Raw genomic sequence first — 57,671 nt, 5'->3', positions numbered from 1 at the left:
GCTTTACGAGCACTCAACTCTGTATTAAGACGAGCGATTGTTCTGCGAGCTGCTTTGATTACGTTAGGGTTCTCAATTGCAGAAACAGCATGTGCAAATTTCAATTTGCTAAGGGCAGCTTTTTCTTCTGAAAGACGAGCTGCTAATTCCTCTGTTGATAATTCTAAAATTTCTGAATTTTTCATTTTGTTTCAGTTGTTATGCTGGGTTATCAATTCTGTTTATATGATGCCTTACGGGTAACGGCCGTAAGGCTAAACTATTGACATTACCAACTATTTTTATGCTTCAACGTAATCTCTACGTATCACAAACTTAGTTTGAACCGGTAGTTTTTGAGCTGCTAGGCGTAAAGCTTCTTTGGCAACTTCCAAAGGCACACCTTCTGCTTCAAATAACATACGGCCTGGGCGTACTACTGCTACCCAGTATTCTGGAGCACCTTTACCTTTACCCATACGCACTTCTGCAGGTTTTTTGGTAACAGGTTTGTCAGGAAAAATGCGGATCCAAACTTGACCTTCACGTTTCATGTAACGTGTTACGGCAATACGCGCTGCCTCAATCTGGCGGCTGGTGATCCATGCTGGCTCCAGTGATTTGATACCGAATGACCCGAAAGCTAACTCTGCTCCACGTGAAGCGTTACCTTTCATACGGCCTTTCTGCATCTTTCTGAACTTCGTTCTTTTTGGCTGTAACATGTTCGTATTTTATTTAATCCACCAACTGGTGGACATTTGTTGTAATCTATTAAACTTAATTAACCTCTATTTGCACCACCACGGTTGTTGTTACCGCCACGGTTGTTGTTTCCACCACGGTTGTTTCCACCACGACCACCTTTACGGTTGTTGTTATCACGGTCGCGACGTTCACCACCTTCGTTTCCACCACGTGTTTTTACGTTAGATGTCTGACCAATGTTAGGAGACAAGTCACGTTTACCGTATACTTCACCTTTACAGATCCACACCTTAACACCGATTTTACCGTAAGTAGTCAATGCTTCTGCTAATGCATAATCGATATCTGCACGCAATGTGTGAAGAGGAGTTCTTCCTTCTTTGTACTGCTCAGTACGTGCCATTTCAGCACCACCAAGACGACCAGAACACATTACTTTGATACCTTCAGCACCCATACGCATTGTAGATGCGATAGCTGTTTTCATTGCACGACGGAATGAAATACGTGCTTCTAATTGCTTAGCTACACCTTCAGCTACTAATTTAGCATCTAACTCAGGACGTTTGATCTCGAAAATATTGATTTGAACATCCTTTTTAGTCAGTTTCTTCAACTCTTCTTTGATCTTGTCAACTTCCTGACCGCCTTTACCGATAACGATACCTGGGCGTGCTGTATGTACAGTTACAGTGATGCGTTTTAAAGTTCTTTCAATAACAACTTTTGCTACTCCACCTTTTGCGATACGAACAGAAAGATATTTTCTGATTTTTTCGTCCTCAACCAATTTATCGGAATAGTTGTTGCCTCCGAACCAATTAGAATCCCATCCTTTGATGATTCCTAATCTGCTACCTATTGGATTTGCTTTTTGTCCCATTCTTCTAAATATTAGTTGTTTACGTTATTTAAACTATCTACTACCAAAGTTACATGGTTAGAGCGTTTACGAATTCTGTAACCACGGCCTTGAGGTGCAGGTCTCAATCTTTTCAATTGGCGACCTCCGCCTACAGACACTTCTTTTACAAAAAGAGCGCTATCTTCTACTGACTGGCCTTCATTGTGAGCCTCCCAGTTTTTGATTGCCGATAGTAATAATTTTTCTACACGGCTTGCAGCTTCTTTGCTAGAGTGCTTAAGAATATATAAAGCGTTTTCTACTTTTTCGCCACGGATTAAGTCCACTACTAAACGCATTTTGCGCGGAGAAGTAGGGCAGTTTAATAATTTGGCAGTAGAAGCTCCTCCTATTTGAGCTTTTTCCTGCTCTTTGCGCTGTTTAATTAAAACAGACTTTTTAAGTTTTCTTGTTGCTTCCATTACCTATTATTTTTTCTTTTCTGCGTGACCTCTGAATGTACGCGTAGGCGCAAATTCACCAAGTTTGTGACCAACCATATTCTCTGTTACATAAACAGGGATAAATTTATTCCCGTTGTGCACTGCGAAGGTATGGCCAACAAAATCAGGTGAAATCATTGATCTACGAGACCATGTTTTGATAACTGACTTTTTGTTAGTTTCATTCATAGAAAGAACTTTTCTTTCTAAGTTGTGATCGATATAAGGACCTTTTTTAATTGAACGAGCCATTATTTTTTCCTTCTCTCAATGATGTAACGATTCGATGTTTTCTTCTTGTAGCGTGTTTTGAAGCCTTTAGCTAATACGCCATTACGTGAACGAGGGTGACCTCCTGAAGTACGGCCCTCACCACCACCCATAGGGTGATCTACCGGGTTCATAGCCACACCACGAACGCGAGGACGACGACCTAACCAACGTTTTCTACCTGCTTTACCCAATACCTGGTTAAATTTCTCCTGGTTCGATACTGAACCAATGGTAGCAACACATGTCAATAAGATCATACGTGTCTCACCCGAAGGCAATTTGATGATAGCATATTTACCATCACGAGCAGATAACTGAGCATATGTACCAGCACTACGAGCGATTGAACCACCTTGACCAGGGTTCAATTCGATGTTGTGGATGATAGAACCCAAAGGAATCTTTGCTAATGGTAAAGTGTTACCAATTTCTGGGGCTACTGATTCACCTGCAACCACTGTCTGACCAACTGTTAATCCAGCTGGAGCAATGATGTAACGTTTTTCACCGTCTGCATAATGTAATAATGCAATACGTGCAGTACGATTTGGATCGTACTCGATTGTAGCTACTGTTGCGGGGATATCTTTTTTATCGCGTTTGAAATCTATTAATCGGTATGATTTTTTATGTCCCCCACCGAGATAACGCATAGTCATTTTACCGGAGTTATTACGACCGCCTGATTTCTTGATTTTTACTACTAACGATTTTTCAGGAACGTTTGTAGTTACATCAGAATAATCTGCGCCTACTCTGAAGCGCGTACCTGGGGTAACCGGTTTGAATCTTTTAACTGCCATTTCTAATTATATAGTACTGTAAAAGTCAATAGTTTCACCATCTTTAACTGTAACGATGGCCTTTTTATACTTAGGGCTTCTGCCTGAAACAAAACCTGCTTTTGTGTAACGACTTTTTGCTTTTCCAGCAACTACTGCAGTGTTAACCGCAACAACTGTTACGCCGAACATAGCTTCTACAGCCGTTTTAATTTGGATTTTGTTTGCTCTGTGATCCACTTTGAAAGCATAACGGTTGAATTTTTCCGTTAGAGTTGAAGCTTTCTCAGTTAAGATAGGTTTTTTGATAATTTCCATATTACTTAGCGAATGCCTCCTCCAAAGTTTTAACAGAATCTGTTGTCAATAACAATTTAGTAGCGTTCAATACATCATATGTATTCAACTGATCTGCTGATACTACTTTTGCTTTTTTCAAGTTTCTGCTTGATAAATAAACATTATTGTCATATGCTGGCAATACCAACAAAGTTTTTTCGTCTGCAACATTTAATGCAGCTACCAAACTAACGTAGTTTTTTGTTTTGATGGTATCAAAACTAACTGCGTCCAAAACAACGATATTGTTTTCTTTTGCTTTGTAGCTTAATGCAGATTTACGTGCTAATTGTTTCAATTTTTTGTTCAATTTGAAACTGTAGTCACGAGGTTGAGGACCGAATACACGACCACCACCATTAAACAATGGAGATTTGATGCTACCCGCACGGGCACCACCAGTACCTTTTTGTTTGTGTAATTTACGAGTAGAACCCGCGATTTCGTTACGTTGTTTAGATTTGTGGGTACCTTGACGTTGATTAGCCAAATACTGTTTAACATCTAAATAAATCGCATGATCGTTAGGCTCTAACCCAAATACCGACTCAGGAAGTTGCACCTTGGCACCTGTTTCTTTACCTGATAAATTTAAAACTTTAACTTCCATCTTCCTATTTGTCTACGATTACATAAGAACCTTTAGCTCCTGGAATGGAACCACTAACAACGATTAGGTTTTGCTCAGCATAAACTTTCAACACTTGTAAGTTTTGAACCTTTACACGATCACCACCTGTACGACCTGCCATGCGCATACCTTTGAATACGCGTGAAGGCCAAGATGAAGCACCTAATGAACCTGGAGCACGTAGTCTGTTGTGCTGACCGTGAGTCGCACCTCCTACACCACCAAATCCGTGACGCTTCATAACACCTTGGAAACCTTTACCTTTTGAAGTACCGACTACATCTACGTACTCGCCTTCTTCAAAAATAGTAACGTCAACTACATCACCAAGTTGTTTTTCGTCTGGGAAAGTTTTAAATTCTACCAACTTACGCTTAGGCGTTGTGTTTGCTTTTGCAAAATGCCCTTTTAAAGATGCTGTCGTGTTCTTTTCTTTAGCTTCACCGAAGCCTAATTGAACAGCGGAATAGCCATCTTTGTCTTCCGTACGTATCTGCGTAACCACGCACGGTCCAGCCTCAATTACTGTACAAGGAATATTCTTTCCTTCTTCATTGTACAGGCTGGTCATTCCTACTTTTTTACCAATAATTCCTGACATGTTATAAATTAATTAATTAAAGTCCTTCGAAGCAGTAGGGCTTCGCTCAAGACATACTATCCCCATTAAAGGGATTGCAAAAGTACAAACATTTCTTTAACTATCAAATAATTAGTGAATTATTTTTTTTATTTCCCTTTTCCCACATCCCCAATAAAAAAATAGCGGAAACTTTGTCTCCAAAATTTCCGCTATCCTATTCAAAGAGAAATATCGCTTATTCCTTAATAATAGATTCACCTTTTAACAAGCGCTGATATCTCACCAATGCCTCCACATAATAATAGTCAGCATAAGTCAATGGCACATCTACTTCAGAATTAAGCGGGATAGCGCCTACACTATGTTGCAGGATATACCCTCCAGTCTCTCCGTATGCTGATTTATAAGGAGCTGTCGAGAGATTTTCAAGGATTTTCTCTGCTTTTTCCATATATTCTGCAGATTCTTTACCTTTTGTATACTGTGCAAGCTCTAACAATGCGGAAGTATACAGCGCCGCAGCAGACACATCACGCAGATCTTTATTCTTATACATCTTGCTGTCTGCAGGTATCTTATCCTTATCAAAGTCCCAATAAGGTATTAGGTCTGCTGGAAGATTGGGATTTGTCAATATATATTTCGCGACATTTCGTGCCTGATTGAGATACTTTTTATCTTTTGTTTCACGGTACATCATGGTATAACCATACAGCGCCCAGCCCTGCCCTCTTGACCATGCCGATTCATCAAAGGCACCCTGATGGGTTTTCTTAGCGATCACCTTTCCGGTTTCCTTATCATAATCAATCACGTGGTAAGAGCTGTAATCTTTTCTAAAGTGATTTTTTAACGTAGTATTGGCATGTGTAACTGCTATATTATAATATTGGGGATCCCCAGTGATTCTGGAAGCCTGAGTCAGGAATTCCAGATTCATCATATTATCAATGATCACAGGATAATGCCAGGGTTTGTGATCCCATGAGCGAATAGTCTTAGTCGTGGGATTATAACGTGAAGAGAGCGAATTCGCTCCGGTAACCAACACCTCTTTATAATTGCTGGAGTCACCGGTAAGGCGTAATGCATTTCCAAAACTGCAATACAGCATAAATCCAAGGTCATGCGTACCCTTATTATTCTTCTCCTTTTCAAGAAATTTCAGCTTTTCTTCAGCGTAATTCAATAATGACTTATCACCTGTTCCTTCATATAAATAAAGTAACGTACCCGGGTAGAAGCCGGAACACCACCAGCTTGATCCTGAAAACACTTCCTTTCCGTTTTCAAAGGTCTTTGGAAATTTATCTTCCGGGGTCTGGTTTGCCAGTACTTTAATCTGCTTAGCCGCATCTTTAAGGTTCTGTTCAATAAATGAAGAGCTCAACCGGAGGGCAGATTTCTTCTGACCAAAAGAAGGTGACATTATAGTAAGAGAGAGAAAAACTAAAGCAAGGGCTTGTGACTTAACATTCATGTTTAAAAATTTCAGTTTAAAATTTATGTATCGGTGTTAACAAACAGATGTTGATAACAGGTTTATTTTGATTTTTCCCGATAAATATATCTGATATTTTATGAACTGGCTATACATTATTACGAAATCGTTATCGTGAAATAAAGATTGTAGTAAGGGATAAATATGATGTTTTCAAGCAAACCGGCTATTCGTCTGCGATCAATTGTACCTCTGCCTGTGCCTCCATTTCAAATTCATAGACGGCATCAGATTCTTGAATCAGATTCACCTTACCTTTTTTCTTCCAGCTTATTTTTCCGGAAAGATTAGGTCTGACCTGTATTTTCCCTCCCTTTTCACTACGGATAGTAAGCGTCTTATTCTTCCCATGTTTCCGCACAGCAGATAAAAGAAATGCACCATCCGTCCTGAAATTTTCGAAGAAAACATCTTGCCAGTCATCTGGTATCGCCGGAAATACTCTCACCTGCCCGTTCCAGTACTGGACACACATTTCCTGTATGCTGGCCATGGCTGATAACGGAGTTTCGATAACAGGCCCCGTCTCTGCATACAATGTATTGGCTTTGACATATTTTTTCAACAGTGTTCTTACTGCATTTCTGGCGGCATCACCATCTCCCATCATGGCTTTCATAGAAGCTAATCCGGTATAGGAGTATCCCTGTAATGCCGTATTCATACTTTGCCAGTGATCAATAGAATTCTGGATCAGAGTTCTGTTTTCATGCTGATCCCAATTGATCTCATAAAACGGATAGATCATCATCAGATGTGAATAGTGTCTGTGGGAAGTCGCATAAGGTATATCTCTGGCTATCTTAAATCCATGCTGATCTTTTTGAAAATCAATTAAATTTGAAGCCACTTCTTTCCATTTTGCAAGAAACGGATCTTGCTTATGCAGATCATTATCCATTGAAATCAATGCATGCAGCCCCCAACGCAAAATAGCCAGATCATAATTGGTATCATATCCATACCCGTTAGGATATTCCGGAGAATATGTTTTCACTCCGATGTGATATTTCCCGTCTTCATTTTTCTCTAAAAGGTGTAAATAATAATTGACAGAACGCTTAAGAATTGGGAACAGAGTATTGCCTGTTTTGGCATCCATACTGTACCTGTAATGCTGATAATAATAATACAGCATCCAGGTCAGGTTACCAAGCTCGGCCTGTGCTATTGCAGGAATATCTGTTTTGTTCTCTAATCTCAACGGAACCGGGCTTAACATATCGGGTGAGGATGATCTTCCGATAGCTGCAGCATCACTTCTATAGGGCAGAGGCACATTCTTTGACAGATTCACTACATTTTTATTGATCATACCGAGCAAGGATTCTGAAATATCCAGATGATTGGCTGTATATACAGGCGAATAGGTCAATTGAATATTTAGATTGTGCCAATAGGCCGGCCACGGAGTAGGAGCTGTCCATGGCCCTTGCAGATCAATCGCAGGTTTGTCTCTACGGGTAGCACACGCTAATTTATACAACTGCATCTGATAGAATTGCTGCATCTCGGCATCCGGAATCTGTAAACGGGATTGTGCAAAATAGTTTTGCCACCATTGCCGATGCATTTGTATCGCCTTTTGATTTTTAGGGTTCCATCCTTCAACAAGTTGTATTGCTTCTTTTATATAGGTGTCAGAAGATTGGCTATACCCGATACTTGCTACAATATATTTACCATTTGGTATCTGCTTCGTTTTATAAACTACGGCATAGCCTCCTCCTGCTAGTAATGGCTGATTGTAGACTGTTAAATCTCCCTGTGTTGTTTCTTTTCCTGCGGGATTAAGATCATATTCTTCGGCTGTACCTTTTACAAAAAAAGTTCGTGGACTGATTGCCAGCTCTCCTTTCCATGATAGTTTGTATTTACCTGTAAAGTCCTTATCATCCACTTCAATGAGAATTATATTCTGCTGAGATAATGTCAGCGATTTAATCCTCAGATTTCCTTTACTGGTGCTTATTCCAGCTGTAGCATCCGCATCCATAAGGTTCATCTCTCCCTGACTCGCTGTGATACGGGCATCTTCCAGCAGCAATTCCAGATGACCAACAGGGAGACGGGCTTTATGGATCAGCAGATTGTCTTTATCCTTGCGGTGATCATACACATCCGTTCGCCCCAGATCGATCCGTACTACACTATCCTTTATAAGATATGTCATCGTTCCGAGCAAGCCGTTTCCGGTAAAAACTCCTTCATAAATGGTCTGTCCCAGTTTTGCAAGCTGAACCTTTGGCTGGTATACAGAAGTTTGCTGCGCTTCAATATTATGGATCAAACCAACGATCAAGAATAGTAAACTATATAGATTTCTCATAAAATGGTTTATTTGGATAGGCTTCTTTATATAACTAAGTTACAAAGCAGATCATGCAGATTAGCTTTGTAACTTAGAAAATACGATATCTGTGTTATTCTTTTATGATAGACATTCCTTTTAATAACCGGTCGTAACGGATCAATGCTTCTATGTAATAATAGTCTGCATAAGTCAAAGGGACATCAATTTCTGTATTATGCGGAATTGAACCTACACTGTGCTTCAGGATATATCCGCCATTATCTTTATAAGCAGCTTTGTAAGGTGCTTCTGAAAGACTTTGAATCATTTTTTCGGATTTTGTAATATAATTACGGCTTTCTTTTGCTTTGGTGTATGTACTCAGTTCTAATAGTGCTGAAGCAACTATTGCCGCTGTGGATACATCTCTCAGATCTTTATAAGGAATATATTTACTATCTGCCGGTAATTTATTCTGATCAAAATCCCAGTAAGGTACCAGATCTGCCGGAAGATTGGGATGAGTCAAATAAAATTTTGCGATATGACGTGCCTGATTTAGATAACTCTTATCTTTTGTCTCCCGATACATCATGGTATATCCATATAATGCCCAGGCCTGTCCTCTAGCCCATGCCGATTCATCAAAAGCGCCCTGAGCTGTTTTCTTGGCAATAACTTCACCGTTTTCCTTATTATAGTCTACCACGTGGTAGGAGCTGTAATCCTTTCTGAAATGGTTTTTCAAGGTGGTATTGGCGTGGGTCTCCGCAATGGTTAAATATTTAGGATTGCCCGTTATTTTTGAAACCTGTGATAAAAACTCCAGGTTCATCATATTATCAATAATGACAGGATATGACCACTGCTTACCATCCCATGAACGGATAGTCTTTGTTACAGGATTAAAACGACTTGCCAAAGACTCCGCTCCGGTAGAAAGTATCTCTTTGTATTTTGCAGAATCACCTGTAAGTCGCAATGCATTACCGAAACTACAGAATAACATAAAACCAAGATCATGTGTAGTTTTGTTATTCTTTTCTTTCTCCAGATACTTGAGCTTTGACAAACCGATGTCTAATAAAGCTTTGTCCTGTGTTCCTTCATAGAGGTAAAGTGCTGTACCGGGATAAAATCCGGAACACCACCATCCGGAACCCCAGTTCACATATTTACCGTCTTTATATGTTGTAGGAATATCTGATTCTTTAATATTCGATTCTAAAAATTTGATCTGTTTAGCCGCATCCTGCAGCTGTTCATTAACAAAAGCTTCTGTTAATTGAAGTGTAGGAGCTTTTCGTTGTTGTGCGTTAACTGAAAACGCCAGAGCGAGTGTTACAAATAAAAATAATGGAGATAAGTGCGTTGATTTTAAATTCATAATATAGAAATACGGTTTTAATATGTAACATGATAATCCTTAGGGAATGGCTCACCTTTCCAGACCTTCTGGGAAGTCCACTCCTGTGCAGGGGTTGTCCAGAATTCATGATCGGCAGGTAATCCAAGCGGCAGGAAAGATAAGGAAGCCATATACATACTACCTGCATTAGTATAGTAATCTGCCAGATTGCTTTGCCTGTTTCCTACCAGCCCCATTGTTAACCAGCCCTTTGAAGAGAAAGTTCCTTCGACAAAAACATGCCTCTTAACAGCCGTCAGGGAAGCTCTCAGTTGTCCATAAGTGAGATCTTCAGGCAATTTTTGCTCTAAGATAAGCTGAGCCAAGGGTTGAAAAGCTGCATTCCTATACGTTGATGAACGACCTACAACTACAAAATAACCATCCGGGGAGATCATTCTATCGAGATGATGGGCATACCGCTGCATTCGTTTATAAGCCCGGTCATACAGGGTCTGATATTTTTTATCTGCAGGAATATTTTCCCGCAGCACATCCACTAACATAGAATGTATAACATAACCATTGTAATGATCAAAACTAAAAGATGCTCCGTCACTATACCATCCGTCACCGACATACCAATCCTGATCAAATTTCTGAATGGCATAATCGATCTTTTCACGGACACATTCTTCACCTATTTTATATAAAAATGTTTCCGTCATCGCAGCAAACAGCAACCAGTTGCTTTCATTTGGTTTTACACGTCGTAAGCCTTTCAGCTCTTTAATCACATTTGCCTTTGTGCTGTCCGGCAAGGGTTCCCACAGGGCTTTAGGTGCACGCATAAAAGACTGTACAAGATATGCTGCATCCACCAGCGGCTGCGACGATTTGGTGTTCCATGTGAAATAATCCGGAGAATTTGGATCCATCCCATATTGAATACCTAATAAAGCCTGCTTTTTTCTTTTCTCCCTAAGTTTTCCTTCTGATGAGTTATCTGCCGGAAGTGCCAGCCACGGAGCCAGACCGGACATCAGCCGGCCAAAAGCCTCCAGATAGCCTACACCCGGATCCCGTGAATCAAAAATGGGACTCACTTCCATAGGCATGCTTTTACGCAACTGCTGTTTACTGATATTATCCAGTATCGGGGCTGCCATCTTATCCAACAGGGAAACCCAGTACTCCCGGTCATTTAATCCTTCCTTAGCGATGTTCAATACTGATCTGTCTGCCTTTACGGACACTGTCGGAATCATTGCTCCAACCCCTATACCCCCAAGTAACTGCAATAATGATCTTCTTTTCATTTTTAGTGTTTACATTAATGATTAATTGATATCTGCCGATGAACGGACATTTGGAATATCAATATAAACAAGTTTTTCAATAGATAGAGAAATCTGAAACACAGACATTGTAACATCTGTGTTTCAGACTTTTACTTATATTATTACCAACCGTTATTTTGCGTCAACGCTGTATTACGTTGTCTTTCAGTTTCAGGAATTGGCCATACCAGTAACTGATCTCCCAGATATGTATAAGGGTTTACTACAGCTCCCCAGGGTTGTTTATTTCCGCTTTTAGATGCAAATACCTGAGTTTTCAACGTTTTCCAACGAAGCTCATCAAAGTAGATTACGCCTTCCGCAAACAACTCTCTGCGTCGCTCATTCTGAATACGAATTCTTAAGTCATCCTTTCCGGCAACGGTAGTAGCAGCCGAGCTGTTCAACAATCCTACTCCTGCTCTGGCTCTTACTTCATTTACCTTATCTGCTGCAGTACCGGTTTCTCCTTTTTCATTAAGCGCTTCTGCCCATAATAGTAATACGTCAGCATAACGGATCACAGGGTAATCAATATCTCCGGAGGTACGGTTCGGAATCGGAGGCGCTCCTCCTTCATACACAAACTTTCTGGGTAAATAATAAAACTGGCTCTCTATATCCGTTCGCAGATCAAAGACATTATTCAACTGTTCAATATGTGGCCATCGGGACGTGAAAGTCTGATTAGCACTTCCATTCATACCAACGAAAGTAGAATAAGGCAAAATAATATTGGCTGACAGACGAGGATCTCTATTGGCATATGCATTTTTCAGTCTATCCTCATTTCCGTTATTCAAATACTGACCAAAATCTAGTCCCTTTGCGACCAAATCATTATACTTAGCAGGTTTGTTATTCGCTGTTGCAACTTGCTGAACATTATTACGCACGAAGTAAATTTCACGTTTTGCCGGATCCATCGCGTTGTAGCCCGCAATAATATCATCCCAGTTGAATTTACTGCCATCTTTATTCTCATACAGATCCACAAAATCAGGACTCACCAGATAGCTGTCCCAGTTGGAACCGAAAGCAGAGCGGGAGCCGAAATAAAACTGAGTCGTGGAACCATATCCGTTTACAGCAATATTCTGAATAGAGAAAATCATTTCGTCAGATTTCTCATTGACAGCAGTAAACAATGTTTTGTAATCTGCAAACAGCTTATGGCCGGCATCCTTGACTGCCTGAAAATCGGCAATTGCTTTATCCCAGTCCTGCAGATACATATACACTTTACCGCGTAATGCATAAGCGGCAGATTTTGTGATACGACCGAAATTACTGCTTCCTGCAGGGAATTTAGCTGGCAGATTAGGTTCATTAATACAATCCGTCAGATCTTTCAGAATAAAAGTCCAGACTTCCTGCTCCGTATTCCTTGGTTTGGTCGCTTCATTATAGCTTATCGGTGTATCATATATAGGCACTCCACGATATAACTGATTCAATCTGTAATAATGAAATGCTCTTAAAAATTTTACTTCGGCCAGTAGCTTTGCCTTTTTTTCAGTAGCTGACGGAGATATATTTGTTATTCCGTATATCGCATCATTTGCCCGGTGGACTCCTTCATACAACTCTCTCCACACATCTCCGAATAGCGCAGTAGACGGATTGGCGGTTGCATTCAATAGCGGATCAGCATCTCGGGGAATAAGTGTATTTGATAACCTGTCATATTGATACAGTTCTCTGTGATTCGTCCCTCCGGTACTGATTCCTTGTCTCAACGCCTGATACACACCATTGACACCTAAATCCGTAAAATTATCTGTAGTCCACATTTTATCTTCCGGGACTTGCGTGTTGGATGTTGCATCCAACAGATCTTTCTTACAACCTGTAGCAGTACTTAATAATCCGAATGCGATTATTATACTCCATTTATTACGTTTATTAAATAAATGATTTTTCAACATTTCAAATTTCCTTATCGATTTCATAACATTCATTTTTAAAATCCAAAGTTTAGACCAAAAGCATATTGCTTCATTGTAGGATAATTGGCTCCTGCACCTATCTCAGGGTCAGCTCCCGGGAATTTGGTAAACATCAGCAAGTTTTCTCCTGAAAAATAAACTCTCAGATTCCGGATACGCAAACGCTCCGTAAGTTTATTGTTAAAGGTGTATCCGATCTGCAGATTGCGAAGCTTGATGTAATCGGCATCATATAGATAGAAATCATTTGCAGCATTATTTATCGCTTCACCGTTATATTTCAATCTGGCAAATTTTCCGTTGATATTGGTTCTGGGATCCGAAGGATTGGCAGGATCGTAGAAATAATGATCTTCAGCAATACGCTGTGAAATAGCATTCCCATCCCTGACAATATTGTTATTGTATCCTTCATCATTCCAGTAATACTGCAATTTTCCTTCTCCGGCCCATATCATCTGCAGATCAAAGCCTTTATATTCAAAACCAAGACTTATACCATATACATATTTCGGAATATTAGATGTGTTTGTAAAATCCTGATCATTTACATCACCATATACCTTATCTCCATTCAGATCCGCATAGATAAAATCACCATAGTACAATTGTGATTTCCCTAATACATTGACCGGAGCAAATTTGTATCCTGCGGCCTGCATCGCCTGTGCCCATTTGTAATCGTCTTCTGTACGAATCATTCCGTCGCGGGGACCACCAGTCACATTTACTGATCCGTCTCCATTATAATAACTTCCGTCTCCATTATATCTTTTTCTTAAAAAATACTCCTGGAAAAGATGCCCCTCCAGATTTCGTTGGTTTGCTCCGACAGCATTAGAGACATTCCCGATATTTGATGTATATGTATTTACACCATTCACCTCCGACCAACCTCTTACTAATTGTCCCTTTAATTTCTCGACAAAACTTTTATTGTAGGCGATATTACCACCGATATTGTACCGTACTTCGCCAATCTTATCTTTCCACATAACATTCAGTTCTATACCTGAATTTTTCATAGATGCCGAATTCACGATCGGAGCTCCGGTTGTACCTGTCGTCAGTGGCAATTGTTCAGGAATGAGGATTCCAGAAGTCAGTTTGTTGTAGTAACTCAATTCTACATATGCTTTATTTTTAAATGTAGAAAACTCCAGACCTACTTCTTTATTTTCTGTCTCTTCCCAGCCTAACAATGAGTTACCGAAACGGCTAAGTTCCAAAGCTCCGACCTGCGTTCCTCCGAAGGAATATTGCGTATTGCCGTAGAAAGCTTTTGCAGGAAAGTAGTTTTCAAGATTAGGATCTGCATTATTCCGGTCATTACCCAGCTTACCCCATGAACCTCTTAATTTAATATTCTGAAAATAGGGTTCAACTCTTGCCATAAAAGGTTCTCTGGAAACATTCCATCCCAGACCAACTGACGGGAATGTACCGTATTGTCTGTCTTTCCCAAATTTGGAAGAGCCATCACGTCTCAGATTAAATTCAACCAGATACCGTCCGTCATAATCATAATTAAGTCTTCCGAAAAATGAACGCATTCCATATGCATACTCATTTCCGGTAATATCAGACATTTCATTACCCGTACCAATATTTGTAATAGTAGGATCTATCACTCCCTTTTTAGTAGCAGAGAATGTATAGTACTTGAATTCAAATTCATTATGTCCGATCAATGCTCCGATATTATGTTTATCAATAGCCGTTTGATAACGCAATACATTATCAATAGTGACAGTATAGTCCTTATTAAAAGATTGTGATAAAGTCAGGTTAGCTGTTGTATTACCCGGAAAAACAATTGAATTGGTCGCAAAACTATATTTGTCCGAAGGCATACTGTTCGCTGTTTCTTCACGGAAACGGGTTTGATAGTTTAGCTTTGTTTCAAACGTTAATCCTTTCATCAGGTTTACATTTGCAAACAGAGTGGAGTTAAAGTTGGAAACTTTATCCATCCCCCGCGGATCGTACAGATATTGTAAAAGGTTGTTCAACTGCACAGACTCTTCACTCGCTACTGCACCTCCGAATTTGCCATCATACATCGGGTATACACCCGGTGTTGATTGTCTCAGAAAATTATAAAGTGTAGGTACTGCAGCTTTATCTCTGTTTTCTATAGAAGCGAACGTATTCGTTCCCACAGTTATCATATCACCGATCTTCGTACTGATATTTGTTCTAAGTTCATATTTCTTTGCACCCGTATTCTTCATAATACCGGGATTATCAAAGAGCCTTCCTGAAATAGCATATGTCGTCGTCTCAGAACCTCCTACAGCGGAAATATTATGACTCTGAATCCAGTTTTGACTATAAATCCAATCTGTCCAGTCGGTATTAGGATAAGCTATATGATTCGGCAATCCGGAAGGAGCCAATACACCATTGGGATCGGCATTAGCCTTTCTCCATAGATCTATAGTGGACTGAGCATATTTAGCTGATACCCCTGAGTTAAAAGTTCCCTCATTCATCAGCTCCATATGCGTTGCATAATCTGACACAAATTTCGGGCTCCCCATAGGAGTTGTTCTGGACATGATACCGGAGTAGCTAAGCTGCGTTTTCTGATTTGCTTTACCTTTTTTAGTTGTGATCAGGATTACTCCATTGGCAGAACGTGTTCCATATATAGAAGCAGATGAAGCATCTTTCAGTATAGAGATACTTTCGATATCATTTGGATTCACCGCATCCATTGTTCCGACAATACCGTCAATAACGACAAGTGCGCTGGAGTTATTCATCGTTCCTACCCCTCTGATCCGGATATTAGCACCGTCACTCCCCGGGCGGCCGGTACTTTGTTTCACTTGCACACCAGAAGCCAGACCGCTCAAAGCGGTAGATACATTCGTCACAGGTCTGTTTTCGATCTGTTTGGAATCTACCGTACTTACAGATCCTAAGAGCTTTGCTTTAGATTGTGTCCCGTAACCTACGACGACGACTTCATCTATGACAGATTCCGACCCAGATAGCGTTACGTTGATTTGGACACGTCCGTTAACAGATTCTTCCACTGCATTTTGTCCTACATACTTATAGATCAGGACATCATTGGGGTTTACCAGGATCTGGTAATTCCCTTCAGCGGTAGTTGATGTAGCCACATTTGTACCTTTTACAGATACAGTCACTCCTGCCAAAGCGAGACCCTGGGTATCTTTTACCGTTCCTTTGACTGTTACTTTTTGCTGCGCAAATGTAATAACAGACATACTGATCAGCCACAATAGGGCGAGCCATTTGTAAATGTGATTCATAAAAATTGTTTTAGTTTATAATTGTCAATAGGTTATAGTTATAACCAGGCTTATAGTCCAAAATTAGAACGCAACCTTAGTGCAGAAGGGGTATTTTTTAAAAAATATAGGGGTAGTAATTCATTAAAACGTAGATTTACAGCATAAATCTACAGTAGTACATCGATTCCGTAAAAATCTATGACAACATTTATCTCCATGGAAATGACAAAAAAAGTCTTTGCTCATATACTTGTTATATGGGGTATGCTCTCAGGGGTTGGTGTTACTTTATGTACCGCTCAGAATCCGATACAATTCAATCATCTCCATCAGAAAAAGGGATTGTACCGAACGCCTATTCTAACTATAGTCCAGGACAGGAACGGATTTATGTGGATAGGAGGTGGATCTCAGCTTTATAAATATGATGCCGTCAAATTTGAATCGTACGTAGGTGGAAATTATCTTAAGGGTAATCCTTATATTACAGCTCTGGCAGTCGACTCGAATAATAATATTATTATTGGCACAGGAACCGGTCTTTTTATTTATAATCAGGAGGTCGGAAAATTTTATCCGCAGACCCAAAATCTGACCAGCACGAATATCACCACCATTCGGGTATTGCACAATTCGGATATTCTTATCGGAACCGACAAAGGATTAAATCTCATCTCCATCCATCAAAAAGATACCTTATGCCGTCAATTTCTAAAAGGACAACATATAAAAGCAATTACGCAAGATCATAGAACTAAAAATGTGCTTATCAGTTCTATAGATGCTGTATATGAATTTGATACCAGGTGGAAAAGTCATATGCTGGCGGCTGTTGTTCAAAAGGTATACAAAGAGCATAAGGATTATATCACCAGCATGCTAATAGACAATGGCCATATTTGGTTTGGGACATTTGATTCAGGAGTGATTTTATATAATAAAAAAGATCAATCTTTTAAGGAATGGAATGAAAAGAATTCTATACTAACCAGCAATCGGATCCGAAAGCTGATTTATGACGATGACGGACAGCTCTTGATAGGTACTCTTAAAGGATTGACCGCTCTCCATGTGCAAAGCCAGCAGCTAAAGACCTACAAACATCAGATCGATAATCCATCCAGCCTGAGCCAGAATTCCATCTATGATATCTACAGGGATCGGCAACAAATTATGTGGGTGGGTACTTATTATGGTGGAATTAACCTGATCTATCCTTCCAAAAACCCTTTTTATATCTATAAACCGATGGGAATGACCCATTCGATCAGCAGCAATATTATCAGTAGTCTGGCTGAGGATGAGGACGGTTACTGGGTCGGGACAGAAGAAGAAGGGCTAAATTTTATAAGCAAGTCCGACGGATCTATTAAAACTATTAATAAAGAATTATCATCCAACCTTGTTAAGGATGTTTTTCTGCATAACGACCGTATCTACATCGGGACTTACAATGGCGGATTCAATATACTAAACAAAAAAACAGGTCATGTTGATATTTTTCTACTAGATGAAAAGAGAAGAGTGAACTTTATCAACAATGTATATGCCATATGCAAAGACAGCAGGGACAACCTCTGGATAGGAACGAATGCCGGCTTCTATCTGTATGACGAATCCAACCGAAAAATCAGCAAAACATATCCTGAAATTGAAAAGCTTTTTGTCACCAACATTTTAGAAACAGCTCATCAGGATCTTCTGGTAAGCAGCACCTCAGGCCTTTATATAAAACGGGCGTCGCAGGATCATTTTTCACTTGTGGAGGGAACAAAAGACATCTCCATAAAGAGCCTGTCTGTAGAAGAGAATATCGCATGGTGCGCCAGTAATACCGGTAAAATAATACGATACGACATCGCCAAAAAAAGTATTTCATTTGTTCCTGTCAAAAACGTATCCACGTTTTTAAGTGTGATCAAAGCCGGAAATAATCTTTGGATAACTACACAAAAAGGATTAATTTCCTATAACCTCAAAACCAAGGAGGAGCATCTGTTGACCATCACCGATGGCCTCCCTTCTGATGAGTTCAATGAAAATTCATATCTGATAAGCAAGGATAGAGAGCTTTTTTTCGGTACACTAAATGGATTGGTAAGATTTGATCCTTCCAAAATCATTTATAACAGTAAGAAGCAAAAAGTATTTTTCACAAATCTTCGTCTTTTCAATAATCCCGTATATATCGGAGATAAAACTCAGCTTCTGAATAAAGAAATCAGTCAGATAAGACATTTGGATTTCAGGTATGATCAGAATGTTTTCGCTCTTGATTTTGCACTCCTTAATTTTGATCGTTCTGAGAAGAATCACTTCGCATACAAAATAAAAGAACTGGATCCAGACTGGATTTACACAGATATTCCGACTGCTACATACATGAATCTGAGTCCGGGCAGTTACACGCTTCTGATCAAAGGTGCTAATAATGATGGCATATGGTCCGATGTCAGTTTCCTATCTGTTACCATTCATCCGCCCTTCTGGAAGACCTGGTGGGCTTATTTACTTTACTTCCTGATACTGGTTGCGATTATATATTTCCTCAACAGATTTCTTATAGAACGTGCTCTTCTGATAAAGTCAGAAAAAGATCAGTATGCGAAGATCAATTTCTTTTCTTACATATCACACGAGATACGTACTCCATTGACACTTATCATCCATCCGCTAAAGCAATTACTAAAGAGTTCAGCTGTTTCGCAGGATGTACAACATAAATTACTTGGTATTGAGAAAAACACGAACCGGCTCTTATCTCTAATCAACGAACTTTTAGACTTTAGAAAAATAGAAGAGAATACACTGCAATTGAATGTCTACAATTATGGTCTCCAGACTTTCCTGGTAGAAATCAGCAATGTTTTCACCGAACTTGCACAGGAAAAAGACTTACTCTTTACCACGCAGATGGACAACATGGAAACAGATGTCTACTTTGACCGCATTCAATTTGAAAAAGTTATTTACAATCTGATCTCCAATGCCATTAAATACAGCAATATCGGAGGGGAAGTTGCTATTGCATTGACACAGGATCAGAAAGAGGTAGAGATTAATATCAGCAATACCGGTCTGCCCATACCTGAGGACAGCCTTGACAAAATCTTTGAACAATACTTTCGCACAACCGACAGTCAGATTAATTATGACGGGACAGGTATAGGGTTAGCATTATCCAGACATATTGTACAATTGCATGGCGGACACATACAGGTACATCAGCAGCAGGAAGTCAACAGCTATCAGGCAAAAATCATCTTCACAATCAAACTGCAAAAAGGAACGGAACATTTTGAAAAGCAAAATAATGTAAATATCCTCCACAAAGACAAAATCTTTGCTGTAGTACCTTTTGAAAGTCATAACCGAAACCCTGTAGAGGAGCACAGTAATCTTTCTATATTGATCATAGAAGACAATCCGGAATTGAGCAATTTACTGGTTGATATGTTGTCCGGTCTATATCGGGTGTATGTTTCATACAACGGACTGGATGGTGCAGCCAAGGCTGAAGAAGAAATACCTGATCTTATTCTAAGTGATATTATGATGCCCGGATTATCAGGTCTGGATTTGTGCAGCAAGCTCAAATCAGAACCCAAAACAAGCCATATCCCTATTATCCTGCTCACAGCATTAGGAAGTATCGATAAACAGATCAAAGGGTTAGAACAAGGAGCAGATGCATATATTACCAAACCTTTTGACAGAGATTATGTATTGCTCACCATCCGCAATCTCCTCACTTTGGCAGAAAAGAACCGGAAATCGTTCAGTCTGGACAAATTTATTGAGAAGCGGTCAAAGAATAAACAGCAGGAAGACGAACTTTTGAGCAAGGCTATAAAAATCATTATTGACAATCTTCCCAACGAAAATCTTTCAGTAGAATTTCTCTGCAGGGAGCTGGGTATGAGTCAGCCGGTACTTCACAAAAAGCTGAAAGCTATCACTAACCTCTCGTTGATTAATTTTATCAAATCGGTAAGAATGAATCAGGCGGCTAAAATGTTAAAGACAGGATTATATTCTATTACGGAAGTTGCCTATGAAGTAGGATTCAGCGACCGGAAGTATTTCAGCAAAGAGTTTAAAAAGCATTTTGGGTCTAATCCTTCGGATTACACAAAAGAGGGTGACTCCAATCCATCCTGATACAAAGGGTAGAGACACAAGCACCGCTACACTCATGCTTGCGCCAGAGGAAGAATAAAGGTTAAACCGAACTCTCCAAGGAGAGATCCCGGTTTTCCGGGAGAGAGGTTAAAGACTGATATGACAACCATATACTTCTGCTACTTAGTGCCACTTCACCACTATACTGTTGGTGGAGACACTAACAGACGCAGCTAAAGCGTTTGCCGGTGTCCGCACCGGTATATATAAAGGCCCAAGCTATTCCCGGATGGATAAAAAACCATCTGTATTAAGACCCAAAATTCAGGTCAGGATATCTTATAAAAAAAGGTCTGCCGGGATAATCGGCAGACCTTTATTCTTTAGAGACATATACGGATGTATACACTCCAATTCAAAAATCGTTAATACTGTCCTGTACTTAACAGAACCAATGTACATGCATTTTCTACCTCTATACCTTTTTGTTCTGCCAGTTGAGCCAGCTCGCTGTTTTCCGCTCCTGGATTAAAGACAATACGTCGGGGAGCAGTCTTCAGGATGTAGTCGTATAAAGGTTTTTGATTTTGAGCACCCATGTACATGGTTATAGTATCAATATCGGTATGTATAGTCTCTGCCGGTTCTATTGCCTGTTCAGCTACGACACCTTTCTTCAAACCTACATTTACAATATCATGCCCAAACCTTGTCAGCATATGAGCGGCTTTATATGAATAGCGTTCCGGATTAGTACTGGCACCTATTATTAATGTTTTTTTCATACGATTCTCCTATCTGTTTGCATTAGTCTACCATAAAATCGCCATCTGCATTATATGCATTCTTCCGAAGGATTGGCATTCCCAGGATTTTGTACAATTCATCCAGTTTGACCAGACTACCGTTGGTCATATTAGACAATAATACAATGGTTACATCATTTTTCAGATCACGTACATACAGATTGCGAAATCCGTGCCACCATCCTGTATGATACACCACCTGTTGATCATTATGATTAAATGTCCTCCATCCGTATCCATATCCGAATGCACCCTTTTTATTTGGGTCATTGCGTGGTACATATGCGGAATCCAATGTTTCCTGTTTTAACAACCGGCCTTCCCTCAATGCAATATCCAGAAGAAACATATCCTCTACTGTACTGTAAATTCCTTTATCTCCCAACGGTCCATCCAGAAAATTCTGTACAACAGATCTTCTCCATATCTTATCATGTCCAATTACTTTGACAGGTATTTTTTCGTAAACAGCTTTGGAATAAGCTGCAGTATGTTTCATTCCTGCAGGATCAAATACATTCTCCTTTAGAAATACAGCATAATCCTGTTTAGAAACTTTTTCTATGATAGCCCCCAACACCATAAAATTGCTGTTGTTATAATGGAAACGGCCGTCCGGTTTACCGTATCTTCCCGGTTTATGCTCCGTCAGCAAACGGATCGCATCCATATTACTCATCCCTTTCTTTTTATCCTTCCATACACCGTCGGCAAAATAGACATAATTCGGAAGTCCCGAACGGTGCGTCAACAGCATTTTTACTGTAATTCCTTCATAAGGAAAATCCGGAAAAAAATCATTTACTGTCTGATCCAGCTTTAACTTTCCTTCCTCTACCAGTTTGAGGATTGCAATTGATGTCATTGGCTTAGTAACGGAAGCAAGTTCAAATTGAGATTGAATATTTAAGCTATCCTTTAATAAATAATTAGCCCATCCAAATGATTTTTCATATATGATCTTGCCTTTCTTTGCTACCAGCACATTACCATTGAAACCAGCCTTTTTATGAAGATTCTGCATAAAAGCATCCACTGCCTTATCCGCTTCATTCGGGTTATACAGAAGCCTTATACTATCCTGTTCTGCCTGATTTTTTTCTTCTTTAATTTTACGTTCTTCGGCAGATGTGCAGCCGATCAAACTCATAACACTTAAACCTAATAGGACTTTCGCAACAATCAATTTCACAAGTTTTTCTTTAAATTTTTGAGGTATATATCTATAATGCCAAAAAATAACAATTTAGTATGTAATGGGCAAATAAAAGAGCCACTTTATTGCTAAAGTGGCTCTTATTTATGTGTTGACAGGTCCGGATTACGCTAATAATCTTACCGGATTTTCGATCAATGATTTTAATGTTTGTAAAAACGCGGCTCCGGTTGCACCATCCACTACTCTGTGATCACATCCCAAAGTAAGTTTCATAATGTTACCCGGTACTACAGCTCCGTTCTTAACAACAGGTATAGCCTGGATTGCTCCTACAGAAAGGATTGCTCCATCCGGAGAATTGATGATAGAAGTAAATTCATCAATACCAAACATACCCAGATTGGATACCGTAAATGTAGAACCTTCCCAATCTGAAGGCTGTAATTTTTTAGACTTCGCTCTTTGTGCAAAATCCTTAACCTCAGTAGAGATGTGGGATAATGATTTACCATCTGCAAAACGGACAACAGGAACTAACAAACCATCTTCAACAGCGATTGCAACACCAATGTTTGTATGCTCATTGAATCTGATTTTGTCACCACCCCATGATGAGTTTACAGCAGGATGTTTTTTCAAGGCTACAGCAGCAGCTTTGATAACAATATCATTAAAGGATACTTTTACAGGAGCTACCTCATTAATCTGCGTTCTGGCAGCGATAGCATTATCCATATCGATGCTGATAGTCAGATAGAAGTGTGGAGCTGTAAATAAACTTTCAGACAGGCGACGTGCAATTGTTTTACGCATTTGCGATACCGGCTGTTCTGTATATTTCTCTTCGCCTACATATGTTGGCAATGTGATTGTTTTAGATTCTGTAGCAGGCGCTGCTCCTGTACTTGCAGGTGCTGCAGCAGGCTTCGCAGAAGGTACGAATGATTCAACATCTTTCTTTACAATACGTCCACCATCTGCAGAACCCTTTACATCATTCAGGTTGATTCCTTTTTCTTTAGCAATCTTACGCGCTAAAGGAGAAGCTTTCACTCTTGAATCATCAGCAGAAGAACCAGCAGTTTCAACAGAAGCACTTTCAGCAGCAGCTTTAGGTGCTTCTTCTTTTTTGCTTTCTTTTGATTCAGCTTTAGGAGCTGCAGATTTTTGATTCAGTAAAGGTGTTACGTCTGTTCCTGCAGGACCTACGATAGCAATGATATCATTTACTTTCGCTGCCTGTCCGGCTTCAAGACCAACATATAATAAAGTACCGTCCGCATATGCTGTTACTTCCATGGTCGCTTTATCCGTTTCCACATCAGCAATAGCATCATCAGATTTGATGGTATCTCCAACTTTAAAGTTCCACTGTGCAATGACACCTTCAGTCATGGTATCACTCAGCAACGGCATTGTGATCACAGTTACACCAAGGTCTTCTGCAGACACACTTGCTGAAGAAGATTCTTCTGATGTAGCTGTTTCTTCTTTAGCTTCTTCTTTTTTCTCCTCTGCAGGAGCAGCAGAAGCGTCTGAAGATCCGTCAAGCAATGCCTGAAAATCTTCTCCTTCTTCCCCAAGTACAGCGATCACTGCATCCACAGCTACAGCTTCACCTTCTTTGGGTCCGATATATAACAATGTTCCTTCCTGATAAGATTCGAAGTCCATTGTAGCTTTATCTGTTTCAATCTCTGCAACAAGATCTCCAGAATTTACTTTGTCACCAACTTTTTTGTGCCATTTTGCGATAACACCTTCAGTCATGGTGTCACTCATTTTAGGCATTTTTACTACTTCAGCCATTTGTTTGCTTCGTTATATTTAGTTAAAGTAATTATCAATTAATCCATTACAAAAGGATAATCCTCCTGTACGTAAACATCATTATAGATTTCTGAAGCATCCGGATATGGAGACTCTTCTGCAAATTTCACAGAATCTTCTACCACTTTTTTCACATCAGCTTCCACCTCTGCAAACCAGGCATCATCAGCATATTTATTTTCCAGAATCGCATGTTTAGTAGACAACAACGGATCACGGCCTTTATACTCTTCTAATTCTTCTTTAGTACGGTATTTAGCAGGATCTGACATAGAGTGTCCTTTGTAACGGTAAGTACGGATTTCCAGGAAAGTCGGGCCTTCGCCTGCACGTGCACGTTGAACAGCTTCGTCCATAGCATTGTGAACCGCTACTACGTCCATTCCGTCAACAGCTGCTGAAGGCATGTCAAAACCATGTCCCATTTTGTAGATGTCGATCATATTAGTAGTACGCTGTACAGAAGTTCCCATTGCATAACCATTGTTTTCACAAACAAAAATCACAGGAAGTTTCCACAACATAGCCATGTTCAGGGTCTCGTTGAAAGCTCCCTGACGAACAGCTCCGTCCCCCATGTAACATACGTTAACATTTTTTGTACCATTGTACATCTCAGCGAATGCAATACCTGCACCTAAAGGAATCTGACCACCTACGATACCGTGGCCACCCATAAATTTGTGCTCTTTAGAGAAAAAGTGCATAGAACCACCTTTACCTTTTGAACATCCAGTTGCTTTACCATATAATTCAGCCATACAAGCATCTGCAGATACGCCCTTAGCTAATGCGTGAGCATGGTCACGATATGCCGTGATCAATGAATCTTCAGGACCGATTACCGACATGGTACCAGCGACTACTGCTTCCTGACCGATATAAAGGTGACAGAATCCACGAATTTTTTGTTGACCGTAAAGCTGACCAGCTTTTTCTTCGAATTTACGCATGAGTAGCATGGATTTATACCACTCTAAATATGTCTCTTTTGTTATAGGTGTTGAACTCATTTTCAAGTATTGAATTTCTGACTTAACTGACTACAAATCTAATCAATATTTACAACATTTTTGTCATAGACTGCAATTTTATTACAGTGTAAAAACATTCTAATTACGCTCTGCACGATTGATTAACAAAATTTAACAGCTTCATAACAGCAGAATTCCATTTGAATATTTCCCGTAAAATCAAAGCGACCATTTGATATTTTCTCAAATGGTCGCTTTTCAAAATCGGATGATTTACTTCCAGCTGAAAGATTTATTTTTGGAGAGATTCGTAACTGATCTATTCATCTGTTCCAATTACGGAGTCACCCCTTATCTAATCACTCAATAAAGCTGTTATTTCTTGTTCTGAAAGTTTTTGCTGCTCACCGCTGTTCATATTTTTTAAAGAAAGCTGTCCGGTATTTACTTCTTCCTCCCCTACCAAAAGCACGTAAGGTATACGTTTATCATCTGCATAGCTCATCTGTTTTTTGAGTTTGACAGCCTGAGGATATAGCTCTGCAGCGATCCCTGCCTGACGTAACCTGTTTAATAAAGGAAGTGTAAATGCTTCGATAGATTTGTCAAAATTGATGATTAACAATCTGGTATTATCTGATTCATGCTTCGGATACAGGTCCAGCTCTTCCAACACATCGTATATACGATCTGCCCCGAAAGACACGCCCACACCGGTCAGTCCTTTCAGACCAAACATTCCGGTCAGGTCATCGTAACGGCCTCCGCCGCCGATGCTGCCCATCGTCACTTCGTTTGTTTTTACTTCAAATATGCAACCTGTATAATAATTAAGACCACGGGCCAATGTGATGTCCAGTTCTACATATTTGTCATATACTTCACCAGATACATCCAACTGGTTAAGGTATGAAAATACTTCTTCCAGTTCTGACACTCCACGTAGTCCTGTTTCGGATTTTGCCAGCACCAAACGAAGCTGCTCTATTTTAGAAGCAGTAGATCCTTCGAGTAAAATGATCGGGCGCAGGATAGCAAGATCAGCTTCTGTAAATCCTCTTTCCAGCAACTCTTTATTGACACCATCCAGACCTATCTTATCCAGCTTATCAATGGCAACAGTCATATCCACGATAAGCTCCGGTTTACCGATTATTTCCGTTATTCCCGAAAGAATCTTCCGGTTATTGATCTTGATTGCAAAATCTTTGAGTCCCAGTGCGCACAGCGCTTCCTGATAGATCAGAATAAATTCTGCTTCATTTAACAGACTTTCTGAACCGACAACATCTACATCACACTGATAAAATTCACGGTAGCGCCCGCGTTGCGGACGATCTGCACGCCATACCGGCTGGATCTGGAAACGTTTGAATGGAAGGCTGATTTCATGCTGACGCATGACCACATAACGGGCAAATGGCACCGTCAGATCATATCGCAATGCTTTTTCCGAAAGATGCGGAATCAGACTATTAGAAGCTTTTTCAGCTAAAAGAGCATCCGGGGCTTTACTGAGGTAATCTCCCGAATTCAGGATCTTAAAAATCAATTTATCACCTTCATCGCCGTACTTCCCGGTCAATGTCTGTAAATTTTCAAAAGAAGGTGTCTGAATTTCCTGATATCCATACTTGCGAAACACGGACTTCAGGGTATTAAAAATATAATTACGCTTTTCCATTTCGGCCGGTGAAAAATCACGCGTGCCTTTAGCCAATGAAGGTTTTACTATTGCCATATCACGGCAAAGGTAAGGTATACAAATGAAATATCCATGTAGTACAGGCTGTACTAATACCAATGAATATAGTTTGGATATTCCATATGACCATTGAAAATCAAATTATACACCTATGAAATTTTATGAAAACACCTGCGGTGAAATTAGAATTTACAGGTTACTCGGTCTCAAATATCTTGAGGTACTCGCAGGCTTTTTCTGCAGCAAGCTTTTCCGCACTCTTTTTATTGAAGTCCCGGCCTATACCACAGACTTCTCCTTCAACAATAGCTTCTATACTGAACATCTTGGAAGATTCTCCTTCAGGATTAGCCGTAGGAAGAAATTGAACGTCTTTGCCAAGATGCTGACACCATTCAATTAATCGGCTTTTAAAATTGGTCTCCGTTACTTCCAGCAACTGAATATCAACATGGGTTTTGATAATTCTGTTCAGAAGAAAACTTTTAGTAAATGTATAGCCTTTGTCCAGATATACAGCTCCGACAAGCGCTTCAAAAGCATCTCCCAACAGCGAGCCCTGTTTATTCGGAAAACTGATCATACGTGCATCGTACTGAATCAGTTCATTAAGACCTAGTTTTCGGGAGAGTTGATTGAGGTTGGCCCTACTGACGATTTTTGACCGCATCTCGGTCAAAAATCCTTCATCTTTGTAGGGATATTTTTTAAACAGTAACTCGGCGACGACAGATCCTAAGATTGCGTCACCCAGAAACTCTAATCTTTCATTGCTGTTTTTGGCACCTTCCTTTATTGCGGTGGCCACAGACTTATGTCTGAAGGCCATCTGGTACAGCCGTACGTTTTCAGGGACAAACCCCAACAGGTTTTTCAGCTTCCGCACATAAGCTCTATGCGGCGAGAAATACAAATTATAAATCCGTGAAAAGGGCATGCTACTCAAAAAAGGATGAGAGGATAGAACCTCTCTCTACCATTACAAGATCCCTCTACAATCAGCACAGGCAATTAGGGTTGATACTTTTTGAAAATAACGGAAGCATTGTGTCCGCCAAACCCAAAAGTATTACTCATCGCTGCATTTACCACACGTTTTTGCGCCGTATTGAATGTAAAATTCAATTTATTATCCAATTCAGGATCGTCGTTAAAGTGGTTGATTGTTGGAGGTACTATATCATTTTGGACAGCCAGGATTGAAGCAATAGACTCAATCGCCCCAGCGGCACCCAAAAGGTGTCCTGTCATCGATTTGGTCGAGCTAATGTTCAATTCATAAGCATGATCCCCAAATAATTCTTTAATAGCTTTTGTTTCACTGATATCTCCAAGAGGTGTAGAAGTACCATGCACATTGATATAATCAATTTCATGACCATCCATCCGGGCATCACGCAAAGCATTTGACATCACCAGTTTTGCGCCTAACCCTTCAGGGTGTGGTGCGGTGATATGATTTGCATCTGCACTCATTCCTCCTCCTACGATTTCAGCATAAATTTTTGCTCCACGCGCCAATGCATGCTCCAGACTTTCCAATATAATCGTGCCCGAACCTTCACCTGCGACAAATCCATCACGATCCTTATCAAAAGGGCGGGATGCTGTCTTCGGATCGTCATTACGGGTAGACAACGCATGTAATGCATTGAAACCGCCTATGCCCGCTTCATTGATGATGGCTTCAGAGCCACCGGAAACGATAATATCACACAGACCGGTACGAATGTAATTGAATGCGTCAATCATTGCATTAGTCGAAGATGCACATGCAGACACACACGAAAAGTTTGGTCCGCGTAATCCATAACGCATCGAGATATGACCAGGAGCAATGTCCACGATCATTTTCGGAATAAAGAAAGGATTGAAACGAGGCGTTCCATCTCCTGTGGCGAAGTTTGAAACTTCGTCCAAAAACGTTTTTAATCCACCAATCCCCGAACCCCAGATCACTCCTATCCGATTAGTGTCAAGTTTTTCAAAATCCAGTACTGCATCTTTAATAGCTTCTTCCGTAGATGCCATAGCGTATTGAACAAAAGGATCTACCTTCCGTGCTTCTTTACGATCCATGAAATCATGCGGGTCGAAATCTTTTACTTCGCACGCAAATTGGGTTTTGAATTTTGATGCATCAAATCTTGTAATAGGAGCAGCACCGCTTACACCATTTATCAATCCTTCCCAGTATTCCGGGACAGTATTGCCAAGTGGTGTAAGAGCGCCTAACCCTGTTACTACTACTCTTTTAAGCTCCATTTATGATGATTGGCCTAATTAAATTAGTTAGTTAACGTTTTTTTCTAAATAAGCGATTGCTTGACCTACTGTACCGATGTTCTCAGCTTGATCATCAGGAATAGCTACGTTGAATTCTTTTTCAAACTCCATGATCAACTCAACTGTGTCAAGTGAATCAGCACCTAAATCATTAGTGAATGAAGCTTCTGGCGTTACTTCGTTTTCGTCAACACCTAATTTTTCAACGATAATTGCTTTTACTCTTGAAGCGATATCTGACATGATTTTATAGTTTAATTGTTTAATAAATCTGTGCAAAGAAAAATAAATTTCACCAATTATCAAATCTTTTTGATTTTTTGGCGCAGCAAAAGTAAGCATGTTAATCCAATATTCAAACTGTAAAAGACTAATACTTAACCGTATCCAATAATACTAACTTTTGGCTTTATTTACAAATATTCTACTTTGTTAATGCAAATTTTACATAGAATAGCCGCAAGATACGTGAAATTATACTAATTTCGTGTAAAACATCTCAGCAAAATTGAATAAAATAACTGTCTTTAAATTGGAAATGGATATGGAAGAAGAACTGGATTTTGTTCTTCTTGGTATCAGCTCCCCTTTACGGGACTACAGATTATGTCATTTTATCAACAAAAGTACAGGCCTCCAGTTTGTATATGGTAAAGAAAGTAATATCGACCACAAGGGAAATATTAAAGAAGGGGAAAAAGAAGAATATGAATACCACATCATACAGGAGAAAAATAAAGGCAAAAAGCCAGCTTTGAAACATCATTTTGCGATATACAGATATTGCGATATCGACTATGAATACGAGTATTATCTTATCAATAACAGGAGTCAGGAAGGTGGCTTATTAATACCTGAAATAGCAAATTTTGACTTCTTTCTGGTGATTAAAAACTTCATACATGAAGAAGATTTACGCCTCCTTATTCAGAATCTGAATCGCATAAATGACGTCATAATGGTAAAAGAAATAATGCCTAAAATATTGAAATCTAAAGAAAATCTCATATTTTAGCGCACTTGAAAGAAGAGTGTACATACTACACTATAAATTATAAACTTCAAATCAGATGTTATTCTTTGTAAAAAGAAGGGTAACTGCAAACAAGAATATAAGTAGTTTTTAAAACAAAATATTACATGAAGAAGATTCAAAAACGGACCAAAATTGTGGCAACACTTGGCCCGGCATCAGCAGATAAAACTGTCTTGACAAATATGATTGCCAAAGGTGTCGATGTATGTCGTCTTAACTTCTCTCACGGAAGCCAGGAAGATCACCTTAAAGTGATCAACACAATCAACGAAATCAACAATGAACATCCCTTTAACGTAGCTATTCTTGCCGATCTTCAAGGACCAAAAATCCGTATCGGTAAAATGAAAGAAGGAGGCGCAATCTTAATCAACGGTTCTGAGGTCGAAATCACAACTCAGGAACTGATCGGTGACGAAAAGCGTATCTATATCACATATGAGAACTTCCCTAATGACGTGAAGGAAGATGAGATTATCTTACTGGATGATGGTAAATTACAATTGAGAGTAATCTCTACCAATCATAAAGATACTGTATTCTGTCAGGTTGTTCACGGCGGTGTATTGACTTCCAGAAAAGGGGTTAACCTTCCTAATACAAAAGTATCTATCCCTTCCCTGACAGAAGAAGATCTGGACAACCTGAACTTCGCACTTGACCATGGTGCTGACTGGATTGCGATGTCTTTTGTACGTTCGGCTGAGGATATCTACCAATGTAAAGAGATCATCAAAGAAAAAGGAAGCCATGCACGCGTAATTGCCAAAATAGAGAAACCTGAAGCCATCGAAAATATCGACGCAATTATCGAAGCTACAGACGGTATCATGGTTGCCCGTGGTGATTTGGGAGTGGAAATGCCAATGGAAGAAGTTCCGGGATTGCAAAAGATCATCGTTCAAAAATGTCGTGACCTTTCCAAACCGGTTATCATCGCTACACAAATGCTGGAAAGCATGATCACTACACCTCGTCCTACCCGTGCAGAAGTCAACGATGTTGCCAATTCTGTACTTGACGGTGCTGATGCTGTAATGCTTAGTGGCGAGACTTCTGTAGGAGAATTCCCGGAAATCGTTATCGAAACAATGGCTAAAATCATTGTACATGTAGAGCAGACATCATACAACTATTACAGTGACAAGAGTGACCAGCATACAGATCTGACTAAGATCCCTGATGCAATCTGTGGTTCATCTATATACCTTGCTGAAAAAACAAAAGCTTCAGCTATTGCCGTGATGACATCATCAGGTTATACTGCATTTGAAATCTCAAGCTACAGACCGGATGCAGATATTTACATTTTCACCGGAAATAAAAATCTGTTGAGATCTTTAAGTCTGGTTTGGGGTGTACGTGCTTTCGTATATGAGAAATTTGAAAGTACTGACGGAACAATTCAGGATGTAAACAAATTGCTTACAGAAAAGAACCTGGTATCTCCGGGACAGATCGTAATCAATACATCTTCAACACCACTCCGCGAAAAAGGCAGAACAAATACAATTCGGGTATCCGAAGTAAAATAAATAAAAATAAGGTGGCTGAATATTCAGCCACCTTATTTTTTATTCAGAGAATCCTTTAGTAACAAGGGGCGGAAGTTATACGCTTCTTTTAAGGGTTGCTTATCCCACTCATCCATTTTTTTTGTTCCCGGCATAGGAGCGGATTCTTTGCCATATAGTTTTATAGTCGGGATTTCCCCTTTTCTGTTTTTGAGCTCATTGGGTTTCAGAAGATAAACCTGCGCCCGTTTTACGGTATCCAGTAAAGGAATCTGCTGATCCGGAAAAACTTTACGTCCTTCCTTACCCTGAACCTTAAAATCCTGCGCGGAAGAATAGCTCCACATGCTTAGGAAAAGTGCTGTAAATATGCTATATTTCAGTTTCATAATCTATGAAATGTATTACCTTAAAATTAAGCAACAATTCTCAATTTCAAATCATAATAAGCTGCTTTGCCTGTTAAATATTGTTAAATGAAAGTTTTGAAGGTAAAGCATTTATATTTTTGTAACAAATGAAACAAAGAAGTATTACTGTCATTATCGGATTAATGTCTATTGCTCTGCTTGGAGTAATGGCGATGCAATACTTTTTTATCCGCGACTCTTTCCGTCAGAAATCACAGCTTTTCGATGAATCAGTCAATGCATCTCTGGCTACAGTTGCCTCTAAAATAGAGAAACATGAGGTAATGGCATTTGCCAAAACCCAGCAAAGAAACAACCAGGTCAAATATGAGCGGGAACAAAAGCGTTTAGAAGACCAGATCAATATTCAAAAGCAGATCGAAGCACTTCGCGTCCAGCAATATGAAGTTCAGCAAAAGTTTAAAGATGCTGAAGATGTACTCAAGATGAGTTATCCGATTATTGTACCTCTGGAAAACTGGTTCTATGAAACGTATATCCGACGCAAAAAATATAATTACCTGGTCAAGCTTCTGATTTCACAGGGTGTCTATGAAGATAATTCTATCGGTAATTCAATTGAGGTATATGCAGTCGGTGACAAAATTGCACGTATTGCAGCAAAAGATGACAGCTGCCGATACCTTGCTTTCTTAAATCCGTACGAACTTAATTCACTGGACTTTACAATCAAGACATTGCCGCCAAAAGCAGATATGAAGATTGCTCTTCGTATACATGGATTAGAAAATAAGCTCAAACTGTCACAACTTGATGATGCAAGCAATCTGTATGACTCCATTGCTGTAATCGGTGGTAAGAAAAATGATGTTATTGAAGATTTTGCAGCGAGCATGGAACTTTCCAAACGTCCGTTAAAGAGTCGGATCGATGTCAGTTTTCTTAAGAAAGAGCTGACAAGGGAACTTTACAACAGAGATATTAATTCCAAATTTAATATTGAAGTCAAAGAGAACAACAGCATTCTGTATAACATCAATACACTGGGTGAACTGGATAAGCCCCAAAAGCACAACAGCTATTCTACCCTCTTGTTTCAGGGAGACGTTGGCAATGCACCTGGAAAACTGACTATTACCTTTACGGACAAACGTAATATTATCATGGACAATATGGGATACCTGTTCTTTCCGATGGGCGCCTTACTTGTTTTACTGATCGGTTGTTTTGCTTACACACTGACCACGATCTTCCGTCAAAAGAAAATTTCGGAAATGAAGACTGACTTTATCAACAATATGACCCATGAGTTCAAAACTCCTGTGGCGACGATTATGATTGCAAGTGAGTCTCTCCGGGATCCTGAAATAATTGCAGATGAAAGAAGAGTAAATCGCCTTGCCAATATTATTTACGATGAGAACGTCAGATTGGGAGACCACATTGAACGCGTGCTCAATATTGCCAGACTGGAAAAAGAGAATTTAAAAATAGACCGGATGGATGTGCGGATTAATGATCTGACTAATGCGGTTCTGGACAGTATGCAACTGCAGATTCAAAAATCCAAAGGAACACTGGAAACTTTTCTGGAGGCCAAGGATGATGTGGTTATCGGTGACGAGTTACACCTTTCCAATGTACTGTTTAATCTGGTGGACAATGCGATCAAATACAGTAAAGACAGTCCACATATAACTGTCAGAACCCATAACCATAAGAATACAATAGTGATATCTGTTAGCGATAAGGGTATCGGAATGACACGTGACCAGCAACAGAAAATTTTCGATCAGTTTTACCGGATACCTACAGGGAATATTCATAATGTAAAAGGATTTGGCCTCGGGTTAAGTTATGTAAATGACATTATCAAGCGTCTTGACGGTAAGATACAGGTAAAAAGTGAGAAGGATAAAGGCACAAATTTTGATATTACATTGCCACTGAAAGGGCACAAATTATAATTAGAAATGCTGTTGCTGTGGCGACAGTTATTATCAATCAGAAAAATACGCAAATTATGCAAAAAATATTATTAGCGGAAGATGATCCTAATCTGGGTGAGCTTCTAAAAGATTATCTGGAACTGAAAGGTAAATTCGATGTCACACTTTGTCAGGATGGAGAGGAAGCACTTGTTGCCTTCCATAAAGACCAGTACGATTTGTGTATTCTGGATGTCATGATGCCTAAAAAGGATGGATTTTCTCTTGGAAAAGATATCCGTAAAACCAACACGACAGTGCCTGTCATATATGCTACTGCTAAAGGAATGATGGAAGATAAAACGCAGGCCTTTGAACTGGGCGGTGATGATTACATCACTAAACCATTTCGGGTAGAAGAACTTTTACTTCGCATCAATGCTCTTCTGAAAAGAAGTTCCAGAGATAAAGAAGAAGAGACTGCGGATAAGTTTGAAATTGGAGATTACTTCTTTGATTACACCAGCCAGCAGATTTCATACAAAGGCCAACAACAGAAACTGTCAACAAAAGAAGCTGAATTATTACGTTTACTTTGTCTGAAGAAAAATGATGTTCTGACCCGCGAAGAAGCGCTTTTAAAAATATGGCACGATGACAATTACTTCACAGGAAGAAGCATGGATGTATTCCTGAGTAAACTCCGTAAATATCTGCGTGAAGATCCAAGTGTAGAGATCGTCAATGTACACGGTAAAGGCTACAAACTCCTCGTTAGCTAACACTATCATAACAAAAAACTAACAAATAATTATTATCTCTTAATTTTGTAAATTCAAGAGATAATAATTATCTTTACAGCGCAAAACACACACTAATTTCATCTTCATTACAGGATAACAATCTGATGAATGAAGACCTGTTAAGTTTTTACATATACGTTTCAGTCATCCTGGTGATTGATATCACACTTACAAACGAATTCCTATGACATTAATGCGCTCTGTCATTACTTTTCTTATCCTATTTGTCTGCTTTGGCCATGTGCTGTCGGCACAACAAGATACAACCAAACAATTCAGCGATACCCTGCAAAATACAACGCTCAAAAAAAACTTTTGGAGACAAATCCCCTATAAAGAAATTGCGATACCTGCCGGATTATTAACGTACGGCATTATTTCCCGGGAAAGCCATTTCCTTATTCATCAGGATAACGATATTAACAATGTTTTGCGAAAAAATATAGACGGGAAATTTACTGTTGATGATTTTAGCCAGTATACACCGTTACTTAGCATTTATGTATTGGACCTGGCAGGCATAAAAGCCCGCCACAATCTGAAAGAGCGACTGTTTGTTTCGGGTGTATCCCATGCCATTATGGCCACGACTGTGTACACTATCAAAAGCACTGGAAACGTCTGGCGTCCTGACAACTCCGCGAATAATTCTTTTCCTTCGGGGCATGCTGCTACAGCATTTGCCGGAGCTGAATTATTATGGCAGGAATATAAACACCAATCTATCTGGTATGGTATTGCAGGATATACGGTAGCTGCCGGAACTGGATTTTTCAGAATGTACAACAATAAGCACTGGTTTTCAGATGTCGTTATGGGAGCAGGTATAGGCATGCTAAGTACCAAGATTGGTTATTGGCTGCTCCCTCTTGTGGACAAACATTTGCAACATAACCCCTCTTCTTCTGTTACGGTAGTAACTCCGTTTTACAATGGAAAACAAGCCGGACTGTCTGCAAGCGTCCAATTCTGATCAACAGCATACTATTACGACGATTTATTAAAATATTTTTGGGATTTAGAAACCTAATCCCGATATTACCTTCGCTTATAGAGAAAGGCCGAGGGACTAGACCCGAAGAAGCCTTAGCAACCTGTCACTTGACAAGGTGCTAAATTCTACACCGCTTGGAAACAGGAGGGAAAGATAAGCCGAAGTCACTGCATCTGGTGTCCTTCCTCTTTAGCATAGTAGTTTTATGGAGTTTAAAAATTAAACAACAATCATTTTTATGTTATTAACTAACAATTTAGGCTACCCTCGTGTGGGCGCATTCCGCGAATTGAAAAAAGCCAATGAAGCCTATTGGGCAAAAAAGATTAGTGCTGAGGAATTATTAGATGCAGCAAAACAAATCCGTGAAGGAAACTGGAAAACTCAAAAAGATGCAGGTATCGACCTTATTCCTTCTAATGATTTCTCTTTCTATGACCAAGTGTTAGACCTGTCTTTGACAGTAGGTGCTATTCCAGCCCGTTACAATTCGTTATTGAATAAAATCGATCGCAATTACAATCTGGACCTTTATTTTGCAATGGCTCGTGGCTTTCAGCAAGAAGGTGTAGACGTAACAGCAATGGAAATGACCAAGTGGTTTGATACCAACTACCACTATATTGTTCCGGAATTTACAAAGAATCAGGAATTCAAACTGACTTCTGAAAAATTCTTAAATGAATACAATGAAGCTAAAGCATCAGGCATTGAGACCAAGCCGGTATTAATAGGCCCTATCACTTACCTGTTATTAGGAAAAGAGAAAGAAGCAGGATTTGACCGTATCGATCTTATCGAAAACCTGATCCCGGTATACGAAGAGATTTTGGGTAGACTTGCAGAAGCAGGTGCACAATATGTACAGATTGACGAGCCTTTCCTTGCTTTAGACATTGACAGCAAAACACGTGCTTTATATCAGAATGTATTTGAAAAACTATCCGCAGCAGCTAAAGGTATTAAACTTATTGTAGCGACTTATTTCGAAGCGCTTCGTGATAACGAAGAAACTGCTGTAAATCTTCCTGTACATGCTCTACACTTAGATCTTGTACGTGGAGAAAATCAACTGGATACTGTTTTAGCAAAAGTTCCAACTTCTTTGACACTTTCATTAGGTGTTGTAGAAGGTCGTAATATCTGGAAAAATGATTATGAGAAATCATCAAGTCAGATCAAAAAAGCTGTTGATACATTAGGCAAAGACCGCGTATGGATTGCACCTTCCAGTTCATTGCTACATGTTCCGTTTGATTTGGATAATGAAGACAACGAAGAATCTTTACCTAAAGAAGTTAAAAACTGGCTTGCATTTGCTAAACAAAAACTAGCAGAAGTAAAAGACCTTGCTATTCTTGCTGAAGGTGAAGTAGACGCTAAAACAGCTGAACGTTTTGAAGCAAATAAAGCTGCTGCTGAAAGCCGCCGTACTTCTCCACTTATTCATAAACCGGAAGTAAAAGAACGTACTGCAAACATTACAGATGATGATGCAACACGTACTTCTCCTTTTGCAAACCGTAAAGCTGCACAACAGGCTAAATTTAACTTACCTGCATTTGCAACGACTACAATCGGTTCTTTCCCGCAAACGAAAGATGTTCGTAAATGGAGAGCAGACCTGAAAAAAGGAAGCATCTCACAAGAACAATATGACAAAGAAATCGCTGAAGAGACAGAGCGCACTATCCGTCTTCAGGAGCAATTAGATATCGACGTACTGGTACATGGAGAATTTGAGCGTAATGACATGGTTGAATACTTCGGAGAGCAATTGGCCGGATATGCATTCACTAAAAACGGATGGGTTCAGTCTTACGGTTCACGTTGTGTGAAACCTCCGGTTATCTATGGCGACGTATACCGTCCTGCAGATATGACAGTACGCTGGTCTGCGTATGCACAGTCTCTGACCAACCGTCCTGTAAAAGGAATGTTGACGGGTCCTGTTACAATCTTACAATGGTCATTTGTTCGTAATGATCAACCACGTTCAACAACAACATACCAAATTGCATTAGCAATTCTGGATGAAGTACAGGCATTGGAAAGATCAGGAATCAAAATTATTCAGATCGACGAGCCGGCTATCCGCGAAGGATTACCATTGCGTAAGGCTGATCAACAGGATTACCTGAACTGGGCAGTACGTGCATTCCGCGTGTCTTCATCTAACGTAGATGATGATACACAGATCCACACACACATGTGTTACTCCGAATTCAATGACATTATTGAAGATATCGCAGCAATGGATGCTGACGTAATTACGATTGAAACGTCACGTTCACAAATGGAATTACTGGATGCATTTGCAGGTGATTTCAAATACCCTAACGATATCGGACCTGGTGTATACGACATCCACTCTCCTCGTGTACCCAGTACAGATGAGATGGTCAACTTATTGCGCAAAGCGAAGGCTGTAGTTCCTGCAGAACAACTTTGGGTAAACCCTGACTGTGGATTGAAAACCCGTGCATGGCCGGAAACCAAAGCAGCTTTAGAAGCTATGGTTGAAGCCGCTAAAATCCTTAGAGCTGAATAACCTTTAAGTATTAGTAATATTAAAATGACAACAGCCCGTAGCTTTACACAGACTACGGGTTATTTGTTTTATAGAAGCTACTCTCATTCATACAAAGCAAGATAACCCCTCATCATAATCACTAAAAATAGTATCGCAAGAACTTTTCATCCCGTCATTTGTTATTAGGAGACAATATAATAATGAATCCTATGAACAGAATATTCCCAATAACATTAGTTATCTTAATGACGAGCCTTTTGACCAGCTGTGCTGCGATCGAAGGAATTTTTAAAGCAGGTGTATGGTCCGGAGTGATCATGGTAGTGGTTGTAGTAGCCCTTCTGATCTGGATACTGGCTAAATTATTCGGAGGAAATAAAAATTAATCTCTACTGCGAGAGATATCCCTTAAAAAAGGTATCACATAACGTAAAAAAGATAGGCTGAACTCTGTGTTCAGCCTATCTGCTTTAAATCAATTAACAGCCTTTTTTTTCGAATATTTATACTCCACAAAAAAGCGAAATCTTAATTATAAACCGGTGTGACCGTATATCCTTTCTGACGTAAAAGATTGATTACACCTTCTTCGCCGGACAAGTGTCCCGAACCTATAGCAAAGAAAGTCGGAGCCTCACTCATTAATGCAGGCATACGATCTGCCCACAGATGATTACGAACGGGTAACAGTTGACGATAGGTTTCCGGATTGGATGAAGTATATTTTAATAACAGCTCATCCATACCTGCAATATTTTCCTCCTTGTACAGTTGAAATATATGAGAAAGAATGCTTTGAATATCAAACTCATCCATGGACTTTAGATAAGAAGGGAAATCAGATGTTTCAAAAATCTTATCTGCAAAAGAATATTGTTCTTCAATGCTCGAAAGCCCTTCTATTGTTTTACCAGCCTGCTTTGTATGTTTAATAATTTCTTCTTCAAACGAAGCCATTGGTTCAGTGAAGGATTTTTGCATAATCATAGCGATCAGAAACATAGGTTTTACTTTATCCACCTGAGCCAAAGAGACACCAATTTTTTTCCCTAAAATTTCATCTACCAGCGCTACTTCTTCCGGCTTGATCTGTGAAGATATGGTTTTATCACTCATCATGTGTTTTTGAGATTCTTCAGCAAGATTTGGCGCCGCCATATTGATTTCCAGATAGACTCTCGATGTCTCATCCATAGCATCAATAGCTTTCGCAGGCATTTCGAAATTCTTTCTGGCCAGCATATGTACTGTACCAAACAGATAAGATGGCACCTTCAAATCTTTCCCTTCTATTTTCCACAGCAAAGACTTCTCTTTTATCGTGGAGGTCTGTGCAAAAGCAGAGTTCATCAAAAAACAGACAACTGCCATTAAAGCAACCAGATTTTTCATATTATTTCCTTTCATAATTCAAATGTTTTAACGTTTTATAGAATTAGTAGTACCCCTTGCAAAATGTTACATATTCCGGAATCAAAAATAGATAAGAATATGATTTACAGGCAGAAAAACTCATCTTTTCTTCTTTTTATCCCTTTTCAATTTATCCTCTAATCTCGCTTCTGCATTTTTGATATCCTGATCATAAGATGAATAGCAGTTTGTGACATACAATCCTTTTACCAATCTGAGTGCCTTCTTTACTTTCATCTGCTTTTCTAACAATTGTACTTCCTTCAGCAGTATCTCTGTCTTATTAATTCCTTTTATGGTTAATGCAAAATCTATTAACTTTTGTGCTTCTTCAAAATCATCATTCCATATAAGTGTCTGCGCGAAATGAGGATATATCTCCAGAGCATAAAGATTGTATGTCAATGCTTCCTGAAAATATTTTTTCGCTTCTTCATAATTCATCAGCTGTTCTGCGTAAATACGACCTGTCAGACACAGCGCTGTGGTATTGGTCTCATCATAAGACAAGGCATATTCCAGCGATTCTATTGTCTCTGTCAGCGAATAAGGGTAATTGTCCAGCGCCTGGGACAAATATTTATCAATTGCTTTCATTATTGTATTTTTCTATTTTTATTTCCTGTCTGAAACGTTGTTTTTGAACCTTTCGCTTTGCCTTGTAGGACTTATCAACTTTCTCGGATTTAAAATCTGTTCCGATAAAGGTTCGTATGGCATTACCTCGTTCCACCTGAATCTGATTAAACCAGTTGTATTTTTCATCCTCTTTCCAATGCAGAAGATTTAACTCGTTAACTTTTGTTTGCAGCCGCTCTGTTGCGATTTTCTTATTTTGATGCTGCGACCGGCTATCCATGGCGACCACTGATACTCCTGTAGGAATATGTGTGGCACGCACCGCTGAACTAACTTTATTGACATGCTGACCACCGGCTCCTGAACTTCTCATCGCCTGATAGCGAATATCTTTTTCGTCAAATATCCACGATGCAGAGGATTTAATTTCAAAAACCTCGATAAACCAGTTTTTTCGCTTATGAGACTTTCTAAAATCACTTTTCCCGATCCATTGGATTGTACCTGTCCACAAAGCCGCAAACGCTACACACTGCTCTCCGCTGATCTGTAGACTTGCAGAAATTACGGTTCCGTTGATATCCCCCTCCTGCCGGTTCAGCACCTGAACCTCCACATCAAAATCTACTGCTTCCTGTATTATTTTTTTGATCACCTGTGCCACGACCCAACTGCATTCCTGGGGGCCGCGACCTGCGGTGACTCCTATTATTATGTCCATTTTATTTTTTTGTTTGAAGAAGTGCCCAAAAAGGAATTCCTTTTCAGACACTTACTTTATTGTACTATCGATCCATCCGCACAATTTTAGGCGTGAACGTACCCAGTATATCCACTAATTCGGATTGAAGTGCGATTACCTTCCGGATATCTTTGTAGGCCATAGGCGCTTCATCTACACTTCCCCCGACAAGCTCTACATCGGTATCTTTAAGTAGTTTTTGCATCTGAGAAGGTGTGAAAGAAGCTTTACATGCAGCTCTCGACAAGAGCCGTCCTGCTCCATGCGATGCTGATTGCAAACTACTATCATTTCCCTTCCCGGTCACAATATATCCCGGAGCAGTCATAGATCCCGGAATGATCCCCAGTTCTCCTTTTGCTGCCGGAGTAGCTCCTTTACGGTGTACGATACATTCCTTTCCGTCTACCAGTTGCTTCCATGCAAAATTGTGATGATTCTCCACCTTAAATGCCGGCCGTTTACCAAGAGCTTTTGCTATGCGCCGGTGAATATCGTCATGACAGGCAGTTGCATAGTCGCCTGCCAGGTTCATTGCCATCCAATATTCCTGGCCATCATGTGTATCCAGATCTAACCAGGCCAGATGCTGTACTGACCGGGGCAACGGGCATTGCTTTGTCGCCAGATAGGTATAATGTTTAGCAATATTAGCCCCCAATCCTCTGGAGCCGCTATGCGACAATAAGGCTACATATTCGCCTGCCGGAAGCTTCCACTCTGGTCTCGGATCGCCCAGATTCACTATCCCGAACTCTACGAAATGGTTACCGCCCCCTGAAGTTCCCAACTGCTTCCAGGCTTTACCCAACAGATTTTTGAGAAGCGGTATTTCCTGAAATTCCTTTCTGGAAAAGATCTCATGATCTGCCTTATTCTTATGCGTCTCGTACATGCCAAAGCAAGTCTGTTCTAAAAGCATATTTGTCAATTGAAATCTTTTTCCTTTCAGATAGCTCGCAGGCAGATCAAAGACAGAGAGGCTCATTCTACAACCGATATCTACACCTACGCCATACGGAATCACAGCATTATCTGTTGCCAGTACTCCTCCTATCGGCAGTCCATACCCGGAGTGAGCATCTGGCATCAATGCTCCGCTGACAGACACCGGGAGCTTCAATGCATCAAACAGCTGGCGTTTTGCCTGTTCGTCGATTTCATTCTCTCCAAATATGCTGAAGGGAACTCTTGAAGTTCTCAATTGCTGTAAACGCACTTCTACGGGTCTGACCAGTCCTTCAGCTACTTTGCCCCATATACCATCCCCCAGGAATTGTTCGGGAGAAAGGAGTACCTGTCTGGCATCCGCCAATATTGTTTCTTTTTTATCACGCTTTCTATAGCGTTGTATTTGCCCTAAGGCAATATTTATTGCATTATTCTGTGGGAAGCCTAATTTGATAAGGTCTTTCCCGGAAAGTTTCTTTCCCATGTTATTTTTATTCAAATCAAAACGATACCTCTGGATATCATGATCCAAAAGTGTTATGGTCGGCCGAACAAAGTCGGCCGGATTTATATCCATTCGGGAAAATCTGTGAAGGGTCCGGAATAAACAAAAAAGCCCGAATGATCTTCGGGCCTTTTCTTATATTTCGTTAAGTAATCTTAAGAGGAGAAAGAAGCACGAAGAAGAGCCTCAGCAATTCCAATTGCTGATGAAGCTAAAGCTGTAGGATGTAGTACAAACATTTTTTCTTCGTTTTAAAAGGGTTAAACCATTAATATCGCTGCAAAGATTTAAATTATTTCTTAAATACCAAAATATTCTTCTTAAAAAATTACACTCCTCTCTTCCCGCTATACATGAGCAATTTTATAATCGGGGTATTATAACTCTAATTTTTACTGGCTATTCCCTCTTGTATGACGATTCACTATCTTTGCAGCATGCGTTTTGATATTATTACCGTATTACCTGATTTACTGACAAGTCCTTTTGCACATTCTATTCTGCAGAGGGCTCAGAAAAAAGGCCTGGCCGAGATCGTTGTTCACAATCTGAGGGACTATGCAACGAACAAACAAAAGTCTGTGGATGATTATCCATATGGCGGAGGTTCGGGTATGGTCATGCAGATCGAGCCCTTTGCAAAATGTATTGAATATCTGCAGTCTGAGCGGGATTATGATGAAATTATCTTTATGAGTCCGGACGGCCAAACCCTGAATCAGGAGATTGCTAATTCCCTTTCGACAAAAGGGAATATGATGATCCTTTGCGGACATTACAAAGGTATAGATCAGCGTATACGTGATATTTATGTTACGAAAGAAATATCCATTGGAGATTACGTTCTTTCAGGGGGAGAACTTCCGGCAGCTATTCTGACCGATGCTATTATTCGTCTTATCCCCGGGGTTTTATCTGATGAAACTTCAGCCCTATCTGATTCTTTCCAAGATGGTCTTCTGGATGCACCTATCTATACTCGTCCTGCGGAATGGAGAGGTCACAAAGTGCCGGACATATTATTGAGTGGTAATGAAGCTAAGATTTCAGCCTGGAGAGACGAACAGCAGTTACAAAGAACTAAAGAAAGACGTCCGGATTTATTAAATGACTAACAAAAAAGGCTTTTTTTTATTTTTTTGTCACATAAAATTTGCATTATGAATTTTTTTTATAAATTTGTGATATTATGTTGACAATTCAATTAAACAATACGTGGTGGTGGCCTGGAGCAAATTGCATCGGGTGCTAATGTATTGTCATAATATTTCATAATCAACCAAAACCACTTATGGAAGTTCACCCGACGCAGAAAACGTCGGGTTTTTTGTTTTTACTGGAAATTAGAAAAAATTAGAGCATACATGTTATACAATTTCGAAACGAATTTTAAAAAGATACTGGCAGACACCACTACACCTGTAAGTATCTACCTGCGTCTACGGGATGCCTTCCCTAATAGTCTGTTGCTGGAAAGCTCAGATTACCACAGCAGAGATAATAATATCAGTTATATCTGCTGCCAGCCGCTGGCGGGTATCAGACTGAATAAACAAAACCTTGAAATACAATATCCTAATCAGGAAGTAGAATATAAAAATGCGGATGAAATAGATTTGAGAAGTGAAATTTCCCTTTTCAGAGAAAAATTCAGTCAGATTGAAACTCCTGAAATCAATGTAATTTCGAATGGATTATTTGGTTACTTTACCTTTGACTGTATTGAGCATTTTGAGGACATCAAACTGACAACCGCCATTGACCCCAAGCGCGACATTCCATTTCTACAGTATCACGTATATAAATATGTAATCGCAATCGACCACTTCCGGAATCAGCTTTATATTTTCGAACATCTTCTGAACGGAGAGGAATCCAGTCTGGAAAAAATGGAATACCTGATTAAGAACAAGAATTTTCCGGAATATGATTTTCGTACAAACGGGGAGGAAACATCTAACCGTACAGATGAGGAACACCGGGAGCTGGTTCGCAAGATGATCAAACACATTCAGCGCGGAGATGTGTTTCAGATTGTTCCTTCACGTGCATTTGCAACTCCTTTTCTGGGAGATGAATTTAATGTGTACCGCGCATTACGCTCAATCAATCCTTCTCCATATCTGTTTTATTTTGATTACGGAGATTTCAAAATCTTCGGATCATCTCCCGAAGCACAACTGACCATCCGTAAAAGTGAAGCTGCCATTTATCCGATTGCCGGTACATTCAAACGGACCGGTGATATGGAAAAAGATGAGAAAATTGCGGAAGCATTAAAAAATGATCCCAAAGAAACATCTGAGCATGTGATGCTGGTGGATCTGGCCCGAAATGACCTGAGCAGACACTGTGATCAGGTGACTGTACGGTCTTACAAAGAAGCGCAATATTATTCGCATATCATCCACTTAGTCTCTAAAGTAACTGGAAAACTGAAAGATAATATCAATCCGTTTGATGTGGTGGGAGACACCTATCCGGCCGGAACACTAAGTGGGGCTCCCAAACATATGGCATTGACTCTTATAGACAGATACGAGGGACAACAACGTTCTTTCTACAGCGGAGCAATAGGTTATATGGGATTTAACGGCGACTTCAATCATGCCATTATGATCCGTTCCTTTCTTAGTAAACAAAACCTCTTACATTATCAGGCAGGTGGCGGCATTGTACTCGACTCTGACCCTGAAATGGAATTGCAGGAAGTAAATAACAAAATAGCAGCGTTGAGAAAAGCGCTGGAATTAGCAGAAACATTATGATCAGGCCTTTAGAATATTGTGAAAATCTTGCTCATGTACGTTCATCTATCGATACGATTGATTATCGTATCCTGGAACTGATCGCTCTCCGAAAGGATTATGTAGCAAAAGCAGCTGAATTTAAAAACAGCACCGAAGAAGTTATTGCTGAAGAGCGCGTCAACCAAATGCTGAAGGATCGCCTGGAACTGGCTAAAGGTTTCGGATTGAAAGCACCCTTTGTTGAAGGCCTTTTTAGTGATATTGTCAATTATTTTATAAACGAAGAATTAAACAAATTCGATGAGCAGCAAAGTATTAGTAATCGATAATTACGATTCATTTACCTATAATCTGGTGCATCTTTTACAAGAATGCGGACAAGAATATGAAGTGTGGAGAAACGACAAATTCAATATTGAAGATGTAGCAGCTTTTGATAAGATCTTATTATCACCAGGACCGGGCATACCAGAAGAAGCTGGCTTATTACTGGATGTCATCCGCACATACGCCGGAAGTAAAAGTATATTGGGCATCTGTCTGGGACAACAGGCCATTGCAGAAGTCTTCGGAGGTAAGCTGTTCAATATGACAAAACCCCTGCACGGAGTTGCTACAGATATTATCGTAACAGATCCGGAAGAGTCGTTATTCAGGGATTTTCCTAACGGATCAAAAATCGGCCGTTATCATTCCTGGGCAGTAGACAAAGAATCACTGCCGGAAAGTCTGCATATTACGGCATTAGATGAAAACGGAACTATTATGGCTCTTTCGCATAAGACACTGGATGTAAAAGGCATGCAGTTTCATCCGGAATCTGTCCTGACAGAAAATGGGAAAATATTAATTGAAAACTGGTTAAAGCATTAACATGACTATATTAGATAAAATCGTTGAGCGTAAAAAAACGGAAGTAGCAGAGGCTAAAACCAAAGTTCCGCTGGAAAAGCTTGAAAATTATCCGCTTTTTGGACGTAGCTGCTATGTACTCAGGGACAGCATTCTGCATCCCGAACGAACAGGTATCATAGCCGAATATAAGAGAGCCTCCCCTTCCAAAGGTCTTATTAACGGGATATCATCTGTCACAGAGGTAGTAAGTGGTTATCAGGCTGCAGGAGCTTCTGCAATATCCGTATTGACAGATACCGATTTTTTCAAAGGAACACTTGATGATCTGACTGAAGCACGGAAGGCTTTAACCATCCCTTTATTACGAAAAGAATTTATTGTAGATAAATATCAGATCGCTGAAGCTAAGGCATATGGTGCCGATATTATTCTGTTGATTGCTGCCTGTCTTACCGCAGAGGAAATCCTCGACCTATCCACTTATGCCAAGCAACTGGGGTTGAATGTATTACTGGAAGTCCATAACGAAGAGGAATTGAACCGCAACATCTTTGATACGATAGATGCCATAGGCGTTAACAACCGTAACCTGAAAGATTTTTCGGTCTCACTGGATCATTCATATGATCTTGTCAATAAGATCCCTTCGCAATACATTAAAGTTTCGGAAAGTGGAATATCCGACCCTGAAACTATTAAAAAATTAAAAAAAGCTGGCTTTCAAGCCTTTTTGATTGGTGAGAATTTTATGAAAACTGAAAATCCTTCTCTGGCAATTGCAAATTTTGTCAAAGAATTATAATTATTATTTATAACTAATCTAAATAGAGTATATTTGTAGCCGGGTACGTTTATTTACGTATTTGATCTATCAGATTTTGGAGGAAACAAAGTTCATTATTACGCATCAGAGTTTTGAACAACTTTATCTCGATCATTGGGAAAAGTTGTTCTTTTTTTGCGTGAAAACTATCCAGGACGAAGAGATTGCAAAAGAAATCGTACAGGAAGTATTCAAATCGTTGTGGGAACGTAAGGATAAACTGGAACTTAAGGAAGTAGAGCGTTATCTGATACGGTCTGTAAAACTGAAAGCGTTTGAATATATCCGCAATAGGGTAACACGTCAGCAACACCATGAGGTGATTCTGAATGCATACAAAGAAGAGTATCATGAAAATTCTGTAGAAGTACAAGAGCTTTCAAGTAAGATCAACAACCTGATCGGGTCTCTTCCGAACCAATGTAAGAATGTGTTCAAGATGAGTCGCCACGAGGGTCTGACAAATAAAGAGATAGCATCCCGGCTTTTTATTTCGGAAAGAGCGGTAGAATACCACATTAGCAGGGCACTCTCCACATTAAAAACTCATTTGTCAGATTACATAAAATAATTTTATCTTTATCTATTCATACTATTACTATCCGCATGATCAGCAAACAGCTCTTAGAAAAATATCATCTCGGCTTATGTTCGGAAGAAGAACAAGAGTTGGTAGAACTATGGCTGGAAAATGATGATCTGGAGCTAGAAAGTGACACAAAACCTGTACAGGATATCGAACAGGTAAAAGCTGAAATGTGGTCAAATATCCGGCTGGATATTAAGCAGAAGAAAAACTTACGCATATTTCATTTCGGCACATGGGCTACTGTTGCGGCTATATTGGTTGCCATTATTGGTGTGCGCACATTACTTATTAATAATCAGTCTTCTCTGACAAACCGGTTTACATTTGATAATCTTTCAGGAGATCAGATCAGGAATTATGATGAACATAATTATAATATAACGCTTTCCAAAAAATCTTTTGCGCGTATCGATACGGAAACCGGAGAGCTGGATGTCAAAGGAGATATTATGTTTACACCCAAAAAGGACATTATCCTTAATGTGTGTGACCAAAATCACCAGATCAAACTGAAGTCGGGAGAAACATACATTTTATTGGATCAGAATAAAAGCTGTCAGCATATTGTACTGACAAAGCAGGAGCTGACTTTCCTATCCCCTATTTTACAAAACCAGTTAAAAATACAATTTAATATTTCCTAGTCGAGAATATGTCCGTTATAAAGATCTCTGTATACAATCTTTTAATTATTCTTACCCTGCTTACCGCCAGCTGCAGCCGAACAAAACCGGAAATCAAAACGAACGGAACATACTCCCTTTATCTGATGACGAAAGATGGTGGTCACGCCATCATGACACTTGACAGCTTAGCGTCAAACTCCGTTATCGATTCAGAACAAATGATCACAGTCCCAAGCAATACATTTGATCGGTCCATTATTATCAAAGATGGTTATTATTATCATATGGATGGCGGACAAAACAGTTTTAATAAATATTCCCTGCAAAATGAAGGTCTTCAGCAAATCGCTGCCATCCCTATGCAGGACAAACATATCGAAAACAAGTATTGGATTGCCAGAGATACATTACTGTTGCTGACGCTCGATGACCGGACCTACTCGAGACTGGAGTATTACAAGATAGATACCAAGTCGTTCCGCATCGTATCTTCCGGAATTATTCCAGTGACCTTCCCTACTAAAGAATTTCCCTTTTTATCCATTGGCTTTAACTATATACGGGACAATAAAATGTTTATCGGTTATTCTTTTAACAAGACCATGGCCAAGAATGATTACACAACGATAGATACGATGTATGTCGCTACAGTAGACGTTCCGTCCATGCAGATCAATCATGTCCAGAAAGATACCCGCTCCACATATCCAGGTGGCATTAATACAGTACAGTCCTATAGTTTTGAAGATGAAAATCACAATTTCTACTTTATGAGCTGTCCGGGGATAGCATTAGGCAATAATCTAAAAAAACCTACTGCAATCTTTAGAATCGACGCTAAGATCAATAAGATTGACCCTGACTATATGATCAATATCTCTGAAAAGATAAACAATCATGCTTATGGAATGTGGTATCTGGGCAATCAGGAAGCACTGATTCGCAGTGAACGTAAAGACCGTTATCATAATTTTCAGGATCACCATTCCACTTACCATTTTGAATATTATCGGGTAAATCTTAAAACCGGAGATATGGTCAAACTCGACCTTCCGTTTGATAAAGGTACCCGAAAAGAATCTGTCATAGTACAAAAGAATAAGGCATACATCGGAATTGATGATTCAACAAATACACATAGCATCTGGGTATATGATATTCCTGCAGCGAAAATCAGTAAAGGCACCGGATTATCTCAACGTGTAGACTTTATTCTGCGTATGGATAGTCTGTAGTATACATTACAAACAAAAGTCTACGGAGACTGATCAAGAAAAAATATAAAGTAAAGAATCATTGCCAATTGGCGATGATTTTTGCTTTATGCTATCTTATAATATCCCTGTTTATCTCCTCAAACTCAATTTTTGAATAAAAAATAACACTTTCATATCCTTCACCAGCAAGTACTTACAGTTTAATTTAAAAATAAGTATGTAGCCGGCCTTCGGTAAATCCGGAGAAGAGCTACATATCTTATATATAATTAATCTAAATAAGAATGTCGTATTTAAAAACGGTATGGTATATCATCTTTACTTCCATATCGATTATCAGTGTAGCTCAACAGCGGAATGAAGTAAAAGGACGTATTGTCAATAATACAAATGAAGGAATTCCTGATGCAAGTATTCAAATTCAGAATTCAACTATCGGTACTAAATCCATTGAAAACGGGGAATTCAAAATTTCGGGAATAGCAGATGGCCTGCATACGCTCCTTATCTCGGCTGTAGGTTTCAAAAAGACAAGTGTCAAAATCAATACTGCTTCACTACCTCCCACATTACGTATTTCTTTAGAAAAGGATCTTAACCAACTCTCAGAGGTCAATATTAACGGAAAGACCCAGTCAAAAAAAATCAAAGAGACAGGTTTGAATGTCAATATTATCGAGACCCGGCAATATGCGAATACAAACGCAGACATCAATCAGATCTTAAACAGAAGTACTGGCGTTCGGATTCGTGAACAAGGGGGCTTAGGATCCGATTTCACATTTTCATTAAATGGTCTTTCCGGCAACTATATCAAGTTCTTCATTGATGGTATCCCAATTGAATCCTTTGGATCGGGTATGACCTTGAATAATATGCCGGTCAATATTGCAGAGCGCATAGAAGTATACAAAGGCGTTATTCCGGCACACCTGGGGTCAGATGCCCTTGGTGGAGCAGTAAACATCGTTACCAATCGGGATAAGAAAAAATTTCTGGATGTAAGTTACAGCTATGGTTCGTTCAACACACACCGGGCAGCTGTAAGCGGTGGGTTTAAGGATAAAAACGGAATTATGGTAAATGTAAATTCTTACTACAACTATTCGGACAACGACTATCTTATGAAATCCAATCCTAAAGCCAATTTTTACCTGACCGTACCCAGTTTTCAGGATGAGTCACGCTTTGATACTTTAGCCACTGCAAGAAGATTCCACGACCAGTACCGTTCGGCAATGGGTCAGCTGGAGGTTGGAGTAGCGGATAAAAAATGGGCGGATGTCGCGGTATTAGGAATCACTTATAATGATGTATACAAACAGCAGCAGACCGGAGCTACACAGGAGAAAGTGATCGGACTGGTGGACAATAAGTCTCATAGTATAACCCCAAGTATACGTTATCGCAAGAACAGATTATTCATTGATAACCTTTCTGCGACATTGTTCTCCAATATTAATATCAGTAAGGGAGTCATCACAGATACAAGTTCTTATGCACCCTTCTTCTGGGATGGCAAGGCCCGGGAATATCGTCCTAATGCCGGGGAATTTAATTCAACAAAGTCTATCTCGCATGATAAATCCTATAACACACTCACTCAGGCGAATCTGAATTATGCTGCAGCAAAGCATCATGTCTTTAATCTGAATTACAACCTCAATATCAATCAACGGGAACGATTTAATGAAATTGACCCATATAATCAATACTATAATAAAACCAATAAGATATCAAGACATATACTTGGATTAAATTACCAGCAGAACCTGTTTGGGGATAAATGGGTTAACAGCTATTTTTTAAAGAACTATACTCTTTCGGGAAAAGTGGATGATGTTTCCGGAAAAAGTACACGCGAAAGCAGCAGCTTTACCGGCTATGGAATTGCATCATCTTACACCATATTTGGGGGATTTGGGATAAAAGCATCTTATGAGCATGCGTACAGATTACCAACATTTACTGAGTTATATGGAAATGGATTAGAGGTTGAAGGTAATCCAAATCTGAAACCAGCTAATAGTGACAATTACAACATCAATTTCTTTTACAATACGCTATTCGGAGACCACAGTTTATCTTTCGACGCCTCTGCATTTTACAGAAACGCCAAGGATTACATTATTTCCCAGCAGTATGAGGAGGGCAGTAACGGAAGTAAAAGTCAATCCAAAAACCAGGGTGGGGTAAAAATAAACGGAGCCGATTTTGAAGCAAAATACACTTACCAAAGCTGGTTGAAAGCGATGGTAAATATGAGCTATTATAATGCTCAAAACAGAGAAAAATATATAAAAGGCACAGAGAACAGAGTAGATATCACCTATGGCAGCCGTACACCAAATGAACCCTGGTTATATGGAAATGCAGATGTAAGTGCTTTATTCCGCAATCCGTTTGGAACAAAAGAAAGTGCACTGGTTGTCAATTACTATCTGCAGTTTGTCAACAGTTATTCGCTGAGCTGGTCCAAACTGGGGGGTAAACAAACCAAAGATTATATACCTGAGCAGTGGATAAACAATCTTGCAGTAACCTATTCCATGAAAAACAACAAATATCATATCACACTGGAAGGCAAGAACCTGACGGATCAGATAGCTTATGATGTTTTCAAGCAGCAAAAGCCGGGTCGCTCCTTTTCAGTAAAACTTAGATATAGCATTCAATAATAATTATTTAACATAAAATACAATGATCAGTACAATTAAAAATTCATTGGCAATGTTAGCCGGATTAAGTCTGGCTACCGCATCAATGACAGGATGTAGTAAATCTGACGGAGGTACTACCGAACCACAGGATTCAAAAGCAAATTATGCCATTACTTACAGCACAACTAATGGGTATTACTTGCTTCCTATAAAGGATCTGATGAGTGGCACAATATCACCTGTAGGCAAAGGTACAGATGTAACAAGCATATTTACCTGGTCAGAAAACAAGATCCAAAAAGGTAAATATTTCTTTCACCTGGATCCGGAAGGTTCCAAATTCGGAAAATACAATTTTGAATCCGGAGAACTGGTTACTGAAAAGGTAGTCCCTTTTACAAAGTTTTCTTATCCATACCTGGGATGGCATACCTGGATTGATGATAATACATTGGCCTTCGGAACGCGTAACGGAGATGAATTCGCAATCATGAATGCAACAACTCTTGAAATCTTAAAAAGCGGAAAAATCCAGACAGGAACTCAAATTCCTGCAGATCACAGTATAGGTATCAATTCAGCTATTCCGCAAGGTAATAAGATGCTCGTCACGCTGACCCTGAAAGATCTGAAAACAAATACCACTTTAGACAACTCATACACAGCGACAATGGATCTTAATACCTTTGATAACTTTAAGATCACAGGTACAGAAAATCGCTCTGCTCCTATCGGCGCTATCAGAAACGGGTATTTCCACAAATTCAGTGATGAAGGATATACTTATCTTCTTTCTCTGCCGATGAAAATGTTAGGTGGTGGTAAACCCCACTTACCAACAGCTTTCTTCAGAATCAAAAACGGAGAAACAGAATTTGACAAAAACTATTTCTTCAACACAAGCAAAAGCCTGAATGGAGATCATCAGCTGGGTGTTGCGAATCTTGGAAATGGTAAAGTAATTATTGCAAATGCCAAAGATGCGGCAAACATGGTCAAAACAAAAGATGACTGGTGGTATGCTGCAATGTGGGAGTACTATGTTGTAGATGTAAGATCTCAGCAGATTGTCCGCAGACTGGATTTCCCTCCATTGTTAAACTCGACATCTGCAGTAGTGGATAATGGAGTAGCTTATATTGCGGTGAATGATCCAAAAGCCGATGCGATTTACATCTGGTCATACGATTCTAAAACCGATAAGCTGACTAAAGGAGCAAAAGTAGATGGCGGTACGGATGACACTCCTGTATTATACAATTTAAAATAATCCTCCATAATCAGGTCGGGGATCGGGCCAATTGCTCCGACCTGATTATCAATATCCCGCAGGGCAGCAGTACTAACTAAATGCGGTTACTTGTATTATCAACCTATCCAAACGTATACAAGAGTTTTCAGGGCCATATAACATTCCTTGCTAACACAGGAATCATTGCATTAGGAATTGTCCCCAAATTAAAATATTAACATCAATATCATTAACCTTCAAACCGGGAGAAGGTCATATGCTCCCGGTTTATAAAAGAAATAAGTGAAAAAAAGATTAAGTAAACTCAATGCCTGGTTACACCTTTGGTTAGGAATAGTAACTGGAATACCTGTAGTACTCATCAGTCTGACCGGTTGTATACTGGTTTTTGAACAGGAAATCAGAATGTGGACAACAGATTATATTGCTGTAAAAGAGAAAACTGCTGACGAGCAGCTTCCTCCCTCTGTGCTGTACAAAAGTATAAAAGAAGCATTTCCTGAAAAAGAAGCGGAAAGCTTCTGGTACAATGGGCTCAATAAGTCTGTCAAAGTCAGTCTGCATGATAGCGACAGTATCTTATACGTCAATCCTTACAACGCAGAAGTACTGGCAACAGCACATCATGAAGATTTCTTCCATTTTATAGACGAAGGCCATCGCCATCTGTGGTTTCCTGGTAAAATCGGAAAGAAAGTGGTCGGGTATAGTACACTTATATTCTTTTCTCTGCTTATTACAGGCATTATACTCTGGTGGCCTAAAAAATGGAATAAAAGATCTGCAAAACAAAGCTTTTTCATCAACTGGAAAGCCCGCTTCAAAAGAATAAACTACGACCTGCATAACGTACTCGGCTTTTACTCTTTACTTCTCGCTCTGTTAATGTCTCTGACAGGATTGGTGATGAGCTTTCCTTGGATGAGACAATCTATCGTATGGCTAAGCGGAGGTTATCCTCCAAGACCCAAAACGGAAGTTAAAAAAGCAGATGAGGAACAGAAAATAGCTTTCACACTGGAAGAGGATCTTCAAAAAGCAGACAAAATATGGTTTACTGTACGCAAGGAGATCGCTTTACACAATAAAGAAGCTGTAATTATACACATTCCTGAAGGGGATGATAAAACAATATACTCCTGCACCGATATGCATGCAGGCAGCTGGAGAGATCTCTCTTTTGACCGGGAGACATTAGCACTGACTCCACGGACGCAGAAAAAGATGGAAGATTCCAACAGAACAGAATGGCTGATGCGCAACAATTATGCTCTTCACACCGGATTCATCGGTGGCATGACCACCAAGATTCTGTATTTTCTGGCCAGTCTGATCTGCGCCAGTCTGCCGATAACCGGATTTTACATCTGGTGGGGCAAAAAAAGAAAAAAAACAAACACCCGCAAAGATCGTCCGGGAAATTCGGACAAAAGAACTAAAACAGTATTACAAGTGACCTGATGTACTCTATATTCCGAAACATCTGGTTTGCACCACAACGAATCGCACGTATCCATATCATGAGATCTATATATTTACTATTTCTATTTATAGCCGCAGCTTTACTAAAGGCTTCACCAACCTTTGCCCAATCCGGATCCAGCATCCGGGGGAAAGTGGTCGATCATACAGAAAAGACTCTTCCTTATATGACAGTCAGTCTGCATAATGCAGAGAATGTTACCGAAACTGTAGTTACAGTAACAGATAGTACCGGCACATTTATGTTTAAAAATATTGTATCAGGAAAATATTATATCTCCATCAAGAGTCTGGCTCATCAGGATCATATAGGAAACCGCTTTAACATTACCCCTCCCGGCACCAATCATGACATGGGTATTATCCAGCTGGTTGGCAAATCCAATGTTATGGAAGAAGTAATTATTGAAAAGAAAAAGCCTCTTATTGAACAACAGATAGACAAAATGATTGTCAATGTCGAAAATTCAGCTCTCTCTGACGGAAGTTCAAGTCTCGAATTATTGAATAAAATACCGGGACTGTCTGTATCCTCTGACGGAAAAGTCAGCCTCAAAGGTAAATCCGACGCATCTGTTATGATCAATGGTAAACTTACCTATCTGTCTGCAGATCAACTGGCCAATCTTCTTCGCAGTACTTCTTCACTGGATGTGATCAAGATTGAAGTGATGACAAATCCTTCTTCTAAATATGAAGCAGCGGGCGAAAGCGGTATCATAAATATTGTTCTTAAAAAAGGGTTAAAACAAGGATTTAACGGCACAGTTAATCTCAACGGAGGGGCAGGAAGAGGTACACAGCTCGGCGGAAGTATCAACCTGAATTACCGAACCTCCAAGACAAACTTTTTTGCCATCTACAATCAGTACTACCAAAATCTGGAAAACAGAATGGAACTGACACGTTATCTGCTGGACCCAACTTCCGGGGAACCGGAATTTATTTCGAAGCAGACTAATCTGGAAAAACCAAAGTTGAGATCCAACAATTTCCGTGTCGGAGCTGACTTTATATTATCTCCTAAAAACAGCATTGGTTTTCTGATCAACGGTGGATTTGGCAAATTTCCAAAGTACGAACCTACACAAAATGATTTCAGCAATGCCGCAACACAAAAGCTCTTGTGGCGGGCGAATACCCTGACAGAAGGGCGGGAACGTTGGGAAGATATGTTGTACAATATCAATTATGTACACAAGTTTGATGAAAATGGTCATCAGTTGACAATAGATCTGGATCATGTATATCATTATTCAAAGATGGATCAATCCCTCTTAACCACTTATACCAACGAAGCACAGGAACAGATACGTCCCCTATCTGGTCGGATCGGAGATATTCCTTCCAGGAATAAGGTATATGTCGGAAAATTAGATTATACTTTACCTTTTGAAAATGGGTTGAAGTTTGAAGCCGGATATAAAGGGAGTCTCGTAAAAACAGAAAATGATCTGCGCTATGACACGCTTCAGCAGGATCAATATGTACCGGATCTGAAAACCAGCAATCATTTTATTTATCATGAAAGCATTCAGGCAGCATATGTCAATGTAAATAAAGAATGGGGAAAATTTAACACACAAATAGGTCTGCGTGGAGAATACACCGATACAAAGGGCGAACAGTTAACAACAAATGAGACATTCACTAAAAATTATTTTAACCTGTTTCCATCTGTTTTTTTAACCTATTCCATTAATGACCAGCATAAAATGCAGGCCAATTACAGCAGACGTGTAAAAAGACCTTCTTTTTGGGATATGAATCCATTCAGAGTATACACAGATCCATTTTCATATTATGAAGGTAATTCTAAACTAAATCCTTCTTTTGCCAATTCATTTGAGTTGGGGTATACGCTTTTAGGAAAATATATCCTGACTGCAAATTACAGCCATTCTGAAGATGTAGTGAACGAAATCGTAGGTCGTGATCCATCCGAACCTAACACGGTCTTTGAGCGCCCGGCAAACCTCGGAACATTTACGAATATGGGAGTATCACTGACTGTGCCCCTACAACTTACCAAATGGTGGACTGCGACTTATTTTGGTAACTTCTACCGCAATAAATATGAACTTCCTATGGGCGAATCTTTAAGTATAAGAGCCGGCAATACATTAGCATTTAACGGACAAAATACCTTTTCGTTGCCGAACAACTGGAGGTTTGAGCTCGGCGGAAATTATATTTCGGGTATGACAGTCGGTGTGCACGAATTAAAAAGCTACGGTGTGGTATACACAGGTATACAGAAAAACTTTCTACAGAATAAAGCGATGTTGAAGCTGGTGATTAATGATATCTTCATGACCAATCAACGTCGTTACGAAACGAATTATACGGACATCCGTACCTTCGGAAAGATCAACCGGGACAGCCGTTCTGCCTTGCTGACCTTTACTTACCGCTTTGGAGGAGATTTTTCTTCCGGAAAAGACAGAAGTACAGGAAGTGAGGATATCAAAAACAGACTGTAAGCAAACAAAATAATCACATGGCTCCGACCATAAAGATGGTTTTGCAAATCATCTTTATGGTCGGAGCTTTTTTTACGCTACTATACTAAAATCCTGTTACTGGTCGTATCACTAAGGGTATCATCACTTTTACGTTAGAAATTTAAAATTGCGTATCTTTGGAAAAATTTTCAAAAGATGTCTGTCAAGATTGGTGATCATATTGATTTAGGTAACTTTCCGTTATTATTAGCTCCTATGGAAGATGTGAGTGATCCTCCCTTCCGTTATGTATGCAAGCAAAATGGAGTAGATATGATGTATACGGAATTCATCTCTTCTGAAGGATTGATCCGCGATGC

Annotated in this window: 49 protein-coding genes and 1 riboswitch (2 of these 50 cut by a window edge); of the genes, 21 read left to right on the top strand and 28 right to left on the bottom strand. The window is 39.6% G+C overall.

Annotated features, from left to right (window positions below; all coding sequences use genetic code 11):
- From rpmC to B4B65_RS02940, 15 genes are all read right to left on the bottom strand, one after another.
- Positions 1-185 carry the 5' portion of a 50S ribosomal protein L29 gene (rpmC, locus tag B4B65_RS03010; RefSeq protein ID WP_002997488.1) on the bottom strand. 34 nt of this gene lie to the left of the window's left edge, so 185 of the gene's 219 nt are visible here — the first part of the coding sequence; the start codon lies at positions 183-185; its stop codon lies off the left edge, out of view.
- Between the two features lie 96 nt (positions 186-281).
- A complete protein-coding gene (rplP, locus tag B4B65_RS03005) occupies positions 282-704 on the bottom strand; it encodes a 50S ribosomal protein L16 (RefSeq protein WP_002997490.1) in 423 nt (140 codons plus the stop codon).
- A gap of 59 nt (positions 705-763) precedes the next feature.
- Positions 764-1,570 (bottom strand): 30S ribosomal protein S3, encoded by an 807-nt coding sequence (gene rpsC, locus B4B65_RS03000; protein WP_201681427.1) that lies wholly within the window; start codon positions 1,568-1,570, stop codon positions 764-766.
- 11 nt (positions 1,571-1,581) lie between these two features.
- Positions 1,582-2,013, bottom strand: coding sequence for a 50S ribosomal protein L22 (gene rplV / locus B4B65_RS02995; RefSeq protein WP_002997494.1), 432 nt, complete (start codon positions 2,011-2,013; stop codon positions 1,582-1,584).
- Positions 2,014-2,019: 6 nt separating this feature from the next.
- Positions 2,020-2,286, bottom strand: coding sequence for a 30S ribosomal protein S19 (gene rpsS / locus B4B65_RS02990; protein WP_002997495.1), 267 nt, complete (start codon positions 2,284-2,286; stop codon positions 2,020-2,022).
- A complete protein-coding gene (rplB, locus tag B4B65_RS02985; protein ID WP_201681426.1) occupies positions 2,286-3,110 on the bottom strand; it encodes a 50S ribosomal protein L2 in 825 nt (274 codons plus the stop codon). The genes rpsS and rplB overlap by 1 nt, the downstream gene beginning before the upstream one ends.
- A 6-nt stretch (positions 3,111-3,116) precedes the next feature.
- Positions 3,117-3,407 carry a 50S ribosomal protein L23 gene (gene rplW, locus B4B65_RS02980; protein ID WP_201681425.1) on the bottom strand — a complete coding sequence of 97 codons (291 nt, stop codon included), beginning with the start codon at positions 3,405-3,407 and terminating at the stop codon, positions 3,117-3,119.
- Position 3,408: 1 nt separating this feature from the next.
- A complete protein-coding gene (rplD, locus tag B4B65_RS02975; protein WP_201681424.1) occupies positions 3,409-4,038 on the bottom strand; it encodes a 50S ribosomal protein L4 in 630 nt (209 codons plus the stop codon).
- Positions 4,039-4,042: 4 nt separating this feature from the next.
- Positions 4,043-4,660 carry a 50S ribosomal protein L3 gene (gene rplC / locus B4B65_RS02970; RefSeq protein WP_002997500.1) on the bottom strand — a complete coding sequence of 206 codons (618 nt, stop codon included), beginning with the start codon at positions 4,658-4,660 and terminating at the stop codon, positions 4,043-4,045.
- Between the two features lie 217 nt (positions 4,661-4,877).
- Complete coding sequence (locus B4B65_RS02965) at positions 4,878-6,122, bottom strand: glycoside hydrolase family 88 protein (protein WP_293913252.1); 1,245 nt, start codon at positions 6,120-6,122, stop codon at positions 4,878-4,880.
- A 187-nt stretch (positions 6,123-6,309) separates the two neighbouring features.
- A complete protein-coding gene (locus B4B65_RS02960; protein ID WP_293913251.1) occupies positions 6,310-8,472 on the bottom strand; it encodes a glycosyl hydrolase family 95 catalytic domain-containing protein in 2,163 nt (720 codons plus the stop codon).
- Between the two features lie 94 nt (positions 8,473-8,566).
- Positions 8,567-9,823, bottom strand: a complete 1,257-nt coding sequence (locus B4B65_RS02955; RefSeq protein WP_293913250.1) for a glycoside hydrolase family 88 protein — start codon at positions 9,821-9,823, stop codon at positions 8,567-8,569.
- Between the two features lie 17 nt (positions 9,824-9,840).
- Positions 9,841-11,103, bottom strand: a complete 1,263-nt coding sequence (locus B4B65_RS02950) for a DUF2264 domain-containing protein (protein ID WP_293913249.1) — start codon at positions 11,101-11,103, stop codon at positions 9,841-9,843.
- A gap of 143 nt (positions 11,104-11,246) precedes the next feature.
- Complete coding sequence (locus B4B65_RS02945; RefSeq protein WP_293913248.1) at positions 11,247-13,076, bottom strand: RagB/SusD family nutrient uptake outer membrane protein; 1,830 nt, start codon at positions 13,074-13,076, stop codon at positions 11,247-11,249.
- Between the two features lie 11 nt (positions 13,077-13,087).
- A complete protein-coding gene (locus tag B4B65_RS02940; protein ID WP_293913247.1) occupies positions 13,088-16,360 on the bottom strand; it encodes a SusC/RagA family TonB-linked outer membrane protein in 3,273 nt (1,090 codons plus the stop codon).
- A gap of 180 nt (positions 16,361-16,540) precedes the next feature.
- Here B4B65_RS02940 and B4B65_RS02935 point away from each other — a divergent pair, with 180 nt between their 5' ends.
- Positions 16,541-20,503, top strand: coding sequence for a hybrid sensor histidine kinase/response regulator transcription factor (locus tag B4B65_RS02935; RefSeq protein ID WP_293913246.1), 3,963 nt, complete (start codon positions 16,541-16,543; stop codon positions 20,501-20,503).
- 386 nt (positions 20,504-20,889) lie between these two features.
- Here the strand turns inward: B4B65_RS02935 and B4B65_RS02930 are convergent, their stop codons facing one another.
- From B4B65_RS02930 to B4B65_RS02895, 8 genes are all read right to left on the bottom strand, one after another.
- Positions 20,890-21,249: a CoA-binding protein gene (locus B4B65_RS02930; protein WP_201681417.1), complete on the bottom strand. Its 360-nt coding sequence runs from the start codon at positions 21,247-21,249 to the stop codon at positions 20,890-20,892.
- A gap of 22 nt (positions 21,250-21,271) precedes the next feature.
- The gene (locus B4B65_RS02925) at positions 21,272-22,462 is read right to left on the bottom strand and encodes a serine hydrolase domain-containing protein (protein ID WP_293913245.1); all 1,191 of its coding nucleotides are present in this window, start codon (positions 22,460-22,462) and stop codon (positions 21,272-21,274) included.
- Positions 22,463-22,591: 129 nt separating this feature from the next.
- On the bottom strand, positions 22,592-24,238 hold the full coding sequence (locus tag B4B65_RS02920) for a 2-oxo acid dehydrogenase subunit E2 (RefSeq protein ID WP_293913244.1): 1,647 nt from the start codon (positions 24,236-24,238) through the stop codon (positions 22,592-22,594).
- 38 nt (positions 24,239-24,276) lie between these two features.
- A complete protein-coding gene (gene pdhA, locus B4B65_RS02915) occupies positions 24,277-25,272 on the bottom strand; it encodes a pyruvate dehydrogenase (acetyl-transferring) E1 component subunit alpha (protein WP_003008570.1) in 996 nt (331 codons plus the stop codon).
- Positions 25,273-25,588: 316 nt separating this feature from the next.
- Positions 25,589-26,974, bottom strand: a complete 1,386-nt coding sequence (hisS, locus tag B4B65_RS02910) for a histidine--tRNA ligase (protein ID WP_293913243.1) — start codon at positions 26,972-26,974, stop codon at positions 25,589-25,591.
- Between the two features lie 160 nt (positions 26,975-27,134).
- Positions 27,135-27,875, bottom strand: coding sequence for a ribonuclease III (gene rnc, locus B4B65_RS02905; RefSeq protein ID WP_181875940.1), 741 nt, complete (start codon positions 27,873-27,875; stop codon positions 27,135-27,137).
- A gap of 74 nt (positions 27,876-27,949) precedes the next feature.
- Complete coding sequence (fabF, locus tag B4B65_RS02900; protein ID WP_293913242.1) at positions 27,950-29,203, bottom strand: beta-ketoacyl-ACP synthase II; 1,254 nt, start codon at positions 29,201-29,203, stop codon at positions 27,950-27,952.
- A gap of 27 nt (positions 29,204-29,230) precedes the next feature.
- On the bottom strand, positions 29,231-29,467 hold the full coding sequence (locus B4B65_RS02895; RefSeq protein WP_033563902.1) for an acyl carrier protein: 237 nt from the start codon (positions 29,465-29,467) through the stop codon (positions 29,231-29,233).
- A 265-nt stretch (positions 29,468-29,732) separates the two neighbouring features.
- On the opposite strand from B4B65_RS02895, the gene B4B65_RS02890 reads away from it, so the two are divergent.
- A complete protein-coding gene (locus tag B4B65_RS02890; protein WP_293913241.1) occupies positions 29,733-30,239 on the top strand; it encodes an IPExxxVDY family protein in 507 nt (168 codons plus the stop codon).
- Positions 30,240-30,364: 125 nt separating this feature from the next.
- Positions 30,365-31,795 carry a pyruvate kinase gene (gene pyk / locus B4B65_RS02885; protein ID WP_201681412.1) on the top strand — a complete coding sequence of 477 codons (1,431 nt, stop codon included), beginning with the start codon at positions 30,365-30,367 and terminating at the stop codon, positions 31,793-31,795.
- 32 nt (positions 31,796-31,827) lie between these two features.
- Here pyk and B4B65_RS02880 read toward each other — a convergent pair whose 3' ends face one another.
- Entirely contained in the window at positions 31,828-32,163 is a 336-nt protein-coding gene (locus B4B65_RS02880) for a hypothetical protein (RefSeq protein ID WP_293913240.1), read from the bottom strand.
- A 128-nt stretch (positions 32,164-32,291) separates the two neighbouring features.
- Here B4B65_RS02880 and B4B65_RS02875 point away from each other — a divergent pair, with 128 nt between their 5' ends.
- From B4B65_RS02875 to B4B65_RS02855, 5 genes are all read left to right on the top strand, one after another.
- Complete coding sequence (locus B4B65_RS02875; RefSeq protein ID WP_201681410.1) at positions 32,292-34,112, top strand: sensor histidine kinase; 1,821 nt, start codon at positions 32,292-32,294, stop codon at positions 34,110-34,112.
- A 56-nt stretch (positions 34,113-34,168) separates the two neighbouring features.
- A complete protein-coding gene (locus B4B65_RS02870) occupies positions 34,169-34,855 on the top strand; it encodes a response regulator transcription factor (protein ID WP_201681409.1) in 687 nt (228 codons plus the stop codon).
- Between the two features lie 205 nt (positions 34,856-35,060).
- Complete coding sequence (locus B4B65_RS02865; RefSeq protein ID WP_293913237.1) at positions 35,061-35,849, top strand: phosphatase PAP2 family protein; 789 nt, start codon at positions 35,061-35,063, stop codon at positions 35,847-35,849.
- A 72-nt stretch (positions 35,850-35,921) separates the two neighbouring features.
- Positions 35,922-36,030, top strand: a riboswitch (SAM riboswitch).
- Between the two features lie 78 nt (positions 36,031-36,108).
- Positions 36,109-38,421, top strand: a complete 2,313-nt coding sequence (gene metE, locus B4B65_RS02860) for a 5-methyltetrahydropteroyltriglutamate--homocysteine S-methyltransferase (protein WP_293913235.1) — start codon at positions 36,109-36,111, stop codon at positions 38,419-38,421.
- Positions 38,422-38,612: 191 nt separating this feature from the next.
- A complete protein-coding gene (locus tag B4B65_RS02855; protein WP_309485957.1) occupies positions 38,613-38,789 on the top strand; it encodes a hypothetical protein in 177 nt (58 codons plus the stop codon).
- Positions 38,790-38,931: 142 nt separating this feature from the next.
- Here B4B65_RS02855 and B4B65_RS02850 read toward each other — a convergent pair whose 3' ends face one another.
- The 4 genes from B4B65_RS02850 to B4B65_RS02835 all read right to left on the bottom strand — a co-directional run bounded on the left by B4B65_RS02850 (position 38,932) and on the right by B4B65_RS02835 (position 42,572).
- A complete protein-coding gene (locus B4B65_RS02850; protein WP_293913232.1) occupies positions 38,932-39,810 on the bottom strand; it encodes a TraB/GumN family protein in 879 nt (292 codons plus the stop codon).
- Positions 39,811-39,915: 105 nt separating this feature from the next.
- Entirely contained in the window at positions 39,916-40,413 is a 498-nt protein-coding gene (locus B4B65_RS02845) for a hypothetical protein (RefSeq protein WP_293913230.1), read from the bottom strand.
- Positions 40,400-41,116 carry a peptide chain release factor H gene (prfH, locus tag B4B65_RS02840; protein WP_293913228.1) on the bottom strand — a complete coding sequence of 239 codons (717 nt, stop codon included), beginning with the start codon at positions 41,114-41,116 and terminating at the stop codon, positions 40,400-40,402. Before prfH ends, B4B65_RS02845 begins: the two co-directional genes overlap by 14 nt.
- Before the next feature lie 64 nt (positions 41,117-41,180).
- Positions 41,181-42,572, bottom strand: coding sequence for an RtcB family protein (locus B4B65_RS02835; RefSeq protein WP_293913226.1), 1,392 nt, complete (start codon positions 42,570-42,572; stop codon positions 41,181-41,183).
- Between the two features lie 458 nt (positions 42,573-43,030).
- On the opposite strand from B4B65_RS02835, the gene trmD reads away from it, so the two are divergent.
- From trmD to dusB, 13 genes are all read left to right on the top strand, one after another.
- The gene (gene trmD / locus B4B65_RS02830) at positions 43,031-43,708 is read left to right on the top strand and encodes a tRNA (guanosine(37)-N1)-methyltransferase TrmD (RefSeq protein WP_201681695.1); all 678 of its coding nucleotides are present in this window, start codon (positions 43,031-43,033) and stop codon (positions 43,706-43,708) included.
- A 249-nt stretch (positions 43,709-43,957) separates the two neighbouring features.
- Positions 43,958-45,361, top strand: a complete 1,404-nt coding sequence (locus B4B65_RS02825; protein ID WP_201681403.1) for an anthranilate synthase component I family protein — start codon at positions 43,958-43,960, stop codon at positions 45,359-45,361.
- On the top strand, positions 45,358-45,672 hold the full coding sequence (locus B4B65_RS02820) for a chorismate mutase (RefSeq protein WP_293913222.1): 315 nt from the start codon (positions 45,358-45,360) through the stop codon (positions 45,670-45,672). Before B4B65_RS02825 ends, B4B65_RS02820 begins: the two co-directional genes overlap by 4 nt.
- Positions 45,644-46,216 carry an anthranilate synthase component II gene (locus B4B65_RS02815; RefSeq protein WP_201681401.1) on the top strand — a complete coding sequence of 191 codons (573 nt, stop codon included), beginning with the start codon at positions 45,644-45,646 and terminating at the stop codon, positions 46,214-46,216. Before B4B65_RS02820 ends, B4B65_RS02815 begins: the two co-directional genes overlap by 29 nt.
- Position 46,217: 1 nt before the next feature.
- Positions 46,218-47,000: an indole-3-glycerol phosphate synthase TrpC gene (gene trpC / locus B4B65_RS02810; protein ID WP_293913219.1), complete on the top strand. Its 783-nt coding sequence runs from the start codon at positions 46,218-46,220 to the stop codon at positions 46,998-47,000.
- A 61-nt stretch (positions 47,001-47,061) separates the two neighbouring features.
- The gene (locus tag B4B65_RS02805) at positions 47,062-47,592 is read left to right on the top strand and encodes an RNA polymerase sigma-70 factor (protein ID WP_201681399.1); all 531 of its coding nucleotides are present in this window, start codon (positions 47,062-47,064) and stop codon (positions 47,590-47,592) included.
- A 35-nt stretch (positions 47,593-47,627) separates the two neighbouring features.
- The gene (locus tag B4B65_RS02800) at positions 47,628-48,254 is read left to right on the top strand and encodes a hypothetical protein (protein ID WP_201681398.1); all 627 of its coding nucleotides are present in this window, start codon (positions 47,628-47,630) and stop codon (positions 48,252-48,254) included.
- Between the two features lie 8 nt (positions 48,255-48,262).
- Positions 48,263-49,471 (top strand): hypothetical protein, encoded by a 1,209-nt coding sequence (locus B4B65_RS02795; protein WP_293913217.1) that lies wholly within the window; start codon positions 48,263-48,265, stop codon positions 49,469-49,471.
- 266 nt (positions 49,472-49,737) lie between these two features.
- Positions 49,738-52,131 carry a TonB-dependent receptor gene (locus B4B65_RS02790; RefSeq protein ID WP_293913215.1) on the top strand — a complete coding sequence of 798 codons (2,394 nt, stop codon included), beginning with the start codon at positions 49,738-49,740 and terminating at the stop codon, positions 52,129-52,131.
- A gap of 22 nt (positions 52,132-52,153) precedes the next feature.
- Positions 52,154-53,383, top strand: coding sequence for a DUF4374 domain-containing protein (locus B4B65_RS02785; RefSeq protein ID WP_201681395.1), 1,230 nt, complete (start codon positions 52,154-52,156; stop codon positions 53,381-53,383).
- Between the two features lie 264 nt (positions 53,384-53,647).
- Positions 53,648-54,826, top strand: a complete 1,179-nt coding sequence (locus tag B4B65_RS02780) for a PepSY-associated TM helix domain-containing protein (protein ID WP_293913212.1) — start codon at positions 53,648-53,650, stop codon at positions 54,824-54,826.
- Positions 54,826-57,330, top strand: coding sequence for an outer membrane beta-barrel family protein (locus B4B65_RS02775; RefSeq protein ID WP_293913210.1), 2,505 nt, complete (start codon positions 54,826-54,828; stop codon positions 57,328-57,330). Before B4B65_RS02780 ends, B4B65_RS02775 begins: the two co-directional genes overlap by 1 nt.
- 177 nt (positions 57,331-57,507) lie before the next feature.
- On the top strand, positions 57,508-57,671 hold the beginning of the coding sequence (gene dusB / locus B4B65_RS02770; protein WP_003008630.1) for a tRNA dihydrouridine synthase DusB. Its footprint extends 832 nt past the window's final position; the window shows 164 of its 996 coding nt (coding positions 1-164); its start codon is at positions 57,508-57,510; its stop codon lies off the right edge, out of view.

The sequence above is a fragment of the Sphingobacterium sp. UBA5789 genome (assembly GCF_002418355.1).
In the GTDB taxonomy this organism is placed as follows: Bacteria; Bacteroidota; Bacteroidia; order Sphingobacteriales; family Sphingobacteriaceae; genus Sphingobacterium.
This window is presented reverse-complemented; position numbering and strand designations above follow the sequence as displayed.

Coding starts and splice junctions, on each gene's coding strand:
- fabF (WP_293913242.1), bottom strand. CDS start 29,203: ATGGAGCTTAAAAGAGTAGTAGTAACAGGGTTAGGCGCTCTTACACCA.
- B4B65_RS02950 (WP_293913249.1), bottom strand. CDS start 11,103: ATGAAAAGAAGATCATTATTGCAGTTACTTGGGGGTATAGGGGTTGGA.
- B4B65_RS02960 (WP_293913251.1), bottom strand. CDS start 8,472: ATGAGAAATCTATATAGTTTACTATTCTTGATCGTTGGTTTGATCCAT.
- B4B65_RS02875 (WP_201681410.1), top strand. CDS start 32,292: ATGAAACAAAGAAGTATTACTGTCATTATCGGATTAATGTCTATTGCT.
- B4B65_RS02835 (WP_293913226.1), bottom strand. CDS start 42,572: ATGGGAAAGAAACTTTCCGGGAAAGACCTTATCAAATTAGGCTTCCCA.
- prfH (WP_293913228.1), bottom strand. CDS start 41,116: ATGGACATAATAATAGGAGTCACCGCAGGTCGCGGCCCCCAGGAATGC.
- rpsC (WP_201681427.1), bottom strand. CDS start 1,570: ATGGGACAAAAAGCAAATCCAATAGGTAGCAGATTAGGAATCATCAAA.
- pdhA (WP_003008570.1), bottom strand. CDS start 25,272: ATGAGTTCAACACCTATAACAAAAGAGACATATTTAGAGTGGTATAAA.
- B4B65_RS02775 (WP_293913210.1), top strand. CDS start 54,826: ATGTACTCTATATTCCGAAACATCTGGTTTGCACCACAACGAATCGCA.
- rplB (WP_201681426.1), bottom strand. CDS start 3,110: ATGGCAGTTAAAAGATTCAAACCGGTTACCCCAGGTACGCGCTTCAGA.
- B4B65_RS02845 (WP_293913230.1), bottom strand. CDS start 40,413: ATGAAAGCAATTGATAAATATTTGTCCCAGGCGCTGGACAATTACCCT.
- B4B65_RS02795 (WP_293913217.1), top strand. CDS start 48,263: ATGTCCGTTATAAAGATCTCTGTATACAATCTTTTAATTATTCTTACC.
- rplV (WP_002997494.1), bottom strand. CDS start 2,013: ATGGAAGCAACAAGAAAACTTAAAAAGTCTGTTTTAATTAAACAGCGC.
- rpsS (WP_002997495.1), bottom strand. CDS start 2,286: ATGGCTCGTTCAATTAAAAAAGGTCCTTATATCGATCACAACTTAGAA.
- B4B65_RS02965 (WP_293913252.1), bottom strand. CDS start 6,122: ATGAATGTTAAGTCACAAGCCCTTGCTTTAGTTTTTCTCTCTCTTACT.
- metE (WP_293913235.1), top strand. CDS start 36,109: ATGTTATTAACTAACAATTTAGGCTACCCTCGTGTGGGCGCATTCCGC.
- rplD (WP_201681424.1), bottom strand. CDS start 4,038: ATGGAAGTTAAAGTTTTAAATTTATCAGGTAAAGAAACAGGTGCCAAG.
- B4B65_RS02865 (WP_293913237.1), top strand. CDS start 35,061: ATGACATTAATGCGCTCTGTCATTACTTTTCTTATCCTATTTGTCTGC.
- rnc (WP_181875940.1), bottom strand. CDS start 27,875: ATGCCCTTTTCACGGATTTATAATTTGTATTTCTCGCCGCATAGAGCT.
- B4B65_RS02895 (WP_033563902.1), bottom strand. CDS start 29,467: ATGTCAGATATCGCTTCAAGAGTAAAAGCAATTATCGTTGAAAAATTA.
- B4B65_RS02850 (WP_293913232.1), bottom strand. CDS start 39,810: ATGAAAGGAAATAATATGAAAAATCTGGTTGCTTTAATGGCAGTTGTC.
- rplW (WP_201681425.1), bottom strand. CDS start 3,407: ATGGAAATTATCAAAAAACCTATCTTAACTGAGAAAGCTTCAACTCTA.
- B4B65_RS02870 (WP_201681409.1), top strand. CDS start 34,169: ATGCAAAAAATATTATTAGCGGAAGATGATCCTAATCTGGGTGAGCTT.
- B4B65_RS02935 (WP_293913246.1), top strand. CDS start 16,541: ATGACAACATTTATCTCCATGGAAATGACAAAAAAAGTCTTTGCTCAT.
- B4B65_RS02815 (WP_201681401.1), top strand. CDS start 45,644: ATGAGCAGCAAAGTATTAGTAATCGATAATTACGATTCATTTACCTAT.
- B4B65_RS02825 (WP_201681403.1), top strand. CDS start 43,958: ATGTTATACAATTTCGAAACGAATTTTAAAAAGATACTGGCAGACACC.
- pyk (WP_201681412.1), top strand. CDS start 30,365: ATGAAGAAGATTCAAAAACGGACCAAAATTGTGGCAACACTTGGCCCG.
- B4B65_RS02880 (WP_293913240.1), bottom strand. CDS start 32,163: ATGAAACTGAAATATAGCATATTTACAGCACTTTTCCTAAGCATGTGG.
- B4B65_RS02955 (WP_293913250.1), bottom strand. CDS start 9,823: ATGAATTTAAAATCAACGCACTTATCTCCATTATTTTTATTTGTAACA.
- rplC (WP_002997500.1), bottom strand. CDS start 4,660: ATGTCAGGAATTATTGGTAAAAAAGTAGGAATGACCAGCCTGTACAAT.
- B4B65_RS02785 (WP_201681395.1), top strand. CDS start 52,154: ATGATCAGTACAATTAAAAATTCATTGGCAATGTTAGCCGGATTAAGT.
- B4B65_RS02800 (WP_201681398.1), top strand. CDS start 47,628: ATGATCAGCAAACAGCTCTTAGAAAAATATCATCTCGGCTTATGTTCG.
- trmD (WP_201681695.1), top strand. CDS start 43,031: ATGCGTTTTGATATTATTACCGTATTACCTGATTTACTGACAAGTCCT.
- B4B65_RS02940 (WP_293913247.1), bottom strand. CDS start 16,360: ATGAATCACATTTACAAATGGCTCGCCCTATTGTGGCTGATCAGTATG.
- B4B65_RS02945 (WP_293913248.1), bottom strand. CDS start 13,076: ATGAAATCGATAAGGAAATTTGAAATGTTGAAAAATCATTTATTTAAT.
- B4B65_RS02855 (WP_309485957.1), top strand. CDS start 38,613: ATGAACAGAATATTCCCAATAACATTAGTTATCTTAATGACGAGCCTT.
- B4B65_RS02930 (WP_201681417.1), bottom strand. CDS start 21,249: ATGAAAAAAACATTAATAATAGGTGCCAGTACTAATCCGGAACGCTAT.
- B4B65_RS02790 (WP_293913215.1), top strand. CDS start 49,738: ATGTCGTATTTAAAAACGGTATGGTATATCATCTTTACTTCCATATCG.
- trpC (WP_293913219.1), top strand. CDS start 46,218: ATGACTATATTAGATAAAATCGTTGAGCGTAAAAAAACGGAAGTAGCA.
- hisS (WP_293913243.1), bottom strand. CDS start 26,974: ATGGCAATAGTAAAACCTTCATTGGCTAAAGGCACGCGTGATTTTTCA.
- rplP (WP_002997490.1), bottom strand. CDS start 704: ATGTTACAGCCAAAAAGAACGAAGTTCAGAAAGATGCAGAAAGGCCGT.
- B4B65_RS02920 (WP_293913244.1), bottom strand. CDS start 24,238: ATGGCTGAAGTAGTAAAAATGCCTAAAATGAGTGACACCATGACTGAA.
- B4B65_RS02820 (WP_293913222.1), top strand. CDS start 45,358: ATGATCAGGCCTTTAGAATATTGTGAAAATCTTGCTCATGTACGTTCA.